The following is a 56491-nucleotide window of genomic DNA, read 5'->3' on the forward strand; positions in this document are numbered from 1 at the left end:
CCGGCTGACACCCCCGCCCCAGCACCGAGAGGAACCCGGACATGTCGACCACCCGTCACCTGGTCAACCGTCAGCGCCGCCTGGCCACCGTCGCCGCCGCCGAACGCGCCGCGACGACCACCCCGCCCCGCCCCCGCACCGGGCGCGGACCGGACCCGGAGAAGCCGGACACCCCGCAGGACGAGGCGGATCCGCACAGCGAGGAGGACGACGGGGACGACGAGCCCGAGGCCGGGAAGAAGGCTCCCCGGCGCCGCCCGCGCCTCAGCCTGCCCGCCGTCCTCTGCGTCCTCACCCTCGTCCTCGGCGCCGTCGCCGCCTGGGCGTTCACCTCGGCGGCGAGCCTGCGCGACGACCCGAGCCGGCAGAACACCGCCCTGACCGACATCAGCCGCACCAGCGAGGTGAAGGGCCAGATCACCGAGGCCGTCGGTGCGGTCTTCTCGTACGACTACGCCTCACCCACCAAGGCCGAGACGGCGGTCACGAAGTACCTGACCGGCAAGGCGGTTCAGCAGCACGCGGACATGCTCGCCGAGGTCCGGGAGCAGGCGGCGAAGCAGAAGCTGGTCCTCACCACGACCGTCACCGACAGCGGCGTGGAACTGCTCGACGGCGACCGCGCCCGGCTGCTGATCTACGCCGACCAGCGCAACACCCGTACCGGCAAGTCCGAGGAGACCACCTACGCCGCCGCCATGTTCAGCGTGGACGCGGTCCGCAAGGGCGGCAGCTGGCGGATCTCCGCGATCGACACCTTCACCCGGTGACCCAGGCGACCCACCAAGGAGAGCACGCATGAGGTTCAACGGCACCATGCGCCGCCAACTCGGCGGCACCGCCGCCGCCGTCGCCGCGATGGCCGCGCTCACGGCGTCCCAGGCACCCCAGCTCGCCGCGCACGAGGAGACCCCGAAGCCCCGCCACACGACGGACGACGTCGTCTGGTCCGAGGTCCCCAACGACGACTCGTACCACACCGAACTCCCGCCGCTGAAGAGCCCGAAGCCGCCGAAGAAGGGCGAGAAGCAGAGCCCCGCGGCCAGGCAGTCCTGGGCCGAGGCGGGCATCCCCGCCACCGTGCTCGCCGCCTACCGCAGGGCCGAGACCACGATGGGGCGCAGCGACCCCGGCTGCCGGCTGCCCTGGCAGTTACTGGCGGCGATCGGCAAGGTCGAGTCCGGGCACGCGGCCGGCGGCCGGGTCGACAGGAACGGCACGACCGTCTCGCCGATCCTCGGCCCGGTCCTCAACGGCGCCGGGTTCGCCAACATCGCGGACACCGACGGCGGGGCCTACGACGGGGACGCGACGTACGACCGGGCGGTCGGCCCGATGCAGTTCATCCCCTCGACGTGGGCGCACTGGGGCCGCGACGGCAACGGCGACGGCCGCCGCGACCCGAACAACGTGTACGACGCGGCGCTCGCCGCCGGGGCCTACCTGTGCGCCGGGACGCGCGATCTGTCGATCCCCTCGGACATGAACCGGGCGATCCTCAGCTACAACCACTCGGAGACCTATCTGCGGACGGTGCTGTCCTGGCTGGAGTTCTACCGCAAGGGCATCCATCCGGTCACCGACGGCACGGGGACCGTCCCGAGGAGCCCCGGCGCGGGCAGCCCCAACAAGCCCAAGCACCCCGTCGGCGGCTCCGGCTCCAAGGACGGCGGCGGCATCGAGGTCGGCCCGCAGCCCAGCACCAGCACCCGCCCCACCACACCGGGCACCCACGACCCGGACCCGAGCACCACGCCCGACCCGGACCCGACGGACACCACCGGCCCCTCGCCCGACCCGACGGACCCCGGCTCCCCGGACCCGAGCACCACCCCCGACCCCGACCCGACCACGACGAAGCCGGACCCGGGCTGCACGACCACCCCCACGCCCGACCCGACCGACACCACCGAGCCCACCGGCTCCCCCTCGCCCGACCCCACGGAGACCGCCGAACCCTGCACCACCCCCACCCTGCCGCCCACGGCGGACTAGGGCCTTGCCTTTGGATCATGCCGGGCTCGCGGGCTCTGGCACCGCACCTCGCGGCGTTGTCGTCAATCACCAACGCTCCGCGTTGCCTCAATCCTCCGCCTTGCGATGCACGGCACCAGAGCCCGCTCCCTGATCCGGCCTGATCCAAAGGCAAGGCCCTGTACCCGGGCGGCGGCCGGGTTTTCCGAAGGGCTCAGCCGTCGCCCGCCAGCACCTGGGCGAGGTCGTAGCGGACGACCTCCTCCAGCTGTGCGTACGTGCAGCTGTCCGGCGTACGGTCGGGCCGCCAGCGGCGCCACTGGGCGGTGTGCCGGAAGCGGTCGCCCTCCATGTGGTCGTACGCCACCTCGCAGACCCGTTCCGGCCGCAGCGGCACCCAGGACATGTCCTTCTTGCCGGACCAGCGGCTCGGGGCGCCCGGCAGCCGGGCGCCCGCGTGCGCCTCGGCCTCGGCCCAGGCGTGCCACGGGTGGTCGTCGGCGCCGGTCAGCAGGGGTTCCAGCTCGGTGACGAGCTCCGCCCGGCGCTTCATGGGGAAGGCCGCGCACACCCCGACGTGCTGGAGCGCGCCGCTGTCGTCGTACAGGCCGAGCAGCAGCGAGCCGACGACCGGGCCGCTCTTGTGGAAGCGGTATCCGGCCACCACGCAGTCGGCGGTGCGCTCGTGCTTGATCTTGTACATGGCCCGGACGTCCGGCCGGTACGGCGCGTCGAGCGGCTTCGCGACGACCCCGTCGAGCCCCGCCCCCTCGTAGCGCTCGAACCACTCCTCGGCGCGGGCCGGGTCGGTCGTGGACGGGGCCAGGTACACCGGCGCCGACGCCCCGGCGAGCGCCCCCTCCAGCACCTTGCGCCGGTCCGCCTGCGGGGTGTCCAGGAGCGATTCGTCGCCCAGTGCCAGCAGGTCGAAGGCGATCAGCGCGGCCGGGGTCTCCCCGGCCAGCAGCCGCACCCGGGACTCGGCGGGGTGGATGCGCTCGCTGAGCCGGTCGAAGTCGAGGCGGCCGTCGTGCGCGACGACGATCTCGCCGTCCACCACACACCGCTCCGGCAGATTGTCCCGGACGGCGTCGACCACCTCGGGGAAGTACCGGGTGAGCGGCTTGCCGGTCCGGCTGCCGATCACCACCTCGTCACCGTCCCGGTGCACGATCGCCCGGAAGCCGTCCCACTTCGCCTCGTACTGCATGCCCGGCGGAATCCGCTTCACGGACTTGGCGAGCATCGGCTTCACGGGCGGCATCACCGGCAGGTCCATGGCCCGATTGTGGACCGTACGGCGACCGGAGTCTCCCGATATGCGGCATATGTGTGCCCGGCCTACCGTGGCCGACATGGCAGCAGCGGGCACAGCGGTGGAGCTGGACGCGGCCGGGCGGGCGGTCCGGCTGTCGAATCCGGACAAGGTCTACTTCCCGGAGAAGGGCTACACGAAGCGGGACGTCGCCGAGTACTTCCTCGCCGTCGGCCCCGGCATCCTGCGCGCCCTGCGCAACCGGCCCACCACCCTCCAGCGGTTCGTGGACGGCGTCGAGGGCGAGTTCTTCTACCAGAAGCGCGCCCCCAAGAACCTCCCCGACTGGATCCCCACCTCCACGATCGCCTTCCCGAGCGGGCGGTCCGCCCGGGAGATGTGCCCCACCGAGGTGGCCGCCGTCCTCTGGGCCGCCAACCTCGGCACCCTGACCTTCCACCCCTGGCCGGTCCGGGGCGGGGACACCGACCACCCCGACGAACTGCGCATCGACCTGGACCCGCAGCCGGGCACCGGATACGCCGACGCGGTCCGCGCCGCCCAAGAGCTGCGCGGTGTCCTGGAGGAGCACGGGCTGCGCGGCTGGCCGAAGACCTCCGGCGGGCGCGGCATCCACGTCTTCGTCCCCATCGAGCCGCGCTGGACGTTCACCGAGGTGCGGCGCGCGGCCATCGCGGTCGGGCGCGAGCTGGAGAGCCGGATGCCGGACCGGGTGACCACCGCCTGGTGGAAGGAGGAGCGCGGCGAGCGGATCTTCGTCGACTACAACCAGACCGCCCGCGACCGCACCATCGCCTCCGCCTACTCCGTACGGCCCTTCCCGCACGCCCCGGTCTCCGCCCCGCTGCGCTGGGAGGAGCTGGACGACGCCGAGCCCCGCGACTTCGACCTGCGCACCATGCCCGTGCGGTACGCGGAACACGGCGACGTGCACGCCGACATGGACCAGGAGGCGTTCCGCCTGGACTCGCTGCTGGAACTCGCCGACCGCCACGCGAGCGACGGCGGCCCCGGCGACCTGCCCTACCCGCCCGAATACCCGAAGATGCCCGGCGAGCCCAAGCGCGTGCAGCCGAGCCGCGCCCGCCGCGACAAGGACGACGAGGCGTGAGCGAACCGGAGCACGGGGCGCACGGCCGGCCGCTGACCCGGGGCCAGAAGTGGCAGGGCTTCAAGGAGTCCCCGTACTTCCCGGCGATCGTCCTGCTGTTCATCCTCTCCGCCGCCGCCGGGCTCTTCGCCGGCTCCTACACGTACGCCATGGCCAACCCGACCCCGCACAGCGTCCCCACCGCCGTGGTCAGCGAGCCGGACACCGAGCGCGGCCGGGAGTTCGTCGCCGGGATGGACAAGGCCCTCGACGCCTCCCTGGTCATCCACGTCTTCCCGACGGCGGCCGCCGCGCGCGAGGCGCTGGAGGAGCAGGAGGTCTTCGCGATCGTGCGCTCCGGCGAGCGGGGCGTGTCCCTGGACGTGGCCGCCGCCTCCGGGGCGGCCGTCGCCCAGCTGCTCGCCGAGTCCGCCGTGAAGGTGGGCGACGCGCTGTCCATCCCGGTGACCGTGCAGGACGTCAAACCCCTGCAGAAGGGCGACCCGCGCGGGCTCGCGCTCTTCTACATCTCGCTCGCCGCGGTGATCGTCGGTTTCGTGGGTTCCATCCAGCTCAGCGTGCACGCCCGGTCGTTGATCCCGCTGGAGCGGATCGGCTTCACCGTCGCGTACTCGCTCCTCGGCGCCTTCGCCATCGCCGCCGTGGTCGACTGGCTGCTGGGGGCGGTGGATCTGCCCTTCGTCGAGTCCTGGCTGATCCTCGCCTTCACGATGTTCACCTCGGGCATGGTCTTCACCATGTTCAACACCCTGATCGGCCGCTGGGCGATGCTGCCGACCTGGGGCGTGATGGTGCTCCTCGGGAACCCGTCGTCCGGCGGGGCCGTCTCCTGGCCGCTGCTGCCCTCGCTCCTCGGGCACATCGGACGCTGGCTGCCCCCGGGTGCCTCCGTCAACGCCCAGCACACCGCCGTCTACTACCAGGGCCACCAGCGCGTCTTCCCGTATCTGGTCCTCGCGGCCTGGTCGCTGGTCTCCTGCACCGTCTTCTGGGTGTGGCGCCACCGGCACCCCGGCGGCCGTGAGCACATGCCGCAGCACGCGGCGACGCTCACCTGATCCGGTAGGCGTATTTTGCGACTCGCCCACCGGGCTTGGCGGCCCTGAGGCGGACTTTGTCCTTACTGTGGGTAAGCGATTTTCCCGGGTCCGTCACGGCCCGTCGCCAGAGCCTCGGCAGCACCCGTCAGCAGTGGGGAGTTCGACATGGACCGCAGAAGTTTCAGCCGGCGGATGCTGGTGGGCGGCGGGGCCGTGGCGGCGGCGGGGATGGCATCGCTGTCCCTCCCGGCCCCCGCCACCGCCCTGCCGCACCCGGTCCGCCGCGCGCCCGCCGGGGGAGTGGTCCGGCACATCCGGATGTATGTGGAGAAGCTGCCGGACGGCCGGATGGGCTACGGGCTCGAAAAGGGCAAGGCCACCGTGCCGGGCCCGCTCATCGAGCTCAACGAGGGCGACACCCTGCACATCGAGTTCGTCAACACCCTGGACGTCCCGGCCGGGCTGCACGCGCACGGCGTCGACTACGACATCGCCAGCGACGGCACCCGGATGAACCACAGCACCGTCGAGCCCGGCAAAACCCGCACGTACACCTGGCGCACCCACACCCCCGGCCTGCGCAGCGACGGCACCTGGCAGCCCGGCAGCGCGGGCTACTGGCACTACCACGACCACGCCGTCGGCTCCGACCACGGCACCGGCGGCATCCGCGACGGGCTCTACGGGCCGCTGGTCGTCCGCCGCCGGGGCGACATCCTGCCGGACAAGACGATCACGATCGTCTTCAACGGCATGTCCATCAACAACACCCCGGCCGGGGAGAGCCCGGACTTCACCACCACGCTGGGGGACCGGCTCGAAGTCGTCATGATCACGCACGGCGACTTCTACCACACGTTCCACATGCACGGTCACCGCTGGGCGGACAACCGTACGGGCATGCTCACCGGTCCCGACGACCCGAGCCGGGTGGTCGACACGAAGATCGTCGGACCGGCCGACTCCTTCGGTTTCCAGGTCATCGCGGGCGAACACGTGGGCGCGGGCGCCTGGATGTACCACTGCCATGTGCAGAGCCACGCCGACCGGGGCATGGGCGGCATGCTCTTCGTGACCGACCGGGACGGCAACGTCCCCGGACACGACGGGTAGCGCGCTCAGCGGTCCGCCGTCGCGCCGAGGCGCCGCTGCTCCTCCTCCACGATGCGGCGGGCCAGCTCGCCCTCCGACACGTCCACCGCGTCCGGTGTCGTCTCGGCGACGTCGCTGCGCCGGGCATACGCGTCGAACAGGCGCTCCTTGCGGGCCACGATGTCCAGCATGCGCTGGTCGATGCTGTCCGCGGCGAGCAGCCGGTGCACCCGGACCGTCCGTATCTGGCCCATCCGGTGCACCCGGGCCACGGCCTGGTGCTCCGTCGTCGGCTTGATCTGCGGTTCGCACAGGATGACGACGGACGCGGCCTGCATGTTCAGCCCGACCCCGCCCGCCTGGATCTGGCTCAGCAGCACCGCGTGCCCGTCCGCCGCCGTGAACGCGTCGACCATCTCCTGGCGCCGAGCCGCCGCCACGCTCCCCGACAGCAGACCGGACACCCCGTCACCGAGCGCCCCGCGCACCGTCTCCAGGACCTCGCGGAAGTACGAGAACACCACGACCTTCAGGCCGTTGCCCGCCGCGTCCGCGACGAGTTCGCGCAGCCGGTCCAGCTTGGCGGAGGTCTCCGGACGGGCGTACGCCGCCCGGCGCATCCGCATGAAGTGCCCCTCGGCCACCGCCTCCCGGTACGCCAGCAGATCGCCCTCGCTGAACTCCTCCCACTCGTCCACCTGGACCACGGCGGGCAGTTCGGCGAGGACGTCCTCCTGATTGCGCCGCAGATACGCGGGGGCCACGGCCCGGCGGAACGCCCGCGAACCCGCCGCGCCGTGCCCGGCGCCGACCGAGGGGGCCAGCTCGGGCCGGAGCTGGCGGACGAGGCTGCGGAACTCCTCCACCCGGTTCTCCATCGGCGTCCCGGTCAGGAACAGCACCCGGTCCGTCCGCCCCGACCAGCCGGAGACCGCGCGCGAACGACGGGTCTCCGGGTTCTTCACGTAATGCGCCTCGTCCACCACGAGCATCCCGGGCCGCACCCCGCTCTCCCCGGCGTCCGGCAGGGCGTGCAGCGCGTCGAAGGTGGTCAGCGCGACCCCGCCGGAATCCCGCCACTCCGCGAACGCCTCCCGCCGCTCCGGCCCGTGCACCGGCAGCGCGCGCAGCGTGGACCTGGCCCGGACCTCCCGCGTCCAGTTGATGAGGACGCTCGCCGGGCATACCACCAGGAAGTGCGTCTCCCCGCGCGCCGCGAGGTGCGCCAGGGCCGCGATGGCCTGGACGGTCTTGCCGAGCCCCATCTCGTCGCCCAGGATTACCCGCTTCTGGACGAGCGCGAACCGGGCACCGAACGACTGGTAGCCGCGCAGCGAGACCCGCAGCCGGGCGTCGTCCAGCCGCAGCCCGCGCACCCGGTCGGCGATCCCCGACGGCAGGAACCCCTCCGCCGCGTCCCGGTCCGGCCCCGAACCGGAGAGCTCCGCGAGCAGGCTGTAGTACTCGGCGGACCGCAGTTCGAAGTCGACCCAGGCGGCGGCCGGGGACCCCGGCGCCCGCAGCAGATCGGCCGACACCTGGGCGAACAGCGGCGGCAGCCCACGCTCCACCGCGTCGGCGACGGCCGCCCGGACCCCGGTCACCGCCTCCCGCACCCCGGCCCGCGACCGTCGCCCCGCGAACAGCATCCGCAGCCGCCCCCGTGCCGGACCGGCCGCCGCCAGCAGCGGGTCGAGGCGCCCGGCCAGCGCCCGCGCCCCGTCCACCGCCCGCCGCGCGTCCGGGCCCGCCGCCACCAGCCCGTACACCGCGCCGAGCAGCGCGGTCACCGCCTCGTTCCGGTCGTCCACGTCCACGCGCACCGCGACGGTGTCCCGCACCGCGTGCGCGATGCCGCCCGCCGCCGCCAGGGCCTGGTCCGCCGTCTGCGCGCCGACGCCGGGGATCTGGCGGAGCTCGTAGCGGTTCGCGCCGTACACCTGGCCGACCGTCGTGAAACCCGCCTGCTCGATGGCGCCGAGTCGCAGCCGGCCCTCGGTGACGTCCTTCAGCCGGGAAACGGGGATGGAGTCGAGATCGGCGCGCACGAGGGCGTCGAGCAGGGGGTCCAGGCACGTCCGGACGGCGGTGACGGCCCGGGTGTGGTCCGCGAGGACCCCGCGTGCCGCGTCCAGCAGACCGTCGGCGCGGACGAGCAGCTCCCGGGCGGCCCGCCCGGCCGGTGCCCCGCCCTCGCTCATGTACGTCCCTCTGTCTCCGCGACCCCGCCGCTCTCCGCGTACGTGGCTCATATCGTCCCATGCGGTGCCGGTGCCGCGGCCGGGCGGACGCGCCATTGACGCGGCGTTGATCAGTCGTTTATCGCGGCACGGCACTGTGGCGTCATGCTGATCAACACCGCGACCGACCCCGCCTTCTCCTGGCAGGAAACAGCACTGTGCGCCCAGGCGGGCCCCGAGTTCTTCTTCCCGGCCCCCGGCAGTTCCACCCGTGAGGCCAAGCAGCTGTGCAACGCCTGCGAGGGACGGCAGGCGTGCCTGGAGTACGCCCTCGACAACGACGAGCGCTTCGGCGTGTGGGGCGGCCTGTCCGAGAAGGAGCGGGAGCGGCTGCGCAGAGTTGGCCGCGAGCGGGCCTGAATCAGCCCCGTACGTGCGAGACTTCGGCCTCCACCGTTTCCGTGAGCGGGCCCCGTGGCCGCGCCGGAACCCGCGTCGACCTGGAGGAGAAGCCGAGTTGAGCGAGTACGACTACGTCGTCGTCGGGGCGGGTTCGGCCGGCTGCGTGCTGGCCGCGCGGCTGTCCGAGGACCCCACCGTGCGGGTCGCGCTGGTCGAGTCGGGAGGCCCCGACCGCAAGCAGGAGATCCGCATCCCGGCCGCCTTCCCACAGTTGTTCAAGACCCCGTTCGACTGGGACTTCAGCACGGTGAAGCAGCCGGCGCTCGGCGGCCGCGAGCTGTTCTGGCCGCGCGGGCACACGCTCGGCGGTTCCTCCTCGATCAACGCGATGATGTGGGTACGCGGACACCGCGACGACTACGACGCGTGGGCGGCGTCCGCCGGGCCGGACTGGGGCCACGACGCGATCGTGCCCTACTTCCGGCGCGCCGAGCGCTGGTCCGGCCCGGCAGGCGACCGCACGGTGTACGGCACCGAGGGCCCGCTGCACATCGCGCCGCCCCGCAGCCCGTCCCCGCTCACCGCCGACTTCGTCACCGCCTGCCGCGACGACGGCCTGACACTCCTGCCCGAACTCAACGCGCCCGACCACAGCGGGGTCGCCCTCACCCCCGTCAACCAGCGGCGCGGACGGCGCTGGAGCGCGGCCGACGGGTACCTCAAACCGGCCGCCAAGCGCGCCAATCTGGATATCCTCCCGCACACCCGCGTCCGCGCCCTCGCCTTCGACGGCGACCGGGCCACCGGGGTGGAGACCGAGAGCTCCGGTACGCTCACCGCGCGCCGCGAGGTGATCCTCAGCGCCGGCGCCATCGGCTCCCCGCACCTGCTGTTGCGCTCGGGCATCGGCGACCCCGGCGAACTGCGCCGCGCGGGCGTCGAGGTGCGCGCCGCGTCACCGGACGTCGGCCGCAACCTCCAGGACCACCTGTCCTTCGCGGTCACCCTGCACTGCCCGCGCCCGGTCACCCTGACGGGCGCCGACACCCCGGTGAACATCGCCCGCTACCTGCTCACCGGGCGCGGACCGCTCAGCTCCAACCTGGCGGAGGCCGTCGCCTTCGTCCGCAGCGCCTCCGCACCGGCCGCCCCGGACCTGGAACTGATCTTCGCCCCGGCCCCGTTCATCGACCACGGGCTCACCCCGCCCACCGAACACGGCATCACGATCGGCGTGGTCCTGCTCCAGCCCGAGAGCACCGGCCGCATCACCCTGGACACCGACCACCCGGACCCGCGCTCCGCCCTGCGCATCGACCCGGGCTACCTCGCGGCCGGCACCGATCTGCGGCGCATGATGGACGGCGTCCGCCACGCCGAACGGCTCTTCGCCCACACTGCCCTCGCCCCGCACACCTCGACGCCCATGGGCCACTACCCGGGCGAGGTGGACGACGACCGCCTCGCCGAGGCGATTCGGACCGGGGCGGAGACCCTCTACCACCCCGTCGGCACCTGCCGGATGGGCGAGGACCCCGGCTCGGTCACCGACCCCCGGCTCCGGGTGCGCGGGGTCCGGGGCCTGCGCGTGGTCGACGCCTCGGTCATGCCGCGCATCACCCGGGGTCACACCCACGCGCCCACGGTCGCCATCGCCGAGAAGGCCGCCGAACTGATCCGGCAGGACGCCCGGGGCTAGAAGTCCGCCAGGGGCCGCCGCAGGGCCGGGATCACGACGGGATACGGAACGTCTCCCCGTACATCTTCCAGGTCAGCGGCGGCTCCAGGCCCAGGTTCTCGTCCTCCAGGAAGACGCGCTGCGCGGTGTCGATGCGCGAGGTGTCGTGCTGCTGGTTCTTCTTCGACTTCATCACGGCCCGCGCGGTGTCCAGGAAGATGTCCAGGTACGCCGACTCGTCACCGCCCTCCGCGACCGTGTCCGCCTCGGCCAGCGCCGCCTGCCGGATGCCGTAGAAGGAATCCGCCTCGTGCCCGGGCCCCTGGAGCACCATGGTGTCGAAGTAGATGAACTGGCCCAGCGCGCCGAGCCCGTCCAGCTTCGCCAGGCGCACCGCGGGCTCGAAGTACTGCTTGTCGCGGACCTCCTCCTGCGCCGCGCGGAACGCCGGGTCCTCGGCCGCCTTCTTCCACGCACCCGTGAACCCCGGGTCCAGGCCCTCGTGCGAACCGGTCCCGTCGACCTTGCGCAGCGCGGGCAGATACGGGGCGAGCGGGTTGTCCGGGTGGTCCTTCGTGAACGTCTCCACGAACGCCAGCATGTCGTGCGTACCGGAGCAGAAACCGACGAGCCCGGCCGCGTAACCGGTGCCGTCGCCGCTGTCCTCGATCGTCGCGTACTGGGTGCGCCAGTCCAGCGTCGAGCCCTCCGCGCTGGCCAGCAGCTCCCACGCGATCTCGCGCATCTTCGGCGCGGCGAGCCCGGCCGGCGCCCGGCCGACCCGCTTGTTCATCTCCGCGCGCTCCTCGTCGTCCGCCGCCGCGAACGGGTCCGGGTTCACCGGCCCGGTGGCCGAAGCCTCGGCGGCCTTGGGGGAGTCCGTCGGCAGTCCGGCGTCGTCGCCACCGGTGTTGAAGACGAGGGCGACGGCTATCGCCAGCGGCGCACCGATGAGAACGAAGCGGGTCACAGGTTTCACCGGCACAGCGTACGGTCCCCGCCCGCCCCCGGGCGGCACGCCCCCGCACGGCAGAATCACCCCATGACCGACGCCCTGCTGAAGTCCCTCGACCCGCTTCCGTACCCCCGGCGCATGCGCGAACTCGCCGCCCGGGCCCGCGTTCTGTCCGCTTCGGGGGAATTGCGCCGCGTGCTGGACGAGCTGGACGGGGGTGGCCCGTACGAGCGCGGTCTCGCCGTCATCGCGGCGGCCGTCGGCGGCGACGCGGAGTGGACCGGCGCGCACCTCGCCGACCCGGACCCCTTCGTGCAGGGCCACGCCCTGCGGGCGGCCCGGAGCCTCGGGGTCCCCGACGAGGCGTACGAGCGGGCCCTGGACGACCTGCCCCGCACCGCGCGCCGCCGCCTGCTCCGGGCCGTCGTCCGCGACGGGCGCACCGGCCTCGCCGCCCGGCTCCTCGAACGGGTGCGCGCCGACTGGGGCGACGCCGAGGCGGCCGTGCTGCTCCCCGGCTGCCCCGCCGACACCGTCGCCCGGCTGCTGCCCGAGCTGCTGTACGCCGTACGCGGCTGGAGCGGCCTGGGCCGCTGCCACCCCGGCCCCCTCCTGGACGCCGTCGAACACCAGCTCGCCGAACTGCCCGAGCCGCAGCGCCCGGAGTGGTGGCAGCGGTACGCCCCCGGGATCGCCGCGACCGTCACCGCCCGGCCCGCCCGCGTCCTCGATCTGCTCGAACGCTTCGGCCCCGCCACCCTGCCGTGGCCGCTGGCCCACCGCCTCGGCGCCCTCGCCGCCGCCGACCCGGCCCGCACCGCCCGGCTGCTGCTGCGCCCCCAGACCCGGTCCATGCTGGAGCACGGGGCGCGCCGGATACCCGACGGCGTCCTCCTCCGCCTCGCCCGCACCGCGCCCGACGGGCTCGTCGTGGAGCTGGGCCGGGCCATGGCCCAGGACTCCGCGGGCCTCGCCCGGCTCCTCGCCGCCCTGCCGCCCGGCCGGCGCACCGCCCTGCACGCCTCGGTCACCGCCGGACGCGGCCCGGGCGGACCCGCCGTCGACGCGGACCTCCTCGACGCACTGCCCCGCAGCGGCGTCGCCGACGCGGCGCGGCGGATGGCGGACCGGGCCGCCGAACGCGGCGAGGACTGGCACACCGTGCTCCTCGCCCAGTCCTACCTCCCGGCCGCCGAAGTGTGGGACCGGCTGCTCGCCGCCACCCGCCGGCCCGCCGCCGCGGACCGGGCCCTCGTCTGGCCGCTGCTCGTCCGCAACGCCGGGCGCACCGGCGCACCCGGGCCCGTCGCCGTACTCCTGGACGACATGGCCAGGCTCCGCAACGAACAGGACCCCGTCCGCTCGGCCGCCCTCCTCGCCCTCGCGGGCATCCCCGCCGCCCTGTTCACCGAGGCCATGGAACCCGCCCTGGACCGGATCGCGGCCGACGCCGTCGAGGCCCGGGACTCCTCCTACGCCACCCGGCACGCCCTGAGCACCCTCGCCGTGCGGCTGCTGCGCGAACACGCCGTCACCGGCCGCCGCGCCCTGGTCAGCTGGTCGCTGCGCACCCTGGTCCGGATCTCCGGCAACACCGGCGGCGCCGACCTCGGACGGCTCGACCGCACCCTGCGCAGGGGCCAGGAGCACGAAGTCTTCGAGGCCCTGCGGCCCTGGCTGGAGGCGGGCGCCGAGAAGAGCGACTACGGGCTCGCGTTCGCGCTCGTCCGGGCGCTGGGCCGCCGCGCGGCCGGGCTGCCCGAGCTCCAGGACCTGCTGTGGCAGGCGATCCGCTTCGGCTCGGTCACCACCGCGCGGACCGCCGTCCGGCTGTGGCTGGAACCGGACACGGACCGGGGCGAGCGCGTCGAACGGCTCCTCGCGCTCGACCCCTCGGCCGGCACCCTGCCCGAGGTGCAGGCGGTCCTCACCCGCACCCGGACCGACCTGCTCGACCCGTACCTCGCGACCCCGCCGCCGCACGGCCGCTTCCTGACCCCCGGCCGCCCCTGGACCGTCCACCCCGGCCCCGAGATCCGCCGCTGGGTGCCCCGCCAGCACCGCGCCGCCGAGCGCGCCCTGCGCCATGCGGCGCGCGACGGGAAGCTGCCGCTGCACGGGCGGGCGCGCGCCGTCGCCGCCCTGGCCCGCATCCCCGGGACCGGAGCCGAGTCGCTGGGGGAGTGGACCGGCTCCGACGACGTCGTGCTCGCCGAGGCCGCGCTCACCGCACTCGGCCACACCGACCGCGCCCCCGAGGTGCTGCCCGTCCTGCTCGCCCACACCGGCGACGACCGCGCCCGGGTCGCCGTCTTCGCGGCCGGCCGGGCCTCCCAGGACGTCCGCCCCTCCGTCCTCGCCCCGATGCTCCGCGCCCGGCTGGCCCCGGGCACCGGCAAGGTCACCAGCCGCAAGGAGACCGTCCGGCTCGCCGTGGCCCGGCTGCCCCGGGAGACCGCCGCGGACCTGGTCACCGAGGGCTACGAAGCCCCCGAGCAGCACCCGGACGTCCGGGCCGCCTGCGTGGCCGGGGCCATCGAGCTGCTCGGCGACGCGCGGATGTGGCGGCTGCTCGCCGACGCCGCCGCCGGGCCCGCCGTGCTCCGCACCGCCGTCCTCCGCGTGCGGCCCATGGACCTGCCCGGCGCGCACCGCACCGGCTACGCGCGCCTGGTGCGGGAGGTGTGCGGCACGGACGACGAGGAGCTGGCCGCCGCCGCCCACGCCGTGGTGGCCCGCTGGATACCGTGGGAGCCGGGCATCTGCGAGGTGCTGGCCGCCGCCGTGACGGACCTGGCGCGCCGCCGCTCCTGGCGCTCGGCCGCCGACGCGCTGGCCGGTGCCGCGCCCGCCGCCTCCGGCGAGGCCGCCCGCGCGCTGATGGGTGCGCTGGCCGCGCTCACGGACTCCGTGGCGATGGACGACGCGGGCAGCGACCGCGACCGGCCCGAGCGACAGCGGGCCGTGTACCTGGTGAACCGCCTCGCCTCGGCGGCCGGGGGGCGCGCCGACGCGACCCTGCGCTCCGTCCTCGCCGCCGCCGGCGACCGGCTCGCCCGCCACCGCGACTACGTACCGCAGGCCGCGGAGCTGCTGGCCAGGGCGGTGGACCCGGGGAGCGGAGCGGACGCGCTGCACGCCGCGCTGGACCGCATCGCCCTGCTGGTGACCGGCCGGCCCGTGCTCGCCGCCCGCGTCGCTCTCCTGTACGGCACGCACCACGGTGTCCCGCAGGGCGAGGACGGGGCGGCGACGCTGCTCGCGGTGGCGGGGCGCCTCGGCGAGGACGGCGGCCTCGCGCACGGCCTGCTGGCGGTGCGGCTGGTCGCGTCCGGCGGACGGCACACGGGGTGGACCGGGCCCTGGCGGACCCAGCTGCGGCTGCTGCGGCGCCACCCGGAGGCGGAGGTGCGCGACGCGGCGTACGCGGAGGTGACGGTCCGGGAGTGAGCGGGCCCCCGGAGCGCCACCTCCGTGCGGTCAGGCCGGGCGGTCAGCCCTGGGCGCGGGCGGCCATCCGGGCCTTCCGGGCGGCCAGCTTCTCGTCGAACTTCGCCGCCTCGGTGTCCAGGCCGTGCATGTACAGGCCCAGCTCCTCCTGCGCCTTCAGGCCCTCCGGGCCCAGGCCGTCGATGTCGAGCACCTTCAGGTAGCGCAGCACCGGCTGGATGACGTCGTCGTGGTGGATGCGCATGTTGTAGATCTCACCGATCGCCATCTGCGCGGCGGCCCGCTCGAAGCCGGGCATGCCGTGGCCGGGCATCCGGAAGTTGACGACGACGTCGCGCACGGACTGCATCGTCAGGTCCGGGGCCAGCTGGAACGCCGCGCCCAGCAGGTTGCGGTAGAAGACCATGTGCAGGTTCTCGTCGGTCGCGATGCGGGCCAGCATCCGGTCGCAGACCGGGTCGCCCGACTGGTGCCCGGTGTTGCGGTGCGAGACGCGGGTCGCCAGCTCCTGGAAGGCCACATAGGCCACGGAGTGCAGCATCGAGTGCCGGTTGTCCGACTCGAAGCCCTCCGCCATGTGCGCCATCCGGAACTGCTCCAGCTTGTCCGGGTCGACGGCGCGCGAGGTGAGCAGGTAGTCCCGCATCACGATGCCGTGCCGGCCCTCCTCGGCCGTCCAGCGGTGCACCCAGGTGCCCCAGGCGCCGTCGCGGCCGAAGAGCGTGGCGATCTCGTGGTGGTAGCTGGGGAGGTTGTCCTCGGTGAGGAGGTTGACCACGAGCGCGATCTTGCCGATGTCGGTGACCTTGGACTGTTCGGCCTGCCACGCCTCGCCGTCCTCGAAGACGCCGGGGAAGTTGCGCCCGTCGGAGAAGGGGACGTACTCGTGCGGCATCCAGTCCTTGGCGACCTTGAGATGCCTGTTGAGCTCCTTCTCGACCACCTCTTCCAGCGCGAACAGGAGGTGGGCATCGGTCCACGCCTGTGAACTGCCGAGATGGGGAGAAGTGATCGTCACGGGGGCTCCTGGGGACGGGAGAACTACCTACGGACTCGTAGGTTACGAGACCGTAGGTTAAAGCGACGGTAAGGCTCTGGCCAAGCCCGAACGGGCGAGCGCCGATCACTCTGCGTGACGGAACGCCGGAGGGGGTGCGCGCCGGACCGGCGCGCACCCCCTCCTTCCCACGTCAGAGCCCGGCGCGCACCTCCTCGGCGGTGGTGTCCCGCAGCTCCCCGTCGAGCAGCAGCCAGCGGGTGATCCCCAGCGATTCCAGGAACGGCACATCGTGACTGGCCACCACGAGCGCCCCCTCGTACGCCTCCAGCGCCTCGGTCAGCCGTCGTACGCTCGCCAGGTCGAGGTTGTTCGTCGGCTCGTCCAGCATCAGCAGCTGGGGCGCCGGCTCGGCCAGCAGCAGCGCGGCGAGCGCCGCCCGGAACCGCTCCCCACCCGACAGCGTCCCCGCCGCCCGGTCCGCCCGCGCACCCCGGAAGAGGAAGTGCGCGAGCCTCGCCCTCATGTGGTTGTCGGTGGCGTCCGGGGCGAACCGCGCCACGTTCTCCACCACGCTCAGCCCGTCGTCCAGCACGTCGAGCCGCTGGGGCAGGAAGCGCAGCGGGACGTCGGTCACGGCCTCGCCGGACACCGGGGCCAGCTCACCGGCGAGCGTGCGCAGCAGCGTGGTCTTGCCCGCCCCGTTGCGCCCCACCAGCGCGATGCGCTCCGGACCGCGCACCTCGTACTGGCCCCGCACCCGTGCCCCGTACGCGAGTTCCAGATCGCGCAGGACCAGCACGCCCCGGCCCGGATGGACCCGGGTGCGCGGCAGTTCGACCCGGATCTCGTCGTCGTCGCGGACCAGCTCGACGGCTTCGTCCAGGCGCTCCTTCGCCTCGGCCAGCCGCTCCGCGTGCATGATCCGGTGCTTGCCCGCGGACTCCTGGGCGGAGCGTTTGCGCGCCCCCATGACGATCTTGGGCTCGCGCTTCTGCTCGTACATCTTCTGCCCGTACCGCTTGCGCCGGGCCAGTTTCACCTGGGCGTCGGCCAGTTCGCGCTTCTGCCGCTTCATGTCGGCCTCGGCGACGCGCACCATGCGCTCGGCCGCCTCCTGCTCGACGGCCAGCGCCTCCTCGTACGCGGAGAGGTTGCCGCCGTACCAGGTGACGGTGGAGTCCCGCAGGTCGGCGATCTGGTCGACCCGCTCCAGGAGTTCCCGGTCGTGGCTGACGACGACGAGCACCCCGTGCCAGGCGTCGACGGCCGTGTACAGCCGCCGTCTGGCGTACAGGTCCAGGTTGTTGGTCGGCTCGTCCAGCAGCAGCACGTCGGGCCGGGCCAGCAGCAGGGCGGCCAGCCGCAGCAGCACGCACTCGCCGCCGGACATCTCGCCGATCGTGCGGTCGAGCCCGATGTGGCCGAGGCCCAGCCCGTCGAGGGCGGCACGGGCCCGCTCCTCGACGTCCCAGTCGTCGCCGACGGCGGTGAAGTGCTCCTCGCCGACGTCACCGGCCTCGATGGCGTGCAGCGCGCGGCGGACCGCGTCGATCCCGAGCGCGGCGTCGACGCGCAACTCCGTGTCCAGGACCAGGTTCTGCGGCAGGTAGCCCACTTCTCCCGAGATGCCGATCCGGCCCCCGGTGGGCTCGATCTCCCCGGCGAGCAGCCGGAGCAGGGTGGACTTTCCGGCCCCGTTGAGGCCGATGAGCCCCGTGCGGCCGGGGCCCACGGAGAGATCGAGGCCGTCCAGGGCCCGGCCGCCGTCGGGCCAGACCAGGGAGAGCGCGGAACAGGTGATGTGTGCGGTGGGGGTAGACATGAGGAATCTCCCGGTTGCGAGGAAGGACAGGGCAACGGGACGAGACACCGGCCACTGGCATTCGACGCGTTCCGGCGGAAGTTCCGGTAGCGCGGAGGGAAGGCCCTGGTCGCGGAGGACGGCTCGGAGAGCTGAGGTCGCACTCGGGCGCGCGGACACGGCAAAGGCCGGTCATGGCACGCGACACGGTGTCTCGGGACCTCAGACCTTCAAGGGCCTGCTCCATTCGGCGACGACAAGGACACCGGGAACGTTACGCGGGGCCCGGGGAGGGAGCAATCGAATTAACGGCCCCCGCGCGCAAGCGGGTCGCGGGCTCAGCAGGGTCCGAAGAGCTCGGTCAGGTTCCGGTCGAGGTCCAGGAACCGGTGCTCATGGCCGCAGGGCACCAGCTCCTGGGCCCGTCGCAGGAACCGCCGCAGATCCGCGGTGCGCACATGCACCATCGCGATCCCCTCGGCGGCGTGGAACTCCAGCACCGTACGGTCGTAGCCGAACGGCCTGACGCGTACGTCCCCGAGCCCGGACGGCACCTCCATCCCGGCGGCGAGCAGGTCCCGGGAGAACTGCCAGGACACCTCGGTCCCTTCCAGCGTCGCCGGCGCGGGGAACGCCATGCGCACGGCGAAGGGGTCCGCCCGGTCGTAGCTCAGGACGGCGGGCAGGCTCTCCATCTGCGGCGCGGACGCCACCATGCGGGCCTGTACGGACTGTTCGATGACCGTGGACACGAACCTGCTCCCTCTCGCGACCGGACGAACGGTTCCCGGCACCCGTAGAGACGGCGGAAGCCGCCGATCCGTGCACCGGGAGTCGGAGTGAGCTGCATCACCGCGCACACCGCTGCCTGTTCACGTGCCCCGTTCCGGCGGGAGCACCCGTCAGAGCCGCTGGCGGTACGGGGCGAGCGCGTCCGAGGTCTTGGTGGCGATGAACTCGGTGATCCGGTACGCGCAGACGCCCTCGACCACGAACGGGTCGGTCGCCGCCAGCTCCTCGATCGCCGCCCGGTCGTCCCCGACCGCGAGGATCACCCCGCCGTCCCGGGGGTTCTTGCGCCCGGAGGCGATGAACACCCCGGCCTCGTACTGCCGGTCGAGCCAGGCGACATGTGCGCTCAGTGCCGCGTCGACGCGGTCCATCGGGGCGGTGTAGGAGAGCTCAAGTACGAACATGTGCCCAGGCTACCGACCGGGGCGGCCCGTAGTGTGGCCCCATCATGACAGCGCTTCCCATGCCTTCCGACGCCGCCGGGGCCCGTGCCGTTCAGGACGCCCTGCGCGGCCGGGTGATCCTCGACGAGCCCGGCCCGCCGCCCGGGACCGGCCGGGTGACCGGGGTCGACGTCGCCTATGACGACGAGCGGGACATCGTGGTGGCGGCGGCCGTCGTGCTCGACGCCGCGACGCTGGAGGTGGTGGAGGAGGCGACCGCCGTCGGCCGGGTCAGCTTCCCGTACGTCCCGGGGCTGCTGGCCTTCCGCGAGATCCCGACCGTCCTGGCCGCCCTGGAGAACCTGGGCGCCGACCCCGGGCTCGTCGTCTGCGACGGGTACGGCAGGGCCCACCCCCGCCGCTTCGGCCTCGCCAGCCACCTCGGGGTCCTCACCGGGCTCCCGGTCATCGGCGTCGCCAAGAGCCCGTTCACCTTCACCCACGAGCCGCCGGGACCGCGGCGCGGGGACCAGTCGCCGCTGCTGGACGGGGCGGAGGAGGTCGGCCGGGCCCTGCGCACCCGGGCCGGCACCAAGCCGGTCTACGTCTCCGTCGGGCACCGCACCGGTCTGGACAACGCCGTCGCGCACACCCTCGCGCTCGCCCGGGACTTCCGGCAGCCGGAGACCACGCGCAGGGCGGACTCCCTGTGCCGCAGGGCGCTGCGCGAGGCCACCGGCTGAGGCCGCGACCTCTCAGCGCGCCGCCGCCACCCGGAACCGCAGCCCCGCCGCCACCAGCCGGTCGAGCAGCGCGTCGCCCATCGCGGCGGCCGTCGTGACCTGCCCCGAGGTGGCCGGCAGCTCGTCCAACGCCAGGCACAGCGCCGACTCCGCGAGCATCTTCGCCGTCTCGTCGTACCCCGGATCGCCGCCCGACACCTCCGTGAACACCTGCCGCCCGCCGCCCTCGCCGACGAACCGCACGGTGAACCAGCTGCGCCGCCTGCGCTCCGCGTCCGGGCCCGCGCCGGGCTCGTAACGCCCCATCAGCCACTCCCGCGCGGCCGGCACCTGCGCGGCGCCGAGCAGCACGCCGAGCGCGGCGGTCCCCCCGAGGGCCACGGGGAGGCGCTTGACCGAGGCGTAGTGGCGGTAGCGGAAGTCGGGGCCGTAGCGGGGCAGCGCCTTCGCCGAGCGGGCGATGACCCGCGCGTCGAGCGTCGGCAGCGGAAGCGCCCAGGTGCCCGTCTCCGGGCTGAAGCGGGGGCGGCCGAGCGGGGCGTGGACGCGGCGCCCGGCGAGCCGGGGTTCGTACAGCCGGCGTTCCCGCGCGGCGCGTGCCGTCTGCGCGCCCCGGCCCATCGCGGTGAGCGCCGAGGCGAACGTACCGCCGGAGAAGACGGCGTTGCTGCGGACGAAGCCGTCGACGCGCAGCGGCACGTCCTCGGGCAGCTGCCGGACCGTGAAGTAGGCGCCGAGGTCGTGCGGCACGGAGTCGAAACCGCAGGCGTGCACGATGCGGGCGCCGGTCTCGCGGGCCCGGGTGTCGTGCGCCACGTACATCCGGTCCACGAACTCCGGCTCGCCCGTCAGGTCCGTGTAGTCCGTCCCCGCCTCCGCGCAGGCGGCGACCAGCTCCTCGCCGTACCAGACGTAGGGGCCGACGGTCGTGGCCACCACGTGCGTGGACTCGGCGAGTTCGCGCAGCGATCCCTTGTCGGAGGCGTCCGCCCGGATGAGCGGCAGGTCCGCGCAGCGCGGATCGAGGGCGGTCAGCCGGGCACGGAGCTTCTCCAGCTTGGCGCGGTCGCGTCCGGCGAGGGCCCAGCGGCAGCCGTCGGGGGCGTGCCGGGCCAGATACTCGGCGGTGAGCGCGCCCACGAAACCGGTGGCGCCGAAAAGGACTACGTCATAGGGGCGTGCGGGCCCGTTCTGCCTGTTCACGAAAGCCTCCACGGAGGACGGCGCCGGACGGAGCGAGCAGAGGTTAGCGCGGCCGCCGTGGCGGTGTGCGGGCGGGAGGGGGGCATGGGGGAGTATCCATGAGGATCCGCGAAAAGAACTAAGCGCTTGCTCGGCCCAAGGGGTTGTGCGGAGCGCGGTGCATTCCTAGCATCATCGGTGTTACATCAGTTGTGTCATACCGCTGGGGGCTCGATGGCGAGTACAGGGAACGGCCCGCGCGGGCCCCTCGACGGGCTTCGGGTGGTGGAACTCGCCGGTATCGGCCCCGGCCCGTTCGCCGCGATGCTGCTGGCCGATCTGGGCGCCGACGTGGTGCGCGTCGACCGCCCCGGCGGCGCCGGACTCGGCATCGACCCGGCCCGCGACCTCACCAACCGCAACAAGCGCTCCGTGCTGGTCGACCTCAAGGCACCGGACGGCCCGGCCACCGTCCTGGACCTGGCCGCCTGCGCCGACGTCCTCATCGAGGGCTACCGGCCGGGCGTCGCGGAACGCCTCGGCGTGGGTCCCGAAGCCTGCCTGGCCCGCAACCCGAAGCTCGTCTACGGGCGGATGACCGGCTGGGGCCAGGACGGACCGCTCGCCGAGCGCGCCGGGCACGACATCGCGTACATCGCGCTCACCGGCACCCTCTCCATGATCGGCCGCCCGGACGAGCCGCCCACCGTCCCCGCCAACCTGGTCGGCGACTACGCGGGCGGCTCGCTCTACCTCGTCATCGGCATCCTCGCCGCCCTCCAGCACGCCCGTACGCCCGGCGGCACCGGACAGGTGGTCGACGCGGCCATCGTGGACGGCGCCGCGCACCTCGCCACGATGATCCACGGCATGCTCGCGGCCGGGAGCTGGCAGGACCGGCGCGGCGCCAACCTGCTGGACGGCGGCTGCCCGTTCTACGGCTCGTACGAGACCGCCGACGGGCAGTACATGGCGGTGGGCCCGCTGGAGCAGCGGTTCTACGACGCGTTCGTGCGGCTCCTCGGCATCGCGGACACCGTCCCGGACCGGAACGACCTGGCCCGCTGGGACGAGCTGCGCGCCGCCGTCGCGGACCGGTTCCGCACCCGCACCCGCGCCGAGTGGACCGAGGTCTTCGACGGCTCGGACGCCTGTGTGGCGCCGGTCCTCTCGCTCCGCGAGGCCCCGCACCACCCGCATCTCGCCGCCCGAGCCACCTTCGTGGAGCACGGCGGACTCACCCAGCCCGCGCCCGCGCCCCGCTTCTCGGCCACGCCCACGTCCGTGCGCACCGGGCCCGTCCTGCCGGGCGCGGACACCGAAGCCGTCGCCGCCGACTGGGACGTGCCCGGCCTGCGGACCACCCGGAAGGACACCACTCCCTGATGCAGCGGCAGATCTTCACCGAAGAGCACGACGCGTTCCGCGAGACCGTGCGCACCTTCCTCGCCAAGGAGGTCCTTCCGCACTACGAGCAGTGGGAGAAGGACGGCATCGTCTCCCGCGAGGCGTGGCGCGCCGCCGGGCGGCAGGGCCTCCTCGGCCTCGCGGTGCCCGAGGAGTACGGAGGCGGCGGCAACACCGACTTCCGCTACAGCGCGGTCCTGGCCGAGGAGTTCACCCGGGCCGGCACCCCCGGGATCGCGCTCGGGCTGCACAACGACATCATCGGCCCGTACCTCACCGGCCTCGCCACCGACGAGCAGAAGCGGCGCTGGCTGCCCGGCTTCTGCAGCGGCGAGACCATCACCGCCATCGCCATGACCGAACCCGGCGCCGGGTCCGACCTCCAGGGCATCCGCACCACCGCCGAGGACAAGGGCGACCACTGGCTGCTCAACGGCTCCAAGACCTTCATCTCCAACGGCATCCTGGCCGACCTGGTGGTCGTCGTCGCGAAGACCACCCCGGAGGGCGGGGCCAAGGGCCTCTCGCTGATCGTGGTCGAGCGCGGCGCGGAGGGCTTCGAGCGGGGCCGCAACCTCGACAAGATCGGCCAGAAGTCGCAGGACACGGCCGAGCTGTTCTTCAACGACGTGCGCGTCCCCAAGGAGAACCTGCTCGGTGAGCGCGACGGCGCCTTCATCCACCTGATGACCAACCTCGCCCAGGAACGCATGGGCATAGCCGTCGCCGGGATCGCCGCCGCCGAACACCTCCTGGAGATCACCACCGCGTACGTGAAGGAGCGCGAGGCGTTCGGCCGGCCGCTCGCCAAGCTCCAGCACATCCGCTTCGAGATCGCGGAGATGGCCACCGAGTGCGCCGTCACCCGGGCCTTCCTGGACCGCTGCATCGTGGACCACTCCGACGGCACCCTCGACGCCGTGCACGCCTCGATGGCGAAATGGTGGGCGACCGAACTGCAGAAGCGCGTCGCCGACCGCTGCCTCCAACTTCACGGCGGCTACGGCTACATGGCGGAGTACCCGGTGGCCCGGGCGTTCACCGACGGCCGCATCCAGACCATCTACGGCGGCACGACCGAGATCATGAAGGAGATCATCGGCCGCTCGCTGCTCGCCTGACCCCGCCTCCCCGGACCACGCTCGCGCCACCACCCTCGAAAGGCAGCTGTCTTGAGTACCGAAGCATTCGTCTACGACGCGATCCGCACCCCGCGCGGCCGCGGCAAGGCCAACGGCGCCCTGCACGGCACCAAGCCCATCGACCTCGTCGTCGGCCTGATCCACGAGATCCGCGCCCGCTTCCCGGGCCTGGACCCGGCCGCCGTGGACGACATCGTCCTCGGCGTGGTCAGCCCGCTCGGCGACCAGGGCTCCGACATCGCCAGGATCGCCGCCATCGCGGCCGGCCTGCCCGACACCGTCGCCGGGGTCCAGGAGAACCGCTTCTGCGCCTCGGGCCTCGAAGCCGTCAACCTCGCCGCCGCCAAGGTGCGTTCGGGCTGGGAGGACCTGATCCTCGCGGGCGGCGTCGAGTCGATGTCCCGCGTGCCGATGGGCTCCGACGGCGGCGCCTGGGCGATGGACCCGATGACCAACTACGAGACCGGCTTCGCCCCGCAGGGCATCGGCGCCGACCTCATCGCCACCATCGAGGGCTTCTCCCGCCGCGATGTGGACGAGTACGCCGCGCTCTCCCAGGAGCGCGCCGCCGAGGCGTGGAAGGACAACCGCTTCGCCCGGTCCGTCGTCCCCGTCAAGGACCGCAACGGCCTCGTCGTCCTCGACCACGACGAGCACATGCGCCCCGGCACCACCGCCGACTCGCTCGCCTCGCTCAAGCCCTCCTTCGCGACGATCGGCGAGATGGGCGGCTTCGACGCGGTGGCGCTCCAGAAGTACCACTGGGTCGAGAAGATCGACCACGTCCACCACGCGGGCAACTCCTCCGGCATCGTGGACGGCGCCTCCCTCGTCGCCATCGGCAACCAGGAGATCGGCGAGCGCTACGGCCTCACCCCCCGCGCCCGCATCGTCTCCGCCGCCGTCTCCGGCTCCGAGCCGACCATCATGCTCACCGGCCCCGCCCCGGCCAGCCGCAAGGCGCTCGCCAAGGCCGGACTGACCATCGAGGACATCGACCTCATCGAGATCAACGAGGCCTTCGCCGGGGTCGTCCTGCGGTTCGTCCGGGACATGGGCGTCTCCCTCGACAAGGTCAACGTCAACGGCGGCGCCATCGCGCTCGGCCACCCGCTGGGCGCCACCGGCGCCATGATCCTCGGCACCCTCATCGACGAGCTGGAGCGGCGCGACCGGCGCTACGGCCTCGCCACCCTGTGCGTGGGCGGCGGCATGGGCATCGCCACCGTCATCGAGCGTCTCTGACCGTCCCCTTCCTACGGAGAAGACACACCCATGACCGAGAGCACGACCATCCGCTGGGAACAGGACGAGACCGGCGTCGTCACCCTCGTACTGGACGATCCCAACCAGTCCGCCAACACGATGAACCAGGCGTTCAAGGACTCCATCGCGGCCGTCGCCGACCGCGCCGAGGCCGAGAAGGACTCCATCCGGGGCATCATCTACACCTCCGCCAAGAAGACCTTCTTCGCCGGTGGCGACCTCAAGGAAATGATCCGGATCGGCCCTTCGAACGCGCAGCTCGCGTTCGACACCGGCACCGCCATCAAGAACTCGCTGCGCCGCATCGAGACCCTCGGCAAGCCGGTCGTCGCCGCCATCAACGGCGCGGCCCTCGGCGGCGGTTACGAGATCGCGCTCGCCTCCCACCACCGCATCGCCCTCGACGCGCCCGGCTCCCGCATCGGCCTCCCCGAGGTCACCCTCGGCCTGCTCCCCGCGGGCGGCGGCGTCACCCGCACCGTGCGCCTCATGGGCATCGCGGACGCCCTGCTCAAGGTCCTCCTCCAGGGCACCCAGTACACCCCGCGCCGCGCCCAGGAGAACGGCCTCGTCCACGAGGTCGCCGCCACGCCCGAGGAGATGCTGGAGAAGGCCCGCGCCTTCATCGACGCCCACCCGGAGTCCCAGCAGCCCTGGGACGTCAAGGGCTACAAGATCCCCGGCGGCACCCCGTCGCACCCGAAGTTCGCCGCGAACCTGCCGGCCTTCCCGTCGAACCTGAAGAAGCAGATCGCGGGCGCGCCCATGCCCGCGCCGCGCAACATCCTCGCCGCCGCCGTCGAGGGCTCCCAGGTCGACTTCGAGACCGCCCTGACCATCGAGGCCCGGTACTTCACCGAGCTGGTCACCGGCCAGGTCTCCAAGAACATGATCCAGGCGTTCTTCTTCGACCTCCAGGCCGTCAACTCCGGCGCCAGCCGCCCCAAGGGCATCGAGGAGCGCCGGGTCCGCAAGGTCGCCGTCCTCGGCGCCGGGATGATGGGCGCGGGCATCGCGTACTCCTGCGCCAAGGCCGGGATCGAGGTCGTCCTCAAGGACGTCTCCGCCGAGGCCGCCGCCAAGGGCAAGGCGTACAGCGAGAAGCTGCTCGACAAGGCGCTGTCCCGGGGCCGTACGACCGAGGCAAAGCGCGACGAGCTGCTGGCCCGCATCACCCCGACCGGTGACGTGGCCGACCTCGCGGGCTGCGACGCGGTCATCGAGGCCGTCTTCGAGGACACCGCCCTCAAGCACAAGGTGTTCCAGGAGATCCAGGACGTCATCGAGCCCGACGCGCTGCTCTGCTCCAACACCTCCACCCTGCCGATCACGGTCCTCGCCGAAGGCGTCTCGCGCCCCGTCGACTTCATCGGGCTGCACTTCTTCTCGCCGGTCGACAAGATGCCGCTGGTCGAGATCATCAAGGGCGAGAAGACCGGGGACGAGGCGCTGGCCCGCGCGTTCGACCTGGTCCGCCTGATCAAGAAGACCCCGATCGTCGTCAACGACTCGCGCGGCTTCTTCACTTCGCGCGTCATCGGCCAGTTCATCAACGAGGGCGTCGCCATGGTCGGCGAGGGCGTCGAGCCCGCCTCCGTCGAACAGGCCGCCGCGCAGGCCGGATACCCGGCCAAGGTGCTCTCGCTGATGGACGAGCTGACGCTCACCCTGCCGCGCAAGATCCGCAACGAGACCCGCAAGGCCGTCGAGGAGGCGGGCGGCACCTGGCCCGAGCACCCGGCGGACACCGTGATCGACCGGATGGTGGACGAGTTCGGCCGCCCCGGCCGCAGCGGCGGCGCGGGCTTCTACGAGTACGACGAGGCAGGCAAGCGGACCCATCTGTGGCCGGGCCTGCGCGAGCACTTCACGAAGCCCGGGACGGACATCTCCTTCACCGACATGCAGGAGCGCATGCTCTTCTCCGAGGCGCTGGACAGCGTCCGCTGCCTGGAGGAGAACGTCCTGATCACCGTCGCCGACGCCAACATCGGCTCCATCATGGGCATCGGCTTCCCGCCGTGGACCGGCGGCGTGCTCCAGTACATCAACGGTTACGAGGGCGGCCTGCCCGGCTTCGTTGCCCGCGCCCGGGAACTCGCCGAGCGCTACGGGGACCGCTTCCTGCCGCCCGCGCTGCTGGTGGAGAAGGCGGAGAAGGGCGAGACCTTCCACGACTGACCCGATGCGCGGCCGCGTTCACTCCGCGGTGAACGCGGCCCGCAGCTCCTCCTTCAGCGACCGCTGGAACGCGGTCACCAGGGCCTGGAGCACCATCGGCTGCATGTGCGCGGACAGCGACTTCATCGCCTTGACGTGCTCGGGGTCCGCCTCCCGCTCCCGGTACGGATTCCACACCTCGTCCCGGAAGAGCCGGGTCAGCTCCTGCGCGGCCGACCGGGTGTGCTCCAGCAGGACCGTACGGGCGGCGAGGATCGTCTCGTGCGCGATCGGCACGTCGAGCAGTTCCACGCCGAGCCGGAGCAGCCCCGGGTCCAGCCGGAACACCCCGTCCTCGGGCGCGGCCTTCTCCAGCACCCCCATCGCGGCCAGCCGGTCGAGGTCCTGGCCGCTCAGCGTCCGGCCGGCCCGCCGCTCCAGCTCCGCCCGCGAGGCGTCCTCCGGGGAGTCCGGCGCCCAGGAGGCGACCAGGGCGCGGTGAATGGCCAGATCGTGGGCGCTCAGATCGGGCGGCAGCTGCTCCAGGTACCGTTCGATCGCGGCGAGCGTCATGCCCTGGTGCTGAAGCTCCTCGATGAGCGCCAGCCGCGAGAGGTGGTCGTGCCCGTAGTGCCCGACCCGGCGCGGCCCGATCACCGGCGGCGGCAGCAGCCCCCGGGTGCTGTAGAACCGCACCGTCCGCACGGTCACCCCGGCACGGGCCGCCAGCTCGTCGACGGTGAGCTTCGGCTCCTCGGCCTCGGTCGCCATGTCCGCTCCTCGTGTCCGGTGCCCGGTGCAACAGTATTGCTGTTACACCACCGATGTGAAAGTGCGGCCGGGCCACTGTCAGTGCCGCCCCCTAGCCTGAACACATGTCCGAGATCAGGTACGTACGAGGGGACGCGACCTCACCGCAGGGCAAGGGTGCCAAGGTCATCGTCCATGTCTGCAACGACCTCGGCGGCTGGGGCAAGGGCTTCGTGCTCGCCCTCTCCCGGCGCTGGCCCGAACCCGAGGCCGCGTACCGCAGCTGGCACCGCGACCGCGCCCGGAACGACTTCGGCCTCGGCGCGGTGCAGTTCGTGCGGGTCTCCCCGTTCGTCCAGGTGGCGAACCTGGTGGGCCAGCACGGGATGCGACGGGGAAGCAAGGGCGTCCCGGTGCGCTACGAGGCCATCGACACGGGCCTGGCCACCGTCGCCGACCACGCCCTGGAGCTCGGCGCCTCGCTGCACATGCCCCGGATCGGCTGCGGCCTCGCGGGCGGCACCTGGTCCCGGATCGAGCCCCTCATAGAAAGCCGGTTGACGGCACGGAATCTGTCCGTGACCGTGTACGACTTCGACTGAGCCCCGCACGGGGCTCCTGAGGGGGAGTCATGACGGAGAGCGGGACCGGCGTACCCGGATACGTCCTGAGGGCGTACCGGGGCGCCGAGGACCACAGCGCGATGGCCGCCGTGCGCGCGGGCAGCGCGGAGCACGACCGGGTCGACCCCGGCTCGGTCGTGGAGGGGCTGCCGGACGCGGAGACGATCGGCACGGCGTCCGCCGCGCTCGCGGACCCGGCCCGCGACCAGGTCCTCATCGAGCACGGCGGCGCCGTCGTCGGGTACGCGGCCGTCCGGTGGTGGCGGGAGCGGGACGGGACCTGGCTGTATCTGCACCGGGGCCACCTGCTGCCCGGCCACCGGGGGCGCGGCGTCGGGTCGGCCATGCTCGCGTGGGCCGAGGAACACGTCCGCGGGCTCGTCGCGGAGCAGGGCACGGCGGCCACAGCGGTGTTCGGCGCCAACGCCATGGCCGGGGAGCGGGAGGCCGCGCGGCTGCTGACGGACACCGGATACCGGCGCGTATTCAGCCTGGTGGAGCTGGAACTGCCGGACCTGGGCGCGCTGCCCGGCGCCGGCGAGCCGCCGCCCGGCATCCGCATCGGACCCGTCGGGCCGGACGACTACCGCGCGGCCTGGCGGACCGTGGTCGACTCGTACCGGGACGCCGCATACACCGAGGAGTGGCCGTACGAACGCTTCCTGGCCAAGGCGGACCCGGCCTGCTGGCGGGCCGCCTGGCAGGGCGAGGAGATGGCGGGGGTCGCCCTCTGCTCGCTCCGCGCCCGGGACCGCACGACCGGCGAGGTCGAGGAGCTGAGCGTGCGCGCCGGGTCCAGGCGGCTGGGCCTCGGGCGGGCCGTCCTGCTCGCCGGACTGCGCAGCCTGCGCGAACACGGCGCCACCAGCGCCCGCCTGTACACCGGGACGGCCAACCCCCACCGCTCGTACGACCTCTACGAGAGCGTCGGCTTCCGGCGCCGCAACGAGTACGTGCGCTACCGCAAGCCGCTGCCGGGCTGACGCCCCGGCCTGGTACGGGGATACGGGGCGTGTCACTCTGTTGCGGGTGTGCGGGCGGACCGGGGAGGGCTCATGGCGGGGCGCGGCAGGGAAGCGGCGGGGGCCGGGGCGGTCGCCGACGTGCTGGGGGAGCAGATCCTCGATGCCGCGCGCGAGCAGTTCATGACCTTCGGGCTGCGCCGCTCCACCGTGGACGACGTGGCCAAGCGCGCCGGGGTGTCACGGGTGACCGTCTACCGGCGGATCGGCAACAAGGACAGCCTGGTGTCCGCGTGCCTGCTGCGCGAGTACCGCAGGTTCGTGGAGGAGGTGGACGAGGCCGTCGCCGCGCTGCCCACCCCCGAGGACCGGCTGGTCGAGGGCTTCGTCGCCGTGCTGCGGCATATCCGCGAACACCCGCTCATCGGCGGGCTGCTGCGCCTGGAGCCCGAGACCATGCTGCCCTTCCTCACCGTGGGGAGCGGCCCCGCCTTCCTCGCGATCCGGGGCTATCTGGCGGGCAGGCTGCGCGAGGTGCGGCGGCTGGAGGGCGGACCGGAGACCGACCCCACGCCCGTCGCCGAGCTCATGGTCCGGATCACCGTCTCCTTCCTCCTCAACCCGGTCAGCTGCTTCGAGCTGGACGACGACGCCCAGGTCCGCGACTTCGCCCGCCGCTGCCTGGTGCCGCTGCTCGCCGCCTGAGCGGGAAGCACCCACCCGTTGCCGGACCCCGCGCGCCCCCTCCCTAAGCTCCCGGCATGAAGTTCTTCCGATCGCGCGCCAGACGTACGAAACCGTCCCCCGTCTTCCGGCTCGCCGAGCTGTACCACGCCGGGCAGTACGCCGAGGCGGAGAAGGAGGGGCGTGCCCTGATCAGGTCGCCGCTGTCCGAGCGGGAACTCGTGGTGGCGCGGACGGTGATCGCCCTCTCGGTGGGCGCCCAGGGCCGCCACACCGAAGCCGTCGGCGAGTACGAGGAGGCCCTCGCGGTCTCCCACGACTTCTACGGCGCCGAGCACTGGCAGACCCTGAAACTCCGCTCCGACCGCGCCCAGCAGCTGGTCGCGACGGGCCGGCACGCCGAGTGCCAGGCGGAGTGCGAGGCCGTCGTCCGTGCCGCGGCCGGGGCCGCGGACGAGGACAAGCGACTCGTCGCGGTCGCGGCCACCAACGGACTTGTCTACGTCCTCAACAAGCAGGGGAAGCACGTGAAGGCCGAGGCGCTGGCCCGTGACGCCCTGGCGGACCCGAGCGCGACCCCCTACTTCCGCCAGGTGCTCCAGCTCGGCCTGGCCCGCAGCCTCAACGGCCAGGAACGCTACGAGGAAGCGCTTGCCGAGGCCGCGACCGCCGGCGAACTGCACCGTGCCCTGTCCGAGGGACAGCGCGGCCCGGACGCGGGAGCCGTGGACCTGGCCACCGGCACCGCTCTGCTGGGCCTGGGCCGCGTCGCCGAAGCCCGCACCCGGGCCGACGCCGCCCTCGCCGCCTGCCTGGCCTCCCTCGGGCCGGACCACCACCGCACCGGTGAGGCCCGAGAACTGCTGGCCCGCTTCGACCCCGCCTGACCGTGCGTCTCAGCCGCGCTCGGGGCCCGGCGCGGCGACGGCCTCGTCCGGCAGCGGTTCCAGCGGCCGGCTGCGCGCCCAGTGCGGCCCGAGGTCGTCCAGCCGCCAGCCGAAGGGGTACGAACGCGGCCGCGGCCGGGCCGGGAAGCGCCGGGGCCTGGCCGGCATCCCGCGCACGCACCGCGCCCGCAGCCGCAGCGCCGCCGACGCCGAGGTCCGCGCCCACCGGGGCTGCGGCCGGAAGCCCAGCGCCCTCAGCAGCGGCTCGTCGAGCACCGCCAGCGCGAACCGGGCGACGAACGGCCGCAACGGGCGCGGGTACCAGCTCGCCATCGTCCGGAACGTGGCACTGGCCACCCGCCGGTTCGCCGGGTCGTACGCGAACATCCGCTCCTCGTACGCGTCGAGCAGCCGCTCGAACCCCTCGTACGTGTCGGGCACGTCCTCGATGCCCATCATCGCCCCGGTCTTCCGCGCCGCCTCCGCGAGCGCCCGCACCTCCTGCGCGCACAGCGGGCGCCAGCCGTACCGGTCTATCCAGCGCTTCGGCCCCACGACCGTCGTCGCCAGGACGTACCGGAAGTCGTCGTTCTCGATGCGGTACTTGCCGTGGATGCGGTTCAGATGCCGGGCCGCCGCCCGCCCCCGCTCCGAGTCGAAGCCGTCGACCGCCATCTCGTACCCGATCAGCACCGTGTCGTCGTACCGCTTCTGCCCGTGGCGCTCGAACTCCTGGGTGCGGTCGAGGAGCACGGAGATCCGGGGGACACCGTAATCACGCAGGAACGCCACGCTCACGCCCTGCCGGTAGTCCCACGGGAACTCGTACTGGGAGATCAGCCGAAGGATCTCGGCGTAGTCCCGCGCCGGATCCATCCGGCGGATCTCACGCAGGCGGCTGTACCGGCCCATGGTGCGCCCTCCTGTCCGTGGCCCGGCTTCCACGCGCCCGTCGCGGAACGAGGTGACGGCACGTCTGTTCCGGAGAGTCAAAGTTACAAATACTATCGACTTGTTTCATCGACGCCGTCAACACCACCGCCGGGAGCACCGCATGAGCAACAGGAACGACCCCGCGCCGCCCCCGCCCGGCGGTGTGCTCTGGAGCCTGTCGGGCGATGTGCGGGCCCTGCTGATGCTCCCCGCCGCCCTCACCCTCCAGGTCGCCCACCCCGCCGTCGGCGCCGGCGTGGACGAGCACTCGGTGTTCCGTACGGACCCCTGGGGACGCGGCGAACGCTCCCTCAGCTCGCTCCAGCTCTGGGTGTACGGAGGCGAGGAGGCCGCCGAGGAGGGGCGCAGGCTCCGCCGCCTGCACCGCACCATCCAGGGCACCGACACCCGGGGCCGCCCCTACCACGCCCTGACCCCGGCCAACTACGCCTGGGTGCACGCCACCGGCTACCCCGTCTACATGCACGGCGCCCGCTATCTGCTGCGCCCGCTCAGCCGCGCGCAGGAGCACGCCCTGTACGCGGAATGGCTCCAGGTGGGCCGGGTGCTCGGCATCCAGGACCGGGACATGCCGCAGACGATCGAGGAGTTCTGGCCGTACTTCCGCGCCATGCTGGCCGACGAGATCGAGAAGACCCCCGTCGTCGCGGAGCTCGTCGCCACCGACACCGCCGTCCCGCCGCCGGACCGGGGGCCGTGGGCGCTGCGGCTGCTGCTCAGGGCAGTGTGGCCGGTGCTGCTCCCGCCGCTCGCCCGGTTCCGCTCGTTCCTCACCGTCGGGCTCATGCCGCCCGACGCCCGCGAGGCCATCGGGCTGGAGTGGACCGAGGCGCAGGAGCGCGCCCTGCGGCGGTTCTGCACGGTGGTCCGGCTGGTCGTCCCGGTCCTGCCGGAGCGCCTGCGCTACCTGCCCCGGGCCCGCCGGGCGCGGGCGGCGCACCGGGCGACGCGCACGGGAGGGCTCAGGCCGAGGCGCGGCGGACCAGGCGCGTCGGCGTGATCACCGACTCCGGCCCGGCGCCGCCGTCCTCCAGTCTCTCCATCAGCAGCCGGACCATCAACCGGCCCATGCCCACCACGTCCTGACGTATCGTCGTCAACGGCGGGTCCGTCGCCTCGGCCACCGACTCCATGTCGTCGAAGCCGACCAGCGCCACGTCCTGCGGCACCCGCCGCCCCCGCTCCCGCAGCACCCGCAGCGCGCCCGACGCCATCAGGTCGTTCGCCGCGAACACCGCGTCCACGTCCGGCCGCCGCTCCAGCAGCCCGGCCATGGCCCGGGCGCCGCCCTCCACGGTGAAGTCGCCCTCCGCGAACAGCGCCGGGTCGGCGTCCGGCAGGATGTCCGCGTAGCCGTCGATCCGGTCCAGCGCCGAGGTCTGGTCGCGCGGGCCCGCGATGTGCGCGATGTTCCGGCGGCCCAGCCCGGCCAGATGCCGTACGGCCTCCCGGGCGCCGCCCCGGTTGTCGCAGTCCACGAAGGGCACCGCGTCGGTCGGCGCACCCGGCCGCCCGGGCCTGCCGCCGTAGACCACCGGAACGCGGAAACGCCGTATGGCGGCGGGGAGTTCGTCGTCGGTGTGCAGCGAGAAGGCCAGCACCCCGTCCACATGGCCGCCGCCCAGATAGCGGCTGACCCGGTCGAAGTCGCCCCGGCCCTCCACCAGGAGCAGCACCAACTGGGCGTCGTGCGCGTTCAGTTCGCGGCTGATGCCCCGGATGTGCTGGGAGAAGAACGGGTCGGAGAAGATCCGCACCTCGGGCTCGTCGATGATCACCGCCACCGCCCCGTTGCGCCGGGTCACCAGGGTGCGCGCCGCGTGATTGGGGACGTAGCCCAGCTCGTCGACCGCCTTGCGCACCTGGTCCACGAGCGGCTGCCGGACGCCCGCGCCCCCGTTCACCACCCGGGAGGCCGTCGCCCGGGAGACTCCGGCACGGGCCGCCACCGCTTCCAGCGTGGGACGGGCGTGGAGCGGGGCATCGGGGGACGGACCGGGCAAGGGACGCTCCTCTGTGGCACATCGGGTCCGGCCGGTCGGCCGGCCCCGCCAGCCTAGTCCCGGCCCGGGCGGGCCGGGACCGGGCCCAACGGGCCGGAGCCTCCTGCCCGTTTCCGGAATTCCCCCGTGCGCGGGGCTACCGCCCGGGACGGCGCCGCTGTACTTTCCGGCCATGCCGATCGCGCCGACGGCCGGGGGACGGCGGCTGCCCCGGCGCGGCCGTGCCCGCGATCTCGCCCTGGCGGTCGTCTCCGCCGCACTGACCGTCCCCCTGCTCAGCGTCCCCTCCGACGCCGCCCGCACCGCCGCGCCCCGGACCGGCTTCGAGGTCTCCGGGGGAGCGCGCTGGACCCGGCAGTCCGAGGAGGCGTCCCTGCTCGCGGGCCTCGCCCGGCGCGGCGACCGGGTCTCCGTGCGGCGGATCGGGACCACGGCCCAGGGCCGCCCGCTGCGCCTCGTGCGGATCGGCAGCACCGAGCCGGACGCGCTCACCGTGCTCCTGGTCTGCGGCCAGCACGGCGACGAACCCGCCGCGCGCGAGGCGTGCCTGAGCACGGTCCGGGACCTCGCGTACGCCACCGACGCCCGCACCCGCGCCCTGCTCGCCCGGACCGAGGTCCTGGTCGTGCCCACCGCCAACCCCGACGGCCTGGCCGCGGGGACCCGGACCAACGGCGACGGCGTGGACATCAACCGCGACCACCTCGCCCTGCGCAGCCCGGAGGCCCGTGCCGTCGCCGCCGTACTGCGCGACCACGAGCCCGATGTGATCGAGGACTTGCACGAGTACCCCGCGACCGCGCCGTACTACGACAAGGACCTCCTCGTCCTGTGGCCCCGCAACCCCAACACCGACCCACGGCTGCACGACGAGGCGCGGGCCCTGGCCCTGGACCGGGTGCGGCCCGCCGCCGGGAAGGCCGGGTTCGGCACCGGCCTGTACGGCGTCTGGACCGACCCGGCCACCGGCCACCCGGTCAAGCGGACCGCCGGCGACGGCCAGGAGCGCATCCTGCGCAACATCGCCGGCCTCACGCACGCGGTCGGACTCTTGGCCGAATCCCGTACGGACGCGCTCTCCGCCGAGGAGCGCGCCGACCCCGCCCTCAACGCCCGCCGCCGCGTGACCTCCCAACTCGTCGTCCTCAAGGCGCTCTTCCGGTACGCGGACGAGCAGCGGGCGGGCATCGCCGCGGCCACCGCCGCCTCCCGCGCGGCCGGGGCCGACGACCGGGGGCCCGTCTTCCTCGGGGGCTCGGACGACGAGGCTCCGGCGCGGGGTGACACCCTCGCCGACCCGCCCTGCGGCTACCGCCTCACGCGGGAGCAGTTCGCCCGCGTCGGGGACGAACTCGCGCTGCACGCCGTCACCTCCCGCCCCGACGGAGACGGGGTCTACGTACCCCTGCGGCAGCCGGCCCGGAAGCTGATCCCGCTCCTGCTGGACGTACGGGCCGCATATCACCTCACAAACGGTCAACCCGATACCGCTTGTTGATCCCGAAAGATTGACGTTTGGTGTGGTACTGCCTACGGAGAGCTATTTGTCAGCTTCCGTGAAAGGTGCCATTCGTGTCGCAGGACGATCAGAAAGCGGACGGCAGAGGGGACGTGTCGGTGACGGCGGACCTCCCCGGCGACCCGTCCCAGAACCGGCGCCCCGTCACCGACCGGGTGGTGTTCGGCGTCACGGCCGGCCTCACCCTCGCCTTCGTCATCTGGGGGGCCACCGCCACCGACTCGCTGGAGGACGTCTCCGACAAGGCCCTCAACGGCCTCATCCACAACGGCGGTTGGGCGTTCATGCTGGCCGCCTCCGGCTTCGTGGTCTTCGCCCTGTGGCTCGCGATCAGCCGGTACGGAAACATCACGCTCGGCCAGGAGGACGAGGAGCCGGAGTTCCGCACGGTCTCCTGGGTCGCGATGATGTTCAGCGCCGGTATGGGCATCGGTCTGATGTTCTACGGGGTCAGCGAGCCGCTCGCCCACTTCACCGACCCGCCGCCCGGCACCCACCCCGCCGACGCGGCCGAGGCGATGCAGACGGCGATGGCCACCACCCTGTTCCACTGGACGCTGCACCCGTGGGCGATCTACGCGGTGGTCGGCCTCGGCATCGCATACAGCACGTTCCGGCGGCGCAGGCGGCAGACCATCAGCGCCGTCTTCGAGCCGCTGATCGGCCCCCGCCACGCCCATGGCGGCCTCGGCCGGTTCATCGACATCCTGGCCATCTTCGCGACCCTCTTCGGCTCGGCCGCCTCGCTGGGCCTCGGCGCCCTCCAGATCGGCAGCGGCTTCCACGAGCTGAACTGGAAGGAGAAGACGGGCACCGGCCTGCTCGTCCTGATCATCGCCGTGCTGACCGTGGCGTTCATCGCCTCGGCGGTCTCCGGGGTGGAGAAGGGCATCCAGTGGCTGTCCAACATCAACATGGTGCTCGCCCTGATCCTGGCCGTGTTCGTCTTCATCGCGGGCCCCACGATCATCGTGCTCGACCTCATTCCCACCTCGATCGCCTCCTACTTCGGCGACCTCCCGCAGCTCGCCGGCCGCACCGAGGCCACCGGAGCGGGCAAGGTCGCGGACTGGCTCGGCAGCTGGACCGTCTTCTACTGGGCCTGGTGGATCTCCTGGACGCCCTTCGTCGGCATGTTCATCGCCCGCATCAGTAAGGGCCGCACCATCCGCCAGTTCATCGGCGGCGTCATCCTGGTGCCCAGCACCGTCAGCCTGATCTGGTTCGCCATCTTCGGCGGCACCGCGATCAAGCTCCAGGAGGGCGGCAAGCTGAGCGGCGCCGAGACGCAGGAGGCGCAGCTCTTCGGGGTACTCCAGCAGTTCCCCGTCGCCACGCTGATGAGCATCCTGGTGATGATCCTCGTCGGCATCTTCTTCGTCTCGGGCGCCGACGCCGCGTCCATCGTGATGGGCACCCTGTCCCAGAAGGGCATCCTGGAGCCCGCCAAGTGGGTCGTCATCTTCTGGGGCGTCGTCACCGGCGCGGTCGCCGCGATCATGCTGCTCATCGGCAACGGCAAGGGCGACGCCCTGGCGGGCCTCCAGAACCTCACCATCCTGGTCGCGGCACCCTTCACCATCGTCATGATCTGCATGTGCGTGGCTCTGATGCGCGACCTGCGCCAGGACCCCCTGATCGTGCGCCGCGAGTTCGGCGTGGAGGCCGTGGAGTCGGCGGTCATCGAGGGCCACGCCAAGTACGACGGCGACTTCGAGATCCGCATCGGCCCGGGCGGCAGCCAGATCACAACAGAGCGCCACGACGGCGACAAGCCGGGGGGCTCCAGCCCGGCGTAGGGGGCGGGCTGGGCCCGCGGGGGCGGGCGGGCCTCGGCCCGGGTCGGCCCACTCCGCCGTCTCGGACCACGCTGTCCCGGCACGGCGGGGTCAGGGGGCCTGGCAGGCCCCCGGTGCGGCGGGCGCCCCGTGGCGCCGGCTTTGCCGGCTCCTCACCGCACCAGCCGCGCCGCCTCCCGCGCGCAGCCCAGGGCCACCGTCACGCCCGCGCCCCCGTGTCCGTAGTTGTGCACCAGCCGGGCGCCCCCGGGCAGGTCCTCCGCCTCGATGCGGACCCCCGCGTCGCGGGCCGGGCGGAGGCCCACGCGGTGGCCGATGATCTTCGCGTCGGCGATCTCCGGGCGGACCAGGGCACACCGCGCCACGATCTCCTCGGCCGTGCGGGGATCGGGCGACGCGGTCCAGTCGTCGGCCACCGCCGTGCCGCCGAGCACCAGGCGGCCGGGCTGCGGGAAGAAGTAGGTGGTCGCGCTCGACGCCGGGTCGGCCTCGGTGAACCACTCCCGTATCCCCGGGTTCTCCACCAGCACCAACTGCCCGCGCACCGGTCGCATCCCGGCGTCCGGGACCAAGTCGCGGGCGCCCAGACCGGTGCAGTTGACCACCGTCCCCGCCTCCGCGGCGGCCTCGGCGAACGAGGTGACCGTGCGGCGCTCGACCGTGCCCCCGGCCGCCCGCACCCGGTCCTCCAGCCACGCCAGGTGCGCCGGCATGTCGATCAGCGGCAGCCGGCACCGCAGACCCTCGGTCGTCTCCACGGCGTCCTTCAGCTCCCCGGCCCACGCCCCGAGGTTCGCCAGGCGCTCGCCCCCGTGGAGCCCGTCCACCAGACGTACGCCGGTCTCCTCCGGGCGTACGGCCAGCTCCTCGTACCACCGCAGCGCGGCCAGCGACCAGTCGCCGACGCGGTCCAGCGGCTCGATCCGGTAGGGCCACCACAGGGCGCCCGCCACGGCCGACGTCGTGTCGCCGGCCGGCTCCCGCGACCACACCCGCACCCGGTCGCCCCGCTCGGCCAGCACCTTCGCCGTGGTCAGTCCGCTGACCCCGCCGCCCACCACGATCACGTCCGCCACCACTGCCGCCTTCCGGTCCGCACACCTGGGCGCCCGCCCGGCCGCCCCCGGCACATTAGGATCTGCACCCTGATGACTGCCACCCTCGTCGCCAAGGATCTCGCCGCCGGACACGGCGACCGCACGCTGTTCGCCGGGCTCGACCTCGTGGTCGCCCCCGGTGACGTGATCGGTCTCGTCGGAGTCAACGGCGCCGGAAAATCGTCCCTGCTCCGGCTGCTCGCCGGCCTCGACCGGCCGGAGGAGGGCGAGCTGCGGCTCTCCCCGCCCACCGCCACCGTCGGCCATCTGCCCCAGGAGCCCGAGCGGCGCCCCGGCGAGACCGTACGGGAGTTCCTGGCCCGCCGGACCGGCGTCGCCGAGGCCCAGACCACCATGGACGCCGCCACGGAGGCCCTGGTCGAGGGCGCCCCCGGCGCGGACGACGCGTACTCCGAGTCCCTGGAGCGCTGGCTGTCCCTCGGCGGCGCGGACCTGGACGAGCGCGCCGAGGAGACCGCCGCCGAACTCGGCCTCACCGTCGGCCTCGACCTGCCGATGACCGCGCTCTCCGGCGGCCAGGCGGCCCGCGCCGGACTCGCCTCGCTCCTGCTGTCGCGCTACGACGTCTTCCTGCTGGACGAGCCCACCAACGACCTGGACCTGGACGGCCTGGAACGCCTGGAGAAGTACGTCTCCGGACTCCGCTCCGGCACCGTCGTCATCAGCCACGACCGCGAGTTCCTGATGCGGACGGTCACCAAGGTCCTCGAACTCGACCTGGCCCAGCAGCAGATCAACCTGTACGGCGGTGGCTACGCGGCCTACCTGGAGGAGCGCGAGCGCGCCCGGCGGCACGCCCGCGAGGAGTTCGAGGAGTACGCCGACAAGCGCTCCTCGCTGGAGAGCCGCGCCCTGATGCAGCGCTCCTGGATGGACAAGGGCGTGAAGAACGCCCGCCGCAAGGCCACCGACTCCGACAAGATCGGCCGCAAGTTCCGCAGCGAGTCCAGCGAGAAGCAGGCCGCGAAGGCCCGGCAGACGCAGCGCATGATCGAACGCCTCGACGTGGTGGAGGAGCCGCGCAAGGAGTGGGAGCTGCGCATGGAGATCGCCTCCGCGCCCCGCTCCGGCTCGGTCGTCGCCACCCTCCGCGAGGCCCGCGTCGTACGCGGCGACTTCGTCTTCGGCCCCGCCTCGCTCCAGATCGACTGGGCGGACCGGGTCGCCATCACGGGCGCCAACGGCTCCGGCAAGTCGACCCTGCTGGCCGCGCTGCTCGGCCGCCTCCCGCTGGACTCGGGGAACGCGCACCTGGGCTCCGGCGTGGTGGTCGGCGAGGTGGACCAGGCGCGCAAGCTCTTCCACGGCTCGGAGACGCTCCTGGAGGCGTTCTGCGCGGCGGTCCCGGAGACGGAGCCCGCCGACGTACGCACGCTGCTCGCCAAGTTCGGACTGCGCGCCGACCACGTGATGCGCCCGGCGACGACCCTGTCACCGGGGGAGCGCACCCGGGCGGCGCTCGCCCTGCTCCAGGGCCGGGGCGTCAACCTCCTGGTACTGGACGAGCCCACGAACCACCTGGACCTGCCCGCGATCGAGCAGCTGGAGTCCGCGCTCGACTCGTACACCGGCACCCTGCTCCTGGTCACGCACGACCGCCGGATGCTGGAAGCGGTCCGCACGACGCGCCGGATCGAGGTGGCGGAGGGCCGCGTGACGGAGGCCTGAGCCCATCTGGCATACCAAATGGCGCACGCAGATCGCTGAAACCTGAATAACCACTGATCCATCCCCGCGACCGTAGCACTTGGCATACCAAGTGCTACGGTCGCCTGGTGACGACTCAAGCGGGCGACCCCGCCGCCTCACACGCCGACCACGCCGAGCGGGCGATCCGCGCCGGCATCCTGTCCGGCGCGCACCCACCCGGTTCACGGCTGCGCGAACGCGAGCTCTCCGAGAGCCTGGGCGTCTCCCGCATCCCGGTCCGCGAGGCGCTCACCCGCCTGACCGGCGAGGGCCTGGTCGTCCTGTCCCCGCGCAGGGGCGCCTCCGTGCGCGACCTCTCGCTGCGGGACGTCGCCGAACTCTTCGACCTCCGCCTCAGCCTGGAGGTCTTCGCCGCCCGCAGGGCCGCCGAGGCATGCGCGGCCGGGGGAGACGGGGAGCCGTTGCGGGCCGCGATGGAGGTGGCGGAGGCCGCCACCGCGCGGGGCGACGCGGCGGAGATCCCGGCGGCCAACACCGCCCTGCACGCGGAGATCGTCGCGATGACCGGCAACCGCCTGCTCCGGGACGCTCTGCAGCCCTCCCTCGGCCTGGTGCAGTGGCTGTTCAGCCTCACCGGGGGCCGCGACCCGCGCGTCCAGTGCGCCGAGCACCGGGACATCTGCGCCGCGATCCACGCGGGCAAGCCGGACCTGGCCGCGGCACTCGCGTACGCGCACATCGAACGGGGCAGGGAGCCGTCCCTGACCGCCCTGGCCGGGACGCTTCCGGCCGAGTGACCCCGTAGCACCCACACACCCACACAGGAGATGCGCCACATGCTGATCAGCGACGTCCGTCCGTGGGGCGGAGAGCCCAGCGACCTCACCGTCGAGGACGGGGTGATCACCGCGATCACCCCGCACGACCCGGCCCGCCCCGCCACGGAGGACACGGTGGCCGGCCGGGGACGGCTCGCCCTGCCGTCGTTCTCGGACGTCCACTGCCACCTGGACTCCACGCGGATGGGCCTGCCCTTCCGTCCGCACACGGGCGCCCCCGGCGTCTGGGGCATGATGCTGAACGACCGCGAGCACTGGCGCGAGGACGAGTGGGACGTCGCCCGCCGGGCCACGTACACGCTGGGCCGGATGATCGAGCGCGGCACCACCCGCGTACGGAGTTACGCGCAGATCGACGCGGACTGCGGCCTGGAGCGGTTCGAGGGCGTCCTCGCGGCGAAGGAGGCACACGCCGGGCGGTGCGAGGTCGAGATCATGGCGTTCCCGCAGGCGGGCCTGCTCCGCGAGAAGGGCGTGCCGGAACTGATGGACCGGGCCCTGTCCTCCGGCGCCGCCGTGGTCGGCGGCATCGACCCGTGCACCCTGGACCGCGACCCCGTACGCCACCTGGACATCGTCTTCGGCCTCGCGGAGCGCCACCACGCCCCGGTCGACATTCACCTCCACGAGCCGGGCGCCCTCGGGGTGTTCAGCGTCGACCTGATCCTGGAGCGGGTGCGCGCCCTGGACATGGCCGGCCGGGTGACCCTCTCGCACGCCTACGACCTGGGCTCGGTCAACGAGGCGACGACGCGCCGCCTGATCGAGGAGTTCGCCGAACTGGACATCGCGATGGCGACGGTGGCCCCCGCCCGCCACCACTCCCTGCCCCTCGCCGAACTGACCGCCGCGGGCGTCCGGGTGGGCCTGGGCGAGGACGGCCAGCGCGACTTCTGGTCCCCGTACGGCAACGGCGACATGCTGGACCGCACCTGGCAGTTGGCCTTCACGAACGGCTACCGCGCGGACGACCTGATCGAACACGCGGTAGCCGTGGCCACGATGGGCGGCGCGTCCATCCTCCGGGAAGGACCGCCCCGCCTGACGTCGACCACGGACCGCCCGGGCGTCACGGTGGGGGCGAGGGCGGACCTGCTCCTGCTGGAGGGGGAGACGGTGACGTCTGCGGTCATGGACCGCAGCGAGGACCGCACGGTGCTCCACGAGGGCCGCGTGGTCGCGGACGCTCTGGCGATCACCCCCGCTGTCTGACGCAGCCCCTGCCGCCCCCCCCCCCCCCCCCCCCTACTCGCCCTTCAACAACCCCGCCCGCCGCAACGCATCGGCCATCGCCCCACTCGCCGGAGCCGCCGCAGGCGCGGACCGCCCCCCACCGCCACCGCCACGGGACTGGCGGCCGCCACCCCCGCCCCCCTGCCGGGGCCGCGGCGGCCGCCCGCCCCGCTCACCCCCGGACGAAGCCCCACGGCCACCGGCCGCCTGCTCGTCGTCCAACCGCAAGGTCAAGGAGATCCGCTTCCGCGGAATGTCGACCTCCATCACCTTCACGCGCACCACATCCCCCGGCTTCACCACATCCCGGGGATCCTTCACGAACGTCCGCGACATCGCCGACACGTGCACCAGCCCGTCCTGGTGCACCCCGATGTCCACGAACGCCCCGAACGCGGCGACGTTCGTCACGACGCCCTCCAGCACCATCCCGGCCTCCAGGTCGCCGATCTTCTCGACGCCCTCCTTGAAGGTGGCGGTCTTGAAGGCGGGACGCGGGTCGCGCCCCGGCTTCTCCAGCTCCTTCAGGATGTCGCTCACGGTCGGCAGCCCGAACTTCTCGGACACGAAGTCGTCGGCCCGCAACGACCGCAGGACACCCGTGTTGCCGATCAGCGCGGCCACGTCCCCGCCGGTCTTCTTCACCATGGCGCGCACCACCGGGTACGCCTCCGGGTGCACGCTCGACGCGTCGAGCGGGTCGTCGCCGCGGATGCGGAGGAAGCCCGCGCACTGCTCGTACGCCTTCGGACCCAGCCGGGCCACGTCCTTGAGGCTCCGGCGGGACCGGAACGGCCCGTTGGCGTCGCGGTGCGCCACGATGTTCTCGGCGAGCCCGGTGCCGATGCCGGAGACCCGGGAGAGCAGCGGCGCGGACGCGGTGTTGACGTCGACGCCGACCCCGTTCACGCAGTCCTCCACGACCGCGTCCAGCGACCGCGAGAGCTTCACCTCGGACAGGTCGTGCTGGTACTGCCCCACGCCGATCGACTTCGGGTCGATCTTCACCAGCTCGGCCAGCGGGTCCTGGAGCCGGCGCGCGATCGACACGGCACCGCGCAACGACACGTCCATGTCGGGGAGTTCCTGCGAGGCGAACGCCGAGGCGGAGTACACGGAGGCGCCCGCCTCCGAGACCATCACCTTGGTCAGCTTCAGCTCCGGGTGCTTCGCGCACAGCTCACCGGCGAGCTTGTCCGTCTCGCGCGACGCCGTGCCGTTGCCGATGGCGATCAGGTCGACGTGGTGCTCGCGCGCCAGCCGCTCCAGGGTCGCCAGCGACTGGTCCCACTTGTTGGCCGGGACGTGCGGGTGGATGACGTCGGTCGCGACGACCTTGCCGGTCGCGTCCACGACGGCGACCTTCACCCCGGTACGGAAACCGGGGTCGAGCCCCAGCGTGGCCCGCGTCCCGGCCGGCGCGGCGAGCAGCAGATCACGCAGGTTCGACGCGAAGACGCGCACCGCCTCGTCCTCGGCCGCCGTACGCAGCCGCAGCCGCAGGTCGATGCCGAGGTGCACCAGGATCCGGGTCCGCCAGGCCCACCGCACGGTGTCGGCCAGCCACTTGTCGCCGGGGCGCCCCCGGTCGCCCACGCCGAAGCGCCGGGCGACCATGTTCTCGTACGAGGACGGGCCGGGCGCCTCCGAGGGCTCCTCCGGCTCCAGGACCAGGTCGAGCACGTCCTCCTTCTCGCCCCGGAGCATCGCGAGGACCCGGTGTGAGGGCAGCGCGGTGAACGGCTCGGCGAAGTCGAAGTAGTCCGCGAACTTGGCGCCCGCCTCCTCCTTGCCGTCCCGCACCCGGGCCACCAGCCGCCCGCGCGTCCACATGCGCTCGCGAAGCTCGCCGATGAGGTCGGCGTCCTCCGAGAAGCGCTCCGTGAGGATGGCGCGGGCGCCCTCCAGAGCCGCCGCCGGGTCCGCGACGCCCTTGTCCGCGTCCACGAACGCCGCCGCGGCGGCGAGCGGTTCGACCGAGGGGTCGTCCAGCAGGCCGGAGGCGAGCGGTTCGAGGCCGGCCTCCCGGGCGATCTGCGCCTTCGTCCGCCGCTTCGGCTTGAACGGGAGGTAGATGTCCTCCAGTCGCGCCTTCGTGTCGGCGGCCCGGATGCGCGCCTCCAGCGCCTCGTCCAGCTTGCCCTGCTCCCGTACGGATTCGAGGACCGCCGTCCGGCGCTCCTCCAGCTCCCGCAGATACCGCAGCCGTTCCTCGAGCGTGCGCAGCTGCGCGTCGTCGAGCATCTCGGTCGCTTCCTTGCGGTAGCGCGCGATGAACGGCACGGTGGACCCGCCGTCGAGCAGCTCGACGGCCGCCTTCACCTGTCGCTCGCGTACGCCGAGCTCCTCGGCGATCCTGCCTTCGATGGACGTCGTCACGGTTCTACCGACTCGCCTTCTCCTGCTGGCTGTGCTGGTCGGGCCCCGGACCGTCACGGGGACGGTCCCGGAGCCACACGCCCTGCATTGTGCCGGGTGGCCGGGCGCCGTGTCGCCCGGCCACCCCAGGGAGAGGCCGTGGTTTACGTTCAGCCCGTGGCGCTCGCCGGGAAGGCGCCCGCCGCCGCGGCCGTGGCGAGGAAGCCGCGCCCCAGCTCGGTCAGCCGGGCCACCCCCGGCCCGCCCAGGTGCTCGTACGGGCCCAGGTCCATCCGGTCCGTGGCCTCCTCCACCTCCGTACGCAGCGCGGCGCCCTCCTCGGTCAGCTCGCCCTCCGCCGTGAGCAGCCCACGCCCGCGCAGCCGCTCCGACGCGTCCTCCCAGTCGGCGCGCCGCCAGCCCCGGCTGGCCAGGATCCAGCGGATCGCCATGCCCTTGCCCGTCGCGGTGTGGCTGACCAGCGCTTCGAGCGGGTCGAGCTCCGCGGTGAGGAGCGCGGCGAGGTGGGCGTCGCCCCGGTGCTCGCGGAGCAGCGTCGCCGCGTGCCAGTACGCCAGGTGCGGTTCGTCCGGCACCGGCAGACCGGCGTGCGCGGCGTACAGCGGACGGGCGTGCCGGGTGCAGCCCTCCGTGGCGCGCAGGGCGAGCCGCGCCGCCTCGGCCATCTCCGGCGAGGCGATGATCTCCTCGCCGAGCAGCCGGCGCAGCGTCGCGTCGGCGGCGCGCAGCCGCGCGTCCAGGACCTTCGCGGGCGAGGCGATGTCCCATATCGCGGGCACGTGCTGCGCCACGAGCGCGTGGTTGAAGTTGTAGAAGGTCGCGGTCACCGTGTCCGCCCCGACCGCGCCCATGGCGGCGGCGCGGGTGGCGAAGTAGGCGGCGGAGGGATCCTCGATCCCGATCCCGCCGAGCTCCTTGCCGAGGTCGGGGGAGAAGTAGAGCGAGGAGTGCAGCGGGTTGAGGGCGTTGTGGCAGCGCCGGCCGGCACGAGGCGGGAGAGTACTCATACCCGCACGTTACCGACTGGTCGGTACGGGGAGGAACCCCCGGGCCCACGTGAGCTGTGCCGCAACGGGCGATGGCAGGAAAGGTGGGGAACCCGTCATTGCGGCCATTCCGGCGGCCGCCCAGGATGGCGGACATGAAGCAGCGATCCGTGCTCGTCGTCCTCTTCGACGGCATCCAGAGCCTCGACGTCACCGGCCCCATGGAGGTCTTCGCCGGGGCGTCCCGCTTCCCCGACGTCTCGTACGAGCTGCGCACCGCCTCGCTGGACGGCGCCCCGGTCCGCACCTCCTGCGGCCTCACCCTGGTCCCCGACGGCGGCCTCGCCGACGCGCCGGTGCCCCACACCCTCCTCGTCCCCGGCGGCCGGGGCACCCGCGACCCCGACCCCGCGCTCGTCCACTGGCTCCGCGCGCACGGGCCGCTGCCGGAGCGGCTGGTCGCGGTGTGCAGCGGGGCGCTGCTGCTCGCGGCGGCCGGACAGCTGGACGGCCACCGGGCGACGACACACTGGAACGTGTGCGAGAAGCTGGCCCGCGAACACCCCGCCGTCGAGGTCGACCCCGAGCCGATCTTCGTACGCGACGGCCGGATCGCCACCTCCGCCGGGGTCACCGCCGGCATCGACCTCGCGCTGGCCCTGGTCGAGGAGGACCACGGACGGGACGTCGCCCTCACGGTCGCCCGGCACCTGGTCGTCTTCCTGCGCAGGCCGGGCAGCCAGTCCCAGTTCAGCGCACAGCTCAGCGCCCAGACGGCGCGCCGTGAACCGCTGCGCGAGGTGCAGCACTGGATCACCGAGCACCCGGGCGCCGACCTCTCCGTCGAGGCCCTGGCCGCCCGCGCCCGCCTCTCGCCCCGCCACTTCGCCCGCGCCTTCCAGGCGGAGACGGGCACCACACCCGGCCGGTACGTCGACCAGGTCCGCCTCGAACACGCCCGCCGGCTCCTGGAGGACACCACCGACGGGGTCGCCCAGGTCGCCCGAGACTGCGGCTACGGCACCCCGGAGGCGATGCGCCGGGCCTTCGTCAAGGCGCTCGGCGCGGGCCCGGCCGAATACCGCCGCCGCTTCGGCCCCCACACCGTCGACCACTCCTGACCCACTCGACAGACGGGAAAACCATGCAGATCGCCATCGCCCTCTTCGACCGCTTCACCGCCCTGGACGCCGTCGGCCCGTACGAGATCCTGTCCCGCGCCCCCGGCGCCGAGCCGGTCTTCGTCGCCGAACGGGCGGGCTCGGTACGCAACGACAGCGGCAGCCTCGACCTGGTCGCCCACCGCACCTTCGACGAGGTCCCCGCACCCGACCTGGTGATCGTCCCCGGCGGCCCCGGACAGCACCACCAGATGGAGAACGAGAATCTGCTCGGGTGGCTGCGCCGCGCGGACGAGGCCACCACCTGGACGACCTCCGTCTGCACCGGATCGCTGCTGCTGGCGGCGGCCGGGCTCCTGAAGGGGCGCCGCGCCACCTCGCACTGGCTCGCCCTGGACACCCTGAAGGACCACGGCGCCGAGCCCACCGGCGAGCGCGTCGTTCTCGACGGCAAGTACGTCACCGCCGCCGGTGTCTCGGCCGGGATCGACATGGGCCTCACCCTGCTCGGCCGCATCGCCGGCGACCGGACTGCCCAGGCCGTACAGCTGCTCACCGAGTACGACCCCCGGCCGCCCTACGACGCCGGGTCGCCGGACAAGGCACCGGCCGACCTGGTCGAGGAGTGGCGGGGCCGCAGCCGCTTCATCCTTCAGTAGGCGCCCAGGTGAAGCGGGGCGCGCGGCGCTCCAGGAAGGCGGCGACCCCCTCCGCGGTGTCGCCGCTGCCCCGCGCCTGCGCGGCCCAGTGCGCGTCCCGGTCGTCGCGCCCGGCCGCGAACTCCTTGGCGGCGGCCTGGGTCAGCCGGGACCGGGACACCAGGGTGCGCACGTAGGCGGCGACCCGCTCGTCCAGCCCGTCGGCCGGCAGCACCTCGTCCACCAGGCCCGTCCGCAGCGCCCGCTCCGTATCGATCAGCTCACCGGAGAACAGCAGGTGCTTGGCCGTCGCCGGACCCGTGAGGGCGACGAGGCGGCGGGTGGACGACGCGGGGTAGACGATGCCCAGCTTGGCCGGGGTGACCCCGAAGAGGGCGCCCTCGGCCGCGAAGCGCAGATCGCAGGCGGCGGCGAGCTGGCTCCCGCCGCCCACGCAGTACCCGCGCACCGCCGCGAGGGTCGGCAGCGGGAACGCGGCCAGCGCCTCCTCGGCCGCCACGGCCAGGCTCTGCGGATCGCTCCCGGGATCCCGCAGCGAGGAGATGTCGGCGCCCGCGCAGAAGGTGTCGCCCGCGCCGGTCAGGACCAGGGCGCCCACGGAAGGATCGGCGGCCAGCTTCCCGAGCAGGACCGGCAGTGCCTCCCACATGGCGGCCGTCATCGCGTTGCGCTTGGCGGGGTTGCTGATGACGACGGTGGCGACGCCATCCGCGACGGTGTGCTCCAGCCGGGGTTCCGTACGGTCCATGGCCGGATGCTATCCGTGGTGTTCGAACCTACGATCAAGAAGGGGTCGCGAAACAGGCACGCACCCGAGGAGCCCCACGTGGACGGTCCCGAACGCGAAGGCAGGAAGCTCCACCGCAGCTTCGGCGGTCTGGCCCTGCTCGGCATCCTGCTCGTCATCGCCGGCCTGGTCGGCCTCGTCTACACCGGCGTCGCGACGCTCACCTCGATGATCCTGTTCGGCTGGCTGCTCCTCGTCGGCGGCCTCGTCGGCCTGGTGCACGCCGTCCAGTCGCGCGGCACCAACTACTTCTGGCTGGGCGTGGTGGTCGCCGCGCTGAACATCGCCGCCGGAGTCGTCGTCATCCGCCACCCGCACGGCACCGCCGAGGCGCTGACCATGTTCGCCGCGCTGCTCTTCCTGACCGGCGGGGTCTTCCGGCTCGTCGGCAGCGTCGTGGTGCGCGGCCCGCAGTTCGGCTGGACGCTGCTCCAGGGCACCTTCGGGCTGCTCCTCGGCCTGCTCGTCCTCTTCGACTGGCCGCACAGCAGCCTCTACGTACTCGGCTGCTTCTTCTCGCTGGCCCTGCTCTTCGACGGGCTCGGGCTCATCGCCATCGGGATCGGCGGGCGGCGCATCGTCTCGATGGTCTCCGAGCAGATGGCGTCGGGAGAAGACAAGGGGGACAAGGGAGAAGGAACGGACCCGCTCACCCAGGACAGTCAGAAGCGGTCCGAAAACTGACGCTCTCGCGCGAATGAAGTCGAGTCCGGTCAATAGGAGTCGACTTCTGTTCAATAGTACGGACCGGAGCAACCCCGCCCGCCACCCTGTACTCGACGTGAAGTCACTACGAGTGGAGAGCGGGTACCGGACTATGGAGAGCCGCGGGAGTACCCCCGCCCGGCCCGTGCCGTACGAAGGGGTCTGGCGCTTCACCGCCCCGGCCTCGGACGTCTCCGTACCCCAGGCCCGGCACGCCGTACGCGATCTGCTGAAGCGCCAGAACGTGCCGATCGAGGACGACATCGCCCAGGGCCTGCTGCTCATCGTCTCCGAGCTGGTCACCAACGCCGTCAAGCACGCCGCGCTGCTCTCGCCCGAGCTCGCCGTGGAGGTGGCCGTGGGCGAGGACTGGGTCAGGGTGTCCGTCGAGGACAACCACCCGTACCGCCCGACGGCCCTGGAGACCGACTACGCGCAGACCGGCGGCCGGGGCCTGCTGCTGGTCCGCGAGATCACCCGGGAAGCGGGCGGCACCTGCGACGTCGAGCACACCGCGGGCGGCGGCAAGGTCATCTGGGCGGCCCTGCCGCTGAGCACCGCCCTCTGACCCCTCCGCCGCCGCACCGGACCTACCAGCCGGCGCCGTCCCCGGTCAGCTCGCGGATCGCCGGCCGGGCGGCGTCCAGCACGGTCATGAACCACGCGGAGAACGGCTCACGGGCATGCCGCTCGGCCAGCTCCGCCGCCGTCACGAAGGCCGTCCCGCCGACCTCCTCCGGATCGGGCCGCAGCCGCTCCTGCGCGAGGCCCACGAAGAGGTGGTTGAACTCCTGCTCCACCAGGCCCGACGCCGGGTCCGGGTGGTTGTAGCGGACGGTGCCCGCCGCGGCCAGCAGCGAGGGCGAGATCCCCAGCTCCTCGTACGTACGCCGGGCGGCGGCGGCGAAGGGCGCCTCACCCGGGTAGGGGTGGCCGCAGCACGTGTTGGACCAGACACCGGGGGAGTGGTACTTGCCCAGGGCGCGCTGCTGGAGCAGCAGCCGGCCCTGCTCGTCGAAGAGGAACACGGAGAACGCGCGGTGCAGCTGGCCGGGCGCCTGATGGGCGGCGAGCTTCTCCGCCGTACCGATGGTGGTGCCGCTCTCATCGACCAGTTCGAGCATGATCGCTTCCGCTGTGCCGTTCGACGAGGTGTTCGCCGCGGTGACTGGTGTGGTCGGCATACCCATCCTTCGCTGTGGTCCCGGCCCCGTGCAGCCGGTCCCGTCGAGTCTGCTCAAGTCTGCCGTACAAAAGCGGCTTGTCCGTACTTAGGGTCCTGGCATGTCCGCCCCGCCCCGGCCGGTTTCTCAGACCCCGAAGGCGGGCGGATACTCAATCGTGCCCCTCGGGACCGGCGCGGAATCATCGAGCACCAGCGCCATCATGGCCTCGTCCGGAACCTCGAAGGACGGCCGGATTCCGTACCGCGAGGCCGGTACGAAACCGAACCGCGGGTAGTACTCCGGGTGCCCGAGGACCAGGACCAGCCGCTCGGAGTACCACCGCGCCGCCTCCAGCACCGCTCGCACCACGGCCGTGCCGGCGCCCCGGCGCTGGTGCTCCGGCGCGGTGGCGACCGGAGCCAGGGCCAGGGCGGGCACGCCGTCGACCCAGCAACGGCTCAGCAGGGCGTACGCGGCGATCGAGCCGTCGGGCGCCTCGGCGACGTACGAGAGGCCGGGCAGCCAGGCCAGCGAATCCTTGCGCAGCGTGTCCACGAGCGCGGCTTCCGCCTCCGTCGGGAACGCGGCGGCGTTCACGGCGTGAACGGCGGCGATGTCGTCCCGCATCTCGGGGCGGGCGGGCCAGGTCATGTCGGTCAACGTGGGGACCCTCGGGTGGGCGGGCACCGGCCGGCGGGCCGGTTCGTACACGTCCGGGAAACCCTACACCTCGGGCTGTACGCGTCCGGGGCTCAGTGGCAGAGCTTCGCCTCGTGCTCCGCGTGCCCGCTCGGCTCCAGCTGGAAGGTGCAGTGCTCCACGTCGAAGTGGTCGCCGAGGCAGCCCTGCAACTCATGCAGCAGCTTCTCGTGGCCGATCGAGTCCAGTAGATCCTGCTGCACCACCACATGGGCGGAGAGCACCGGCATCCCCGAGGTGATCGTCCAGGCGTGCAGATCGTGGACGTCCAGCACCCCGGGCAGCGCCGTGATGTGGTCGCGCACCTCGGCCATGTCGACACCGGGGGGCGCCGCCTCCAGGAGCACGTTCAGCGTCTCGCGCAACAGTCGCACCGTACGCGGGACGATCATCAGCCCGATGATCAGCGAGGCGATCGGGTCCGCCGCCTGCCAGCCGGTCGCCATGACGATGCCCGCCGAGACCAGCACGGTCACCGAGCCCAGCGTGTCCGCCAGCACCTCCAGATAGGCGCCGCGCACATTGAGGCTGTCCTGCTGCCCGCGCATCAGCAGCGACAGCGACACCGCGTTCGCGACGAGACCCACCAGGGCGAAGGCGATCGTGAGCCCGCCCCGGGTCTCCGCCGGATCGATGAACCGCTGCACGGCCTCGAAGAGCAGATAGCCGCCCACCCCGAGCAGCAGGCAGCAGTTGGCCAGGGCCGCCAGGATCTCCGCCCGGGCGTAACCGAAGGTGCGGTTCGGGCCGGCCGGCCGGTTGGCGAAATGGATCGCCAGCAGGGCGAGCCCGAGCCCCAGGGAGTCGGTGGCCATATGGGCCGCGTCCGCGATCAGCGCCAGGGAGCCGGACAGCACACCGCCGACGACCTCCACGACCGTGACGGCCAGGGTGATGCAGAGCGCGATGCGCAGCCGCCCCTTGTGCGCGGCGGCCGCCGTGCCGGTGAGCGCCGGCCCGTGCGCATGTCCGTGATCGTGCCCTGCCCCCATGGGGACGCCTCCCGGTCGTCTCGCGGACCCGGGCTTCCGGCCCGGGCTCTGCCAGTCAACTACGGGTGGGGGGTATCGGGCAACACGGCACTGAACACCGTTATCAACGTCCCTGACCTGCGGAAACGTGTGCAGGTCAGAGCGCTTGTACGGCGGAGGGCCACCCGGCTTTGTCAGGCGGTGCGGCCATCGACAATGATGATCGCGAACGGAGCGCGTGGTCCGGCCCCACCGGGAACGGGGCGCGAACGGGCAGTGAACTCGCGCTTCCGTTCATCCGATAGCCTCTGCCGACATGCCGCCGGCCGCTTCTGGCCGCACTGTCGCGTGCCGATCCGTGTCAGCACCCAAGGAGTGAGTTCGTCTGTCGACCGCCATTCTCACAGGTGCTCCGCTGCCCGGATCGTCACTGGAGGACGATCTGCGGTCGCTGGGCTTCGACGTCCGGGCAGCCGCCGACGTCACCGAAGCGGCCACCCTGCTGGCCGCCGTCCCGGCGGCCCACCGCGTCGCCCTGGTCGACCCCCGCTTCGTCGGCCACCGCCACGCCCTGCGGCTCGCCCTGACCGACCCCCGCTTCGCCGCGGCGGCCGTGCCCGGCGCCCTCACCGCACAGGCCGAGGCGCGCCCCGCCCTGGTCGGCGCCCTGCGCGCCACCACCGACGCGGTCGGCGCCGGAGTGCCCGCGGGCGGCACCGCCACGGTCACCGACCGCACGGTGCCCGGCAGGCTCGCCGCGGCCATGGAGGCCGGGGGCACCGAGGTGCAGCGCCCCGAGCTGGGCTCGCTCGTCGCCACCGTGCCCGCCGACGAGACCGCCCGCGCCGCCGCCCGTACGGACGTCGAGGCCGTGGACGACGAGGCGGTCCGGCTGCGCAGCGCGGTGAAGGCCCGCGACGGCTTCTTCACCACCCACTTCATCAGCCCGTACTCGCGCTACATCGCCCGCTGGTGCGCGCGCCGGGGGTTCACCCCGAACCAGGTCACCACCGCGTCCCTGCTCACCGCGCTGATAGCGGCCGGCTGCGCGGCCACCGGCACCCGGGGCGGCTACGTCGCGGCGGGCGTCCTGCTCCTGTTCTCCTTCGTCCTGGACTGCACCGACGGGCAGCTCGCCCGCTACTCCCTGCAGTACTCCACGATGGGCGCCTGGCTGGACGCCACCTTCGACCGCGCCAAGGAGTACGCCTACTACGCGGGCCTCGCCCTCGGCGCCGCCCGCAACGGCGACGACGTCTGGGCACTGGCGCTCGGCGCGATGGTCCTCCAGTCCTGCCGCCACATCATCGACTTCTCGTTCAACGAGGCCAACCACGACGCGGTGGCGAACAGCAGCCCCACGGCCGCGCTCTCCGACAAGCTCGACAGCGTCGGCTGGACGGTCTGGCTGCGCCGCATGATCGTGCTCCCGATCGGCGAGCGCTGGGCGATGATCGCCGTCCTCACCGCGGTCACCACCCCGCGCATCGTCTTCTACGCCCTGCTCATCGGCTGCGCCTTCGCCGCCTGCTACACCACCGCGGGCCGCCTCCTGCGCTCCCTGACCCGCAAGGCCCGGCGCACCGACCGCGCCGCCCAGGCCCTCGCCGACCTCGCGGACTCCGGCCCCATCGCCCAGCTGATCGCCGCCCGGGGCCCGAAGATCGGCGGCGCCTGGACCGCCCCCGCGGTCGCCCTCGTCGGCACCGGCGCGCTGATCGCCGCCGCGCTCCAGCAGCCCTTCGGCAGCCGCCAGATGATCATCGCCGCCGTCTTCTACGAGGTCTGCTCCGGCATAGCCGTGGCCCGCCCCCTCAAGGGCGCACTCGACTGGCTCGTGCCCCCGGTCTTCCGGGCCGCCGAGTACTGCACGGTCCTGATCCTGGCCGCCCGCAGCGACATCGACGGGGCGCTCCCCGCGGCCTTCGGCCTGGTCTCGGCCGTCGCCTACCATCACTACGACACGGTGTACCGCATCCGAGGCGGCACCGGTGCCCCGCCCCAGTGGCTGGTGCGCACGATCGGCGGACACGAGGGCCGGACCCTGGTCGTGGCCGTGCTCGCCGCCGCACTCACCGGAGCCTCCGGTTTCACCACGGCGCTCACCGTGCTCGCCGTGGCCGTGGCAGTGATCGTGCTGGTGGAGTCCATCCGCTTCTGGGTGTCCTCCGGGGCGCCCGCCGTTCACGACGAAGGAGAAACCGCATGATCGGCCTCGTACTGGCAGCCGGCGCGGGACGGCGCCTGCGCCCCTACACCGACACGCTGCCCAAGGCGCTCGTGCCGGTGGACGGCGACAAGACGATCCTCGACCTCACGCTGGCCAACTTCGCCGAGATCGGGCTCACCGAGGTCGCGATCGTCGTCGGCTACCGCAAGGAGGCCGTCTACGCCCGCAAGGAGGAGCTGGAGGCCACGTACGGCCTGAAGCTCACCCTCGTGGACAACGACAAGGCCGAGGAGTGGAACAACGCCTACTCCCTGTGGTGCGCCCGTGAGCAGCTGAAGCGCGGGGTGCTCCTCGCCAACGGCGACACCGTGCACCCGGTCTCCGTCGAGAAGACCCTGCTGGCCGCCCGCGGCGACGGCCAGAAGATCATCCTCGCCCTCGACACGGTGAAGAACCTCGCCGACGAGGAGATGAAGGTCGTCGTCGAGGACGGCAAGGGCGTCCGCCGCATCACCAAGCTGATGGACCCGGCCGAGGCGACCGGCGAGTACATCGGCCTCACCCTCATCGAGGCCGAGGCCGCCGAGGAGCTGGCCGACGCGCTGAAGGCCACCTTCGAGCGCGACCCGGACCTCTACTACGAGGACGGCTACCAGGAGCTCGTCAACCGCGGCTTCACCGTGGACGTCGCCCCCATCGGTGACGTGAGCTGGGTCGAGATCGACAACCACGACGACCTCGCGAAGGGCCGGGAGATCGCGTGCCGGTACTGACCCGACTCATCCCGTCCCCGGTCTTCGTGGACATCAGCCGGGGTGCCATGCACGACCTGGCCGGTCTCCTCGCCGACCAGCGGATCTCCGCCTCCGGCAAGCTCGCCATCGCGATCAGCGGCGGCTCCGGCCTCGCCCTGCGCGAGAAGCTGGCCCCGGCTCTGCCGGGCGCCGACTGGTACTGCGTCGCCGGCGGCAACATCGACGCCGCGGTGCAGCTGGCCGACGACATCAAGGGCAAGCGCTACGACGCCGTGGTCGGCCTCGGCGGCGGCAAGATCATCGACGTCGCGAAGTACGCCGCGGCCCGGGTCGGCCTGCCGCTGGTCTCGGTCGCCACGAACCTCGCCCACGACGGCCTCTGCTCGCCCGTCGCCACCCTGGACAACGACAACGGCCGGGGCTCCTACGGCGTCCCCATGCCCATCGCCATGGTGATCGACCTGTCGGTGATCCGCGCCGCCCCCGACCGCTTCGTGCGGTCCGGCATCGGCGACGCGATCTCCAACATCTCCGCCATCGCCGACTGGGAGCTCTCGCACCAGGTCAACGGCGAGCAGATCGACGGACTCGCCGCCGCCATGGCCCGTACCGCGGGCGAAGCCGTCCTGCGCCACCCCGGAACCGTCGCCGACGACGAGTTCCTCACCGTCCTCGCCGAGTCGCTGGTGCTCTCCGGCATCGCCATCTCGATCAGCGGCGACACCCGGCCCTCGTCCGGCGCCTGCCACGAGATCAGCCACGCGTTCGACCTGCTCTTCCCGAAGCGGGCCGCCAGCCACGGCGAGCAGGTCGGCCTCGGCGCCGCCTTCGCCATGCACCTGCGCGGGGCCGTGGACGAGTCCGGCCTCTTCGCCGACGTACTGCGCAGGCACGGTCTGCCGGTCACGCCCGAGGAGATCGGCTTCACCGCCGACGAATTCGTCCAGGCCGTCGAGTACGCGCCCCAGACCCGCCCGGGACGCTTCACGGTCCTGGAACACCTCAGCCTCTCCACCGACCAGATCAGGGACGCGTACGCCGACTATGCCAAGACCATCAGTAGCTGAACTCCGCCCGGTCGTTCACCCGCCGGGCGTCAAGGACCGGCGCAGCGGTGAGCACTGGGCGGGCCGGATATACATGCGCGAGGTCTCCCTGCGCATCGACCGGTACCTGGTGAACACCAAGGTCACGCCCAACCAGCTGACCTACCTGATGACGCTGGCCGGAGTGCTCGCCGCCCCCGCACTGCTCGTCCCGGGCATCTGGGGCGCGGTGCTCGGCGTCGTCATGGTCCAGCTGTACCTGCTGCTCGACTGCGTGGACGGCGAGATCGCGCGCTGGAAGAAGCAGTTCTCGCTCGGCGGTGTCTACCTCGACCGGGTCGGCGCCTACCTCTGCGACGCGGCTGTCCTCGTCGGCTTCGGCCTGCGCGCCGCCGACCTGTGGGGCACCGGCCGGATCGACTGGCTGTGGGCCTTCCTCGGCACGCTCGCCGCGCTCGGCGCGATCCTGATCAAGGCCGAGACGGACCTGGTCGGCGTCGCCCGCCACCAGGGCGGACTGCCGCCGGTCAAGGAGTCCGCCTCCGAGCCGCGCTCCTCCGGCATGGCGTTCGCCCGCCGGGCCGCCGGTGCGCTGAAGTTCCACCGGCTCATCCTGTGCGTCGAGGCGTCCCTGGTCATCCTCGTCGCGGCGATCCTCGACGAGGTGCGGGACGACTTCTTCTTCAGCCGCCTCGCGGTCGCGGTCCTGGCGGGCATCGCCCTGCTCCAGACCCTGCTGCACCTTGTGTCGGTCCTGGCATCGAGCAGGCTGAAGTGAGCACACCCATGAAACTCGGCGCGGTCATCATCACCATGGGCAACCGCCCGGCCGAGCTGCGCGCCCTGCTCGATTCGGTCGCCGCCCAGGAGGGCGACCGGATCGAGGTGGTCGTCGTCGGCAACGGCTCGCCCGTCCCCGACGTCCCCCCGGGCGTCCGCACCGTCGAGCTGCCCGAGAACCTCGGCATCCCCGGCGGCCGGAACGTCGGCAT

The 56491-nt window shown here is 72.9% G+C and carries 52 protein-coding genes (2 of these 52 cut by a window edge); 33 read left to right on the forward strand and 19 right to left on the reverse strand.

From position 1 onward, the window contains the following. The 3 genes in view from AMK18_RS04305 to AMK18_RS04315 are tightly spaced (at most 33 nt apart) and all read left to right on the forward strand, a layout consistent with a single transcriptional unit that may run on beyond the window. On the forward strand, positions 1 to 8 hold the 3' portion of the coding sequence (locus tag AMK18_RS04305) for a hypothetical protein (protein WP_037785548.1). Its footprint begins 523 nt before the window's first position; the window shows 8 of its 531 coding nt (coding positions 524–531); its start codon lies off the left edge, out of view; the stop codon is at positions 6 to 8. A gap of 33 nt (positions 9 to 41) precedes the next feature. Further along, positions 42 to 770 (forward strand): nuclear transport factor 2 family protein, encoded by a 729-nt coding sequence (locus tag AMK18_RS04310; protein ID WP_073861691.1) that lies wholly within the window; start codon positions 42 to 44, stop codon positions 768 to 770. 28 nt (positions 771 to 798) lie between these two features. Then, positions 799 to 1995 carry a lytic transglycosylase domain-containing protein gene (locus AMK18_RS04315; RefSeq protein WP_073861692.1) on the forward strand — a complete coding sequence of 399 codons (1197 nt, stop codon included), beginning with the start codon at positions 799 to 801 and terminating at the stop codon, positions 1993 to 1995. 193 nt (positions 1996 to 2188) lie between these two features. Here the strand turns inward: AMK18_RS04315 and AMK18_RS04320 are convergent, their stop codons facing one another. Continuing rightward, positions 2189 to 3253 (reverse strand): ATP-dependent DNA ligase, encoded by a 1065-nt coding sequence (locus AMK18_RS04320; RefSeq protein ID WP_073861693.1) that lies wholly within the window; start codon positions 3251 to 3253, stop codon positions 2189 to 2191. A 97-nt stretch (positions 3254 to 3350) separates the two neighbouring features. Between AMK18_RS04320 and ligD the strand changes: the two genes are divergently transcribed. From ligD to AMK18_RS04335, 3 genes are all read left to right on the forward strand, one after another. Beyond that, positions 3351 to 4361 (forward strand): non-homologous end-joining DNA ligase, encoded by a 1011-nt coding sequence (gene ligD, locus AMK18_RS04325; RefSeq protein WP_073861694.1) that lies wholly within the window; start codon positions 3351 to 3353, stop codon positions 4359 to 4361. Continuing rightward, positions 4358 to 5419, forward strand: coding sequence for a hypothetical protein (locus tag AMK18_RS04330; protein WP_073861695.1), 1062 nt, complete (start codon positions 4358 to 4360; stop codon positions 5417 to 5419). The genes ligD and AMK18_RS04330 overlap by 4 nt, the downstream gene beginning before the upstream one ends. Before the next feature lie 147 nt (positions 5420 to 5566). Next, on the forward strand, positions 5567 to 6514 hold the full coding sequence (locus tag AMK18_RS04335; protein WP_026171147.1) for a multicopper oxidase domain-containing protein: 948 nt from the start codon (positions 5567 to 5569) through the stop codon (positions 6512 to 6514). Positions 6515 to 6519: 5 nt separating this feature from the next. On the opposite strand, the gene AMK18_RS04340 is transcribed toward AMK18_RS04335, so the two are convergent. Beyond that, complete coding sequence (locus AMK18_RS04340; protein WP_073861696.1) at positions 6520 to 8694, reverse strand: DEAD/DEAH box helicase; 2175 nt, start codon at positions 8692 to 8694, stop codon at positions 6520 to 6522. Positions 8695 to 8838: 144 nt separating this feature from the next. Between AMK18_RS04340 and AMK18_RS04345 the strand changes: the two genes are divergently transcribed. Both AMK18_RS04345 and AMK18_RS04350 read left to right on the forward strand, forming a co-directional pair. Continuing rightward, positions 8839 to 9093 carry a WhiB family transcriptional regulator gene (locus AMK18_RS04345; RefSeq protein ID WP_018100193.1) on the forward strand — a complete coding sequence of 85 codons (255 nt, stop codon included), beginning with the start codon at positions 8839 to 8841 and terminating at the stop codon, positions 9091 to 9093. 97 nt (positions 9094 to 9190) lie between these two features. After that, entirely contained in the window at positions 9191 to 10774 is a 1584-nt protein-coding gene (locus AMK18_RS04350; protein WP_073861697.1) for a GMC family oxidoreductase, read from the forward strand. 31 nt (positions 10775 to 10805) lie between these two features. Here the strand turns inward: AMK18_RS04350 and AMK18_RS04355 are convergent, their stop codons facing one another. Continuing rightward, positions 10806 to 11723, reverse strand: coding sequence for a chitosanase (locus tag AMK18_RS04355; RefSeq protein WP_073861698.1), 918 nt, complete (start codon positions 11721 to 11723; stop codon positions 10806 to 10808). Between the two features lie 72 nt (positions 11724 to 11795). Here AMK18_RS04355 and AMK18_RS04360 point away from each other — a divergent pair, with 72 nt between their 5' ends. Further along, on the forward strand, positions 11796 to 15158 hold the full coding sequence (locus AMK18_RS04360) for a hypothetical protein (RefSeq protein WP_073861699.1): 3363 nt from the start codon (positions 11796 to 11798) through the stop codon (positions 15156 to 15158). Positions 15159 to 15201: 43 nt separating this feature from the next. Here the strand turns inward: AMK18_RS04360 and AMK18_RS04365 are convergent, their stop codons facing one another. From AMK18_RS04365 to AMK18_RS04380, 4 genes are all read right to left on the reverse strand, one after another. Continuing rightward, positions 15202 to 16176, reverse strand: coding sequence for an acyl-ACP desaturase (locus AMK18_RS04365; RefSeq protein WP_073861700.1), 975 nt, complete (start codon positions 16174 to 16176; stop codon positions 15202 to 15204). 172 nt (positions 16177 to 16348) lie between these two features. Continuing rightward, the gene (locus AMK18_RS04370; protein ID WP_073861701.1) at positions 16349 to 17980 is read right to left on the reverse strand and encodes an ABC-F family ATP-binding cassette domain-containing protein; all 1632 of its coding nucleotides are present in this window, start codon (positions 17978 to 17980) and stop codon (positions 16349 to 16351) included. A gap of 317 nt (positions 17981 to 18297) precedes the next feature. After that, positions 18298 to 18711, reverse strand: coding sequence for an SsgA family sporulation/cell division regulator (locus AMK18_RS04375; RefSeq protein WP_073861702.1), 414 nt, complete (start codon positions 18709 to 18711; stop codon positions 18298 to 18300). A gap of 150 nt (positions 18712 to 18861) precedes the next feature. Next, positions 18862 to 19155, reverse strand: coding sequence for a YciI family protein (locus tag AMK18_RS04380; protein WP_018100186.1), 294 nt, complete (start codon positions 19153 to 19155; stop codon positions 18862 to 18864). Between the two features lie 59 nt (positions 19156 to 19214). Here AMK18_RS04380 and AMK18_RS04385 point away from each other — a divergent pair, with 59 nt between their 5' ends. Continuing rightward, positions 19215 to 19877: an endonuclease V gene (locus tag AMK18_RS04385; protein WP_018100185.1), complete on the forward strand. Its 663-nt coding sequence runs from the start codon at positions 19215 to 19217 to the stop codon at positions 19875 to 19877. A gap of 12 nt (positions 19878 to 19889) precedes the next feature. On the opposite strand, the gene AMK18_RS04390 is transcribed toward AMK18_RS04385, so the two are convergent. After that, positions 19890 to 21080, reverse strand: a complete 1191-nt coding sequence (locus AMK18_RS04390; protein ID WP_073861703.1) for a saccharopine dehydrogenase family protein — start codon at positions 21078 to 21080, stop codon at positions 19890 to 19892. A gap of 213 nt (positions 21081 to 21293) precedes the next feature. Between AMK18_RS04390 and AMK18_RS04395 the strand changes: the two genes are divergently transcribed. Genes AMK18_RS04395 through AMK18_RS04410 form a run of 4 tightly spaced genes read left to right on the forward strand, consistent with a single transcriptional unit; the run spans position 21294 to position 27055 of the window. Then, a complete protein-coding gene (locus AMK18_RS04395) occupies positions 21294 to 22445 on the forward strand; it encodes a CaiB/BaiF CoA transferase family protein (RefSeq protein ID WP_073861704.1) in 1152 nt (383 codons plus the stop codon). Continuing rightward, positions 22445 to 23587: an acyl-CoA dehydrogenase family protein gene (locus AMK18_RS04400; protein ID WP_018100182.1), complete on the forward strand. Its 1143-nt coding sequence runs from the start codon at positions 22445 to 22447 to the stop codon at positions 23585 to 23587. Before AMK18_RS04395 ends, AMK18_RS04400 begins: the two co-directional genes overlap by 1 nt. Before the next feature lie 51 nt (positions 23588 to 23638). Continuing rightward, a complete protein-coding gene (locus tag AMK18_RS04405) occupies positions 23639 to 24853 on the forward strand; it encodes an acetyl-CoA C-acetyltransferase (protein WP_018100181.1) in 1215 nt (404 codons plus the stop codon). Between the two features lie 30 nt (positions 24854 to 24883). Beyond that, positions 24884 to 27055 (forward strand): 3-hydroxyacyl-CoA dehydrogenase NAD-binding domain-containing protein, encoded by a 2172-nt coding sequence (locus AMK18_RS04410; protein WP_073861705.1) that lies wholly within the window; start codon positions 24884 to 24886, stop codon positions 27053 to 27055. Positions 27056 to 27073: 18 nt separating this feature from the next. Here AMK18_RS04410 and AMK18_RS04415 read toward each other — a convergent pair whose 3' ends face one another. Continuing rightward, positions 27074 to 27805 carry a MerR family transcriptional regulator gene (locus tag AMK18_RS04415; protein WP_073861706.1) on the reverse strand — a complete coding sequence of 244 codons (732 nt, stop codon included), beginning with the start codon at positions 27803 to 27805 and terminating at the stop codon, positions 27074 to 27076. Positions 27806 to 27909: 104 nt separating this feature from the next. On the opposite strand from AMK18_RS04415, the gene AMK18_RS04420 reads away from it, so the two are divergent. From AMK18_RS04420 to AMK18_RS04435, 4 genes are all read left to right on the forward strand, one after another. Continuing rightward, positions 27910 to 28386, forward strand: coding sequence for a macro domain-containing protein (locus AMK18_RS04420; RefSeq protein ID WP_073861707.1), 477 nt, complete (start codon positions 27910 to 27912; stop codon positions 28384 to 28386). A gap of 29 nt (positions 28387 to 28415) precedes the next feature. Further along, positions 28416 to 29390, forward strand: a complete 975-nt coding sequence (locus tag AMK18_RS04425; RefSeq protein WP_073861708.1) for a GNAT family N-acetyltransferase — start codon at positions 28416 to 28418, stop codon at positions 29388 to 29390. A gap of 72 nt (positions 29391 to 29462) precedes the next feature. Continuing rightward, positions 29463 to 30074, forward strand: coding sequence for a TetR/AcrR family transcriptional regulator (locus AMK18_RS04430; protein ID WP_018100176.1), 612 nt, complete (start codon positions 29463 to 29465; stop codon positions 30072 to 30074). A 56-nt stretch (positions 30075 to 30130) separates the two neighbouring features. Further along, positions 30131 to 30940 carry a tetratricopeptide repeat protein gene (locus AMK18_RS04435; RefSeq protein WP_073861709.1) on the forward strand — a complete coding sequence of 270 codons (810 nt, stop codon included), beginning with the start codon at positions 30131 to 30133 and terminating at the stop codon, positions 30938 to 30940. A gap of 9 nt (positions 30941 to 30949) precedes the next feature. On the opposite strand, the gene AMK18_RS04440 is transcribed toward AMK18_RS04435, so the two are convergent. Next, positions 30950 to 31852: an oxygenase MpaB family protein gene (locus AMK18_RS04440; protein WP_073861710.1), complete on the reverse strand. Its 903-nt coding sequence runs from the start codon at positions 31850 to 31852 to the stop codon at positions 30950 to 30952. A 142-nt stretch (positions 31853 to 31994) separates the two neighbouring features. Here AMK18_RS04440 and AMK18_RS04445 point away from each other — a divergent pair, with 142 nt between their 5' ends. Continuing rightward, positions 31995 to 32894, forward strand: coding sequence for an oxygenase MpaB family protein (locus tag AMK18_RS04445; protein ID WP_073861711.1), 900 nt, complete (start codon positions 31995 to 31997; stop codon positions 32892 to 32894). On the opposite strand, the gene AMK18_RS04450 is transcribed toward AMK18_RS04445, so the two are convergent. Continuing rightward, positions 32857 to 33897: a LacI family DNA-binding transcriptional regulator gene (locus AMK18_RS04450; RefSeq protein WP_018100172.1), complete on the reverse strand. Its 1041-nt coding sequence runs from the start codon at positions 33895 to 33897 to the stop codon at positions 32857 to 32859. The two genes, AMK18_RS04445 and AMK18_RS04450, sit on opposite strands and share 38 nt — an antisense overlap. 172 nt (positions 33898 to 34069) lie before the next feature. On the opposite strand from AMK18_RS04450, the gene AMK18_RS04455 reads away from it, so the two are divergent. Next, positions 34070 to 35395, forward strand: a complete 1326-nt coding sequence (locus AMK18_RS04455) for a M14 family metallopeptidase (RefSeq protein ID WP_073861712.1) — start codon at positions 34070 to 34072, stop codon at positions 35393 to 35395. Positions 35396 to 35469: 74 nt separating this feature from the next. Next, a complete protein-coding gene (locus tag AMK18_RS04460) occupies positions 35470 to 37215 on the forward strand; it encodes a BCCT family transporter (protein WP_073861713.1) in 1746 nt (581 codons plus the stop codon). A 152-nt stretch (positions 37216 to 37367) separates the two neighbouring features. Here the strand turns inward: AMK18_RS04460 and AMK18_RS04465 are convergent, their stop codons facing one another. Beyond that, positions 37368 to 38291: an FAD-dependent oxidoreductase gene (locus AMK18_RS04465; protein ID WP_198956937.1), complete on the reverse strand. Its 924-nt coding sequence runs from the start codon at positions 38289 to 38291 to the stop codon at positions 37368 to 37370. A gap of 72 nt (positions 38292 to 38363) precedes the next feature. Here AMK18_RS04465 and AMK18_RS04470 point away from each other — a divergent pair, with 72 nt between their 5' ends. The 3 genes from AMK18_RS04470 (at position 38364) to AMK18_RS04480 (ending at position 42034) form a co-directional block, all read left to right on the forward strand. After that, entirely contained in the window at positions 38364 to 40001 is a 1638-nt protein-coding gene (locus AMK18_RS04470; RefSeq protein ID WP_073861715.1) for an ABC-F family ATP-binding cassette domain-containing protein, read from the forward strand. A 104-nt stretch (positions 40002 to 40105) separates the two neighbouring features. Beyond that, a complete protein-coding gene (locus AMK18_RS04475; protein ID WP_443333216.1) occupies positions 40106 to 40780 on the forward strand; it encodes a GntR family transcriptional regulator in 675 nt (224 codons plus the stop codon). 39 nt (positions 40781 to 40819) lie between these two features. Next, complete coding sequence (locus AMK18_RS04480; RefSeq protein ID WP_018100166.1) at positions 40820 to 42034, forward strand: amidohydrolase; 1215 nt, start codon at positions 40820 to 40822, stop codon at positions 42032 to 42034. 33 nt (positions 42035 to 42067) lie between these two features. Here the strand turns inward: AMK18_RS04480 and AMK18_RS04485 are convergent, their stop codons facing one another. Next, complete coding sequence (locus AMK18_RS04485) at positions 42068 to 44434, reverse strand: Tex family protein (protein WP_018100165.1); 2367 nt, start codon at positions 44432 to 44434, stop codon at positions 42068 to 42070. A gap of 149 nt (positions 44435 to 44583) precedes the next feature. After that, positions 44584 to 45441, reverse strand: a complete 858-nt coding sequence (locus tag AMK18_RS04490) for an SCO6745 family protein (RefSeq protein WP_018100164.1) — start codon at positions 45439 to 45441, stop codon at positions 44584 to 44586. Positions 45442 to 45575: 134 nt separating this feature from the next. Between AMK18_RS04490 and AMK18_RS04495 the strand changes: the two genes are divergently transcribed. Next, complete coding sequence (locus AMK18_RS04495; RefSeq protein ID WP_073861717.1) at positions 45576 to 46541, forward strand: GlxA family transcriptional regulator; 966 nt, start codon at positions 45576 to 45578, stop codon at positions 46539 to 46541. Positions 46542 to 46564: 23 nt separating this feature from the next. Then, on the forward strand, positions 46565 to 47200 hold the full coding sequence (locus AMK18_RS04500) for a DJ-1/PfpI family protein (RefSeq protein ID WP_073861718.1): 636 nt from the start codon (positions 46565 to 46567) through the stop codon (positions 47198 to 47200). Here AMK18_RS04500 and AMK18_RS04505 read toward each other — a convergent pair. Next, positions 47187 to 47948, reverse strand: coding sequence for an enoyl-CoA hydratase/isomerase family protein (locus AMK18_RS04505; RefSeq protein ID WP_073861719.1), 762 nt, complete (start codon positions 47946 to 47948; stop codon positions 47187 to 47189). The two genes, AMK18_RS04500 and AMK18_RS04505, sit on opposite strands and share 14 nt — an antisense overlap. 78 nt (positions 47949 to 48026) lie before the next feature. Between AMK18_RS04505 and AMK18_RS04510 the strand changes: the two genes are divergently transcribed. Continuing rightward, complete coding sequence (locus tag AMK18_RS04510) at positions 48027 to 48671, forward strand: HdeD family acid-resistance protein (RefSeq protein ID WP_073861720.1); 645 nt, start codon at positions 48027 to 48029, stop codon at positions 48669 to 48671. A 133-nt stretch (positions 48672 to 48804) separates the two neighbouring features. Then, positions 48805 to 49260, forward strand: coding sequence for an ATP-binding protein (locus AMK18_RS04515; RefSeq protein WP_026171141.1), 456 nt, complete (start codon positions 48805 to 48807; stop codon positions 49258 to 49260). 22 nt (positions 49261 to 49282) lie between these two features. On the opposite strand, the gene idi is transcribed toward AMK18_RS04515, so the two are convergent. From idi to AMK18_RS35485, 4 genes are all read right to left on the reverse strand, one after another. Next, the gene (idi, locus tag AMK18_RS04520) at positions 49283 to 49876 is read right to left on the reverse strand and encodes an isopentenyl-diphosphate Delta-isomerase (protein ID WP_018100158.1); all 594 of its coding nucleotides are present in this window, start codon (positions 49874 to 49876) and stop codon (positions 49283 to 49285) included. A 126-nt stretch (positions 49877 to 50002) separates the two neighbouring features. After that, positions 50003 to 50509 carry a GNAT family N-acetyltransferase gene (locus AMK18_RS04525; RefSeq protein ID WP_202532880.1) on the reverse strand — a complete coding sequence of 169 codons (507 nt, stop codon included), beginning with the start codon at positions 50507 to 50509 and terminating at the stop codon, positions 50003 to 50005. Between the two features lie 101 nt (positions 50510 to 50610). Continuing rightward, the gene (locus tag AMK18_RS04530; protein ID WP_073861721.1) at positions 50611 to 51549 is read right to left on the reverse strand and encodes a cation diffusion facilitator family transporter; all 939 of its coding nucleotides are present in this window, start codon (positions 51547 to 51549) and stop codon (positions 50611 to 50613) included. A 406-nt stretch (positions 51550 to 51955) separates the two neighbouring features. Then, positions 51956 to 52090, reverse strand: a complete 135-nt coding sequence (locus AMK18_RS35485; RefSeq protein ID WP_265539059.1) for a hypothetical protein — start codon at positions 52088 to 52090, stop codon at positions 51956 to 51958. 51 nt (positions 52091 to 52141) lie between these two features. Between AMK18_RS35485 and AMK18_RS04535 the strand changes: the two genes are divergently transcribed. The 5 genes in view from AMK18_RS04535 to AMK18_RS04555 are tightly spaced (at most 8 nt apart) and all read left to right on the forward strand, a layout consistent with a single transcriptional unit that may run on beyond the window. Further along, a complete protein-coding gene (locus tag AMK18_RS04535; protein WP_241836445.1) occupies positions 52142 to 53737 on the forward strand; it encodes a DUF5941 domain-containing protein in 1596 nt (531 codons plus the stop codon). Then, positions 53734 to 54471, forward strand: a complete 738-nt coding sequence (locus AMK18_RS04540) for a phosphocholine cytidylyltransferase family protein (RefSeq protein WP_018100153.1) — start codon at positions 53734 to 53736, stop codon at positions 54469 to 54471. The genes AMK18_RS04535 and AMK18_RS04540 overlap by 4 nt, the downstream gene beginning before the upstream one ends. Beyond that, on the forward strand, positions 54459 to 55520 hold the full coding sequence (locus AMK18_RS04545; protein ID WP_018100152.1) for an iron-containing alcohol dehydrogenase family protein: 1062 nt from the start codon (positions 54459 to 54461) through the stop codon (positions 55518 to 55520). Before AMK18_RS04540 ends, AMK18_RS04545 begins: the two co-directional genes overlap by 13 nt. Further along, a complete protein-coding gene (locus AMK18_RS04550) occupies positions 55498 to 56277 on the forward strand; it encodes a CDP-alcohol phosphatidyltransferase family protein (protein WP_026171139.1) in 780 nt (259 codons plus the stop codon). The genes AMK18_RS04545 and AMK18_RS04550 overlap by 23 nt, the downstream gene beginning before the upstream one ends. Positions 56278 to 56285: 8 nt before the next feature. Continuing rightward, on the forward strand, positions 56286 to 56491 hold the beginning of the coding sequence (locus AMK18_RS04555; RefSeq protein WP_073861723.1) for a glycosyltransferase family 2 protein. The gene runs 667 nt beyond the window's last position; 206 of the gene's 873 nt are visible here — the first part of the coding sequence; it begins with the start codon at positions 56286 to 56288; its stop codon lies off the right edge, out of view.

The organism is Streptomyces sp. CB01249 (assembly GCF_001905735.1).
In the GTDB taxonomy this organism is placed as follows: Bacteria; Actinomycetota; Actinomycetes; order Streptomycetales; family Streptomycetaceae; genus Streptomyces.

What these genes read in the sequence shown, in the direction of transcription:
- AMK18_RS04540 (WP_018100153.1), top strand. Translation starts at nt 53,734, where the DNA reads ATGATCGGCCTCGTACTGGCAGCCGGCGCGGGACGGCGCCTGCGCCCC.
- AMK18_RS04385 (WP_018100185.1), top strand. Translation starts at nt 19,215, where the DNA reads ATGCCTTCCGACGCCGCCGGGGCCCGTGCCGTTCAGGACGCCCTGCGC.
- AMK18_RS04360 (WP_073861699.1), top strand. Translation starts at nt 11,796, where the DNA reads ATGACCGACGCCCTGCTGAAGTCCCTCGACCCGCTTCCGTACCCCCGG.
- AMK18_RS04310 (WP_073861691.1), top strand. Translation starts at nt 42, where the DNA reads ATGTCGACCACCCGTCACCTGGTCAACCGTCAGCGCCGCCTGGCCACC.
- idi (WP_018100158.1), bottom strand. Translation starts at nt 49,876, where the DNA reads ATGCCGACCACACCAGTCACCGCGGCGAACACCTCGTCGAACGGCACA.
- AMK18_RS04370 (WP_073861701.1), bottom strand. Translation starts at nt 17,980, where the DNA reads ATGTCTACCCCCACCGCACACATCACCTGTTCCGCGCTCTCCCTGGTC.
- AMK18_RS04380 (WP_018100186.1), bottom strand. Translation starts at nt 19,155, where the DNA reads ATGTTCGTACTTGAGCTCTCCTACACCGCCCCGATGGACCGCGTCGAC.
- AMK18_RS04395 (WP_073861704.1), top strand. Translation starts at nt 21,294, where the DNA reads ATGGCGAGTACAGGGAACGGCCCGCGCGGGCCCCTCGACGGGCTTCGG.
- AMK18_RS04440 (WP_073861710.1), bottom strand. Translation starts at nt 31,852, where the DNA reads ATGGGCCGGTACAGCCGCCTGCGTGAGATCCGCCGGATGGATCCGGCG.
- AMK18_RS04445 (WP_073861711.1), top strand. Translation starts at nt 31,995, where the DNA reads ATGAGCAACAGGAACGACCCCGCGCCGCCCCCGCCCGGCGGTGTGCTC.
- AMK18_RS04490 (WP_018100164.1), bottom strand. Translation starts at nt 45,441, where the DNA reads ATGAGTACTCTCCCGCCTCGTGCCGGCCGGCGCTGCCACAACGCCCTC.
- AMK18_RS04525 (WP_202532880.1), bottom strand. Translation starts at nt 50,509, where the DNA reads ATGACCTGGCCCGCCCGCCCCGAGATGCGGGACGACATCGCCGCCGTT.
- AMK18_RS04315 (WP_073861692.1), top strand. Translation starts at nt 799, where the DNA reads ATGAGGTTCAACGGCACCATGCGCCGCCAACTCGGCGGCACCGCCGCC.
- AMK18_RS04470 (WP_073861715.1), top strand. Translation starts at nt 38,364, where the DNA reads ATGACTGCCACCCTCGTCGCCAAGGATCTCGCCGCCGGACACGGCGAC.
- AMK18_RS04530 (WP_073861721.1), bottom strand. Translation starts at nt 51,549, where the DNA reads ATGGGGGCAGGGCACGATCACGGACATGCGCACGGGCCGGCGCTCACC.
- AMK18_RS04505 (WP_073861719.1), bottom strand. Translation starts at nt 47,948, where the DNA reads ATGGACCGTACGGAACCCCGGCTGGAGCACACCGTCGCGGATGGCGTC.
- AMK18_RS04400 (WP_018100182.1), top strand. Translation starts at nt 22,445, where the DNA reads ATGCAGCGGCAGATCTTCACCGAAGAGCACGACGCGTTCCGCGAGACC.
- AMK18_RS04515 (WP_026171141.1), top strand. Translation starts at nt 48,805, where the DNA reads ATGGAGAGCCGCGGGAGTACCCCCGCCCGGCCCGTGCCGTACGAAGGG.
- AMK18_RS04495 (WP_073861717.1), top strand. Translation starts at nt 45,576, where the DNA reads ATGAAGCAGCGATCCGTGCTCGTCGTCCTCTTCGACGGCATCCAGAGC.
- AMK18_RS04455 (WP_073861712.1), top strand. Translation starts at nt 34,070, where the DNA reads ATGCCGATCGCGCCGACGGCCGGGGGACGGCGGCTGCCCCGGCGCGGC.
- AMK18_RS04420 (WP_073861707.1), top strand. Translation starts at nt 27,910, where the DNA reads ATGTCCGAGATCAGGTACGTACGAGGGGACGCGACCTCACCGCAGGGC.
- AMK18_RS04425 (WP_073861708.1), top strand. Translation starts at nt 28,416, where the DNA reads ATGACGGAGAGCGGGACCGGCGTACCCGGATACGTCCTGAGGGCGTAC.
- AMK18_RS04415 (WP_073861706.1), bottom strand. Translation starts at nt 27,805, where the DNA reads ATGGCGACCGAGGCCGAGGAGCCGAAGCTCACCGTCGACGAGCTGGCG.
- AMK18_RS04410 (WP_073861705.1), top strand. Translation starts at nt 24,884, where the DNA reads ATGACCGAGAGCACGACCATCCGCTGGGAACAGGACGAGACCGGCGTC.
- AMK18_RS04500 (WP_073861718.1), top strand. Translation starts at nt 46,565, where the DNA reads ATGCAGATCGCCATCGCCCTCTTCGACCGCTTCACCGCCCTGGACGCC.
- AMK18_RS04550 (WP_026171139.1), top strand. Translation starts at nt 55,498, where the DNA reads ATGCCAAGACCATCAGTAGCTGAACTCCGCCCGGTCGTTCACCCGCCG.
- AMK18_RS04340 (WP_073861696.1), bottom strand. Translation starts at nt 8,694, where the DNA reads ATGAGCGAGGGCGGGGCACCGGCCGGGCGGGCCGCCCGGGAGCTGCTC.
- AMK18_RS04480 (WP_018100166.1), top strand. Translation starts at nt 40,820, where the DNA reads ATGCTGATCAGCGACGTCCGTCCGTGGGGCGGAGAGCCCAGCGACCTC.
- AMK18_RS04435 (WP_073861709.1), top strand. Translation starts at nt 30,131, where the DNA reads ATGAAGTTCTTCCGATCGCGCGCCAGACGTACGAAACCGTCCCCCGTC.
- AMK18_RS04345 (WP_018100193.1), top strand. Translation starts at nt 8,839, where the DNA reads ATGCTGATCAACACCGCGACCGACCCCGCCTTCTCCTGGCAGGAAACA.
- AMK18_RS04430 (WP_018100176.1), top strand. Translation starts at nt 29,463, where the DNA reads ATGGCGGGGCGCGGCAGGGAAGCGGCGGGGGCCGGGGCGGTCGCCGAC.
- AMK18_RS04320 (WP_073861693.1), bottom strand. Translation starts at nt 3,253, where the DNA reads ATGGACCTGCCGGTGATGCCGCCCGTGAAGCCGATGCTCGCCAAGTCC.
- AMK18_RS04335 (WP_026171147.1), top strand. Translation starts at nt 5,567, where the DNA reads ATGGACCGCAGAAGTTTCAGCCGGCGGATGCTGGTGGGCGGCGGGGCC.